39 protein-coding genes and 1 riboswitch are annotated in these 48,869 nt (G+C 50.4%); of the genes, 11 read left to right on the top strand and 28 right to left on the bottom strand.

What is annotated here, in order from left to right:
• Positions 1-193: 193 nt before the first annotated feature.
• The 21 genes from dpp5 to QGT73_RS07190 all read right to left on the bottom strand — a co-directional run bounded on the left by dpp5 (position 194) and on the right by QGT73_RS07190 (position 27,630).
• Positions 194-2,287 carry a dipeptidyl-peptidase Dpp5 gene (gene dpp5, locus QGT73_RS07290; protein WP_280121984.1) on the bottom strand — a complete coding sequence of 698 codons (2,094 nt, stop codon included), beginning with the start codon at positions 2,285-2,287 and terminating at the stop codon, positions 194-196.
• Positions 2,288-2,432: 145 nt separating this feature from the next.
• The gene (locus QGT73_RS07285) at positions 2,433-3,377 is read right to left on the bottom strand and encodes a ribose-phosphate pyrophosphokinase (protein ID WP_123617090.1); all 945 of its coding nucleotides are present in this window, start codon (positions 3,375-3,377) and stop codon (positions 2,433-2,435) included.
• A 161-nt stretch (positions 3,378-3,538) separates the two neighbouring features.
• Entirely contained in the window at positions 3,539-4,612 is a 1,074-nt protein-coding gene (locus QGT73_RS07280) for an RluA family pseudouridine synthase (RefSeq protein ID WP_280121986.1), read from the bottom strand.
• Position 4,613: 1 nt separating this feature from the next.
• Positions 4,614-5,216 (bottom strand): PASTA domain-containing protein, encoded by a 603-nt coding sequence (locus tag QGT73_RS07275; RefSeq protein WP_280121983.1) that lies wholly within the window; start codon positions 5,214-5,216, stop codon positions 4,614-4,616.
• Positions 5,213-7,600: an endopeptidase La gene (gene lon, locus QGT73_RS07270; RefSeq protein ID WP_280121982.1), complete on the bottom strand. Its 2,388-nt coding sequence runs from the start codon at positions 7,598-7,600 to the stop codon at positions 5,213-5,215. The genes QGT73_RS07275 and lon overlap by 4 nt, the downstream gene beginning before the upstream one ends.
• 185 nt (positions 7,601-7,785) lie before the next feature.
• Positions 7,786-8,895 carry a 2-iminoacetate synthase ThiH gene (thiH, locus tag QGT73_RS07265; protein WP_123617094.1) on the bottom strand — a complete coding sequence of 370 codons (1,110 nt, stop codon included), beginning with the start codon at positions 8,893-8,895 and terminating at the stop codon, positions 7,786-7,788.
• 28 nt (positions 8,896-8,923) lie between these two features.
• Complete coding sequence (locus QGT73_RS07260; RefSeq protein WP_280121981.1) at positions 8,924-11,203, bottom strand: hypothetical protein; 2,280 nt, start codon at positions 11,201-11,203, stop codon at positions 8,924-8,926.
• Positions 11,200-13,257: a peptidase associated/transthyretin-like domain-containing protein gene (locus QGT73_RS07255; RefSeq protein WP_280121980.1), complete on the bottom strand. Its 2,058-nt coding sequence runs from the start codon at positions 13,255-13,257 to the stop codon at positions 11,200-11,202. The genes QGT73_RS07260 and QGT73_RS07255 overlap by 4 nt, the downstream gene beginning before the upstream one ends.
• Positions 13,258-13,276: 19 nt before the next feature.
• Complete coding sequence (locus tag QGT73_RS07250; protein ID WP_123617097.1) at positions 13,277-13,831, bottom strand: DUF3575 domain-containing protein; 555 nt, start codon at positions 13,829-13,831, stop codon at positions 13,277-13,279.
• A gap of 160 nt (positions 13,832-13,991) precedes the next feature.
• Positions 13,992-15,692, bottom strand: coding sequence for a phosphomethylpyrimidine synthase ThiC (gene thiC / locus QGT73_RS07245; RefSeq protein WP_280121979.1), 1,701 nt, complete (start codon positions 15,690-15,692; stop codon positions 13,992-13,994).
• Positions 15,693-15,738: 46 nt separating this feature from the next.
• Complete coding sequence (locus tag QGT73_RS07240) at positions 15,739-16,515, bottom strand: thiazole synthase (RefSeq protein ID WP_280121978.1); 777 nt, start codon at positions 16,513-16,515, stop codon at positions 15,739-15,741.
• 57 nt (positions 16,516-16,572) lie between these two features.
• On the bottom strand, positions 16,573-17,217 hold the full coding sequence (locus tag QGT73_RS07235; RefSeq protein ID WP_425278389.1) for a thiamine phosphate synthase: 645 nt from the start codon (positions 17,215-17,217) through the stop codon (positions 16,573-16,575).
• 14 nt (positions 17,218-17,231) lie between these two features.
• Positions 17,232-17,837, bottom strand: coding sequence for a thiamine phosphate synthase (locus tag QGT73_RS07230; RefSeq protein ID WP_280121977.1), 606 nt, complete (start codon positions 17,835-17,837; stop codon positions 17,232-17,234).
• Positions 17,830-18,030: a sulfur carrier protein ThiS gene (gene thiS, locus QGT73_RS07225; RefSeq protein WP_280121976.1), complete on the bottom strand. Its 201-nt coding sequence runs from the start codon at positions 18,028-18,030 to the stop codon at positions 17,830-17,832. The genes QGT73_RS07230 and thiS overlap by 8 nt, the downstream gene beginning before the upstream one ends.
• On the bottom strand, positions 18,027-18,860 hold the full coding sequence (thiD, locus tag QGT73_RS07220; protein WP_280121975.1) for a bifunctional hydroxymethylpyrimidine kinase/phosphomethylpyrimidine kinase: 834 nt from the start codon (positions 18,858-18,860) through the stop codon (positions 18,027-18,029). The genes thiS and thiD overlap by 4 nt, the downstream gene beginning before the upstream one ends.
• Before the next feature lie 62 nt (positions 18,861-18,922).
• Positions 18,923-19,023: riboswitch (TPP riboswitch) on the bottom strand.
• Positions 19,024-19,044: 21 nt separating this feature from the next.
• Positions 19,045-20,349: an MATE family efflux transporter gene (locus QGT73_RS07215; protein WP_280121974.1), complete on the bottom strand. Its 1,305-nt coding sequence runs from the start codon at positions 20,347-20,349 to the stop codon at positions 19,045-19,047.
• 35 nt (positions 20,350-20,384) lie between these two features.
• Complete coding sequence (locus QGT73_RS07210) at positions 20,385-20,846, bottom strand: hypothetical protein (RefSeq protein ID WP_280121973.1); 462 nt, start codon at positions 20,844-20,846, stop codon at positions 20,385-20,387.
• Between the two features lie 158 nt (positions 20,847-21,004).
• Entirely contained in the window at positions 21,005-22,990 is a 1,986-nt protein-coding gene (locus QGT73_RS07205) for an OPT family oligopeptide transporter (protein ID WP_280121972.1), read from the bottom strand.
• A gap of 30 nt (positions 22,991-23,020) precedes the next feature.
• The gene (gene lysA, locus QGT73_RS07200; protein ID WP_280121971.1) at positions 23,021-24,172 is read right to left on the bottom strand and encodes a diaminopimelate decarboxylase; all 1,152 of its coding nucleotides are present in this window, start codon (positions 24,170-24,172) and stop codon (positions 23,021-23,023) included.
• Between the two features lie 19 nt (positions 24,173-24,191).
• Positions 24,192-25,511, bottom strand: coding sequence for an aspartate kinase (locus QGT73_RS07195; RefSeq protein WP_280121970.1), 1,320 nt, complete (start codon positions 25,509-25,511; stop codon positions 24,192-24,194).
• 88 nt (positions 25,512-25,599) lie between these two features.
• On the bottom strand, positions 25,600-27,630 hold the full coding sequence (locus tag QGT73_RS07190; protein ID WP_280121969.1) for a tetratricopeptide repeat protein: 2,031 nt from the start codon (positions 27,628-27,630) through the stop codon (positions 25,600-25,602).
• Between the two features lie 86 nt (positions 27,631-27,716).
• Here QGT73_RS07190 and QGT73_RS07185 point away from each other — a divergent pair, with 86 nt between their 5' ends.
• From QGT73_RS07185 to QGT73_RS07165, 5 genes are all read left to right on the top strand, one after another.
• Positions 27,717-28,388, top strand: a complete 672-nt coding sequence (locus tag QGT73_RS07185) for a M15 family metallopeptidase (protein WP_280121968.1) — start codon at positions 27,717-27,719, stop codon at positions 28,386-28,388.
• Positions 28,389-28,402: 14 nt separating this feature from the next.
• Positions 28,403-28,945 carry a beta-class carbonic anhydrase gene (locus QGT73_RS07180; protein WP_123617158.1) on the top strand — a complete coding sequence of 181 codons (543 nt, stop codon included), beginning with the start codon at positions 28,403-28,405 and terminating at the stop codon, positions 28,943-28,945.
• Between the two features lie 379 nt (positions 28,946-29,324).
• A complete protein-coding gene (locus QGT73_RS07175; protein WP_280121967.1) occupies positions 29,325-30,644 on the top strand; it encodes a TolC family protein in 1,320 nt (439 codons plus the stop codon).
• Entirely contained in the window at positions 30,641-31,675 is a 1,035-nt protein-coding gene (locus QGT73_RS07170) for an HlyD family secretion protein (RefSeq protein WP_280121966.1), read from the top strand. The genes QGT73_RS07175 and QGT73_RS07170 overlap by 4 nt, the downstream gene beginning before the upstream one ends.
• A gap of 1 nt (position 31,676) precedes the next feature.
• Entirely contained in the window at positions 31,677-33,287 is a 1,611-nt protein-coding gene (locus QGT73_RS07165; protein WP_280121965.1) for a hypothetical protein, read from the top strand.
• 87 nt (positions 33,288-33,374) lie between these two features.
• On the opposite strand, the gene QGT73_RS07160 is transcribed toward QGT73_RS07165, so the two are convergent.
• On the bottom strand, positions 33,375-35,024 hold the full coding sequence (locus QGT73_RS07160; protein WP_280121964.1) for a putative transporter: 1,650 nt from the start codon (positions 35,022-35,024) through the stop codon (positions 33,375-33,377).
• A gap of 262 nt (positions 35,025-35,286) precedes the next feature.
• On the opposite strand from QGT73_RS07160, the gene dnaN reads away from it, so the two are divergent.
• Genes dnaN through rlmB form a run of 6 tightly spaced genes read left to right on the top strand, consistent with a single transcriptional unit; the run spans position 35,287 to position 41,782 of the window.
• Entirely contained in the window at positions 35,287-36,417 is a 1,131-nt protein-coding gene (dnaN, locus tag QGT73_RS07155) for a DNA polymerase III subunit beta (RefSeq protein WP_280121963.1), read from the top strand.
• Between the two features lie 19 nt (positions 36,418-36,436).
• Complete coding sequence (locus QGT73_RS07150) at positions 36,437-37,198, top strand: 3'-5' exonuclease (protein ID WP_280121962.1); 762 nt, start codon at positions 36,437-36,439, stop codon at positions 37,196-37,198.
• Positions 37,195-38,400 (top strand): bifunctional phosphopantothenoylcysteine decarboxylase/phosphopantothenate--cysteine ligase CoaBC, encoded by a 1,206-nt coding sequence (coaBC, locus tag QGT73_RS07145; protein ID WP_280121961.1) that lies wholly within the window; start codon positions 37,195-37,197, stop codon positions 38,398-38,400. The genes QGT73_RS07150 and coaBC overlap by 4 nt, the downstream gene beginning before the upstream one ends.
• A 34-nt stretch (positions 38,401-38,434) precedes the next feature.
• The gene (porD, locus tag QGT73_RS07140) at positions 38,435-39,340 is read left to right on the top strand and encodes a type IX secretion system protein PorD (RefSeq protein ID WP_280121960.1); all 906 of its coding nucleotides are present in this window, start codon (positions 38,435-38,437) and stop codon (positions 39,338-39,340) included.
• Between the two features lie 25 nt (positions 39,341-39,365).
• Positions 39,366-41,024, top strand: coding sequence for a DNA repair protein RecN (gene recN, locus QGT73_RS07135; RefSeq protein ID WP_280121959.1), 1,659 nt, complete (start codon positions 39,366-39,368; stop codon positions 41,022-41,024).
• Positions 41,025-41,026: 2 nt separating this feature from the next.
• Positions 41,027-41,782 carry a 23S rRNA (guanosine(2251)-2'-O)-methyltransferase RlmB gene (gene rlmB, locus QGT73_RS07130; protein WP_280121958.1) on the top strand — a complete coding sequence of 252 codons (756 nt, stop codon included), beginning with the start codon at positions 41,027-41,029 and terminating at the stop codon, positions 41,780-41,782.
• Between the two features lie 14 nt (positions 41,783-41,796).
• On the opposite strand, the gene QGT73_RS07125 is transcribed toward rlmB, so the two are convergent.
• The 6 genes from QGT73_RS07125 to QGT73_RS07100 all read right to left on the bottom strand — a co-directional run bounded on the left by QGT73_RS07125 (position 41,797) and on the right by QGT73_RS07100 (position 48,704).
• Positions 41,797-42,933: a THUMP-like domain-containing protein gene (locus QGT73_RS07125; protein ID WP_280121957.1), complete on the bottom strand. Its 1,137-nt coding sequence runs from the start codon at positions 42,931-42,933 to the stop codon at positions 41,797-41,799.
• A gap of 32 nt (positions 42,934-42,965) precedes the next feature.
• A complete protein-coding gene (tsaB, locus tag QGT73_RS07120) occupies positions 42,966-43,664 on the bottom strand; it encodes a tRNA (adenosine(37)-N6)-threonylcarbamoyltransferase complex dimerization subunit type 1 TsaB (RefSeq protein WP_280121956.1) in 699 nt (232 codons plus the stop codon).
• 13 nt (positions 43,665-43,677) lie between these two features.
• The gene (locus QGT73_RS07115; protein ID WP_123617121.1) at positions 43,678-44,082 is read right to left on the bottom strand and encodes a 2-amino-4-hydroxy-6-hydroxymethyldihydropteridine diphosphokinase; all 405 of its coding nucleotides are present in this window, start codon (positions 44,080-44,082) and stop codon (positions 43,678-43,680) included.
• Between the two features lie 30 nt (positions 44,083-44,112).
• On the bottom strand, positions 44,113-46,257 hold the full coding sequence (locus QGT73_RS07110; protein WP_280121955.1) for a Tex family protein: 2,145 nt from the start codon (positions 46,255-46,257) through the stop codon (positions 44,113-44,115).
• A 53-nt stretch (positions 46,258-46,310) separates the two neighbouring features.
• A complete protein-coding gene (locus tag QGT73_RS07105; protein WP_280121954.1) occupies positions 46,311-47,393 on the bottom strand; it encodes a metallophosphoesterase in 1,083 nt (360 codons plus the stop codon).
• Positions 47,394-47,534: 141 nt separating this feature from the next.
• Positions 47,535-48,704, bottom strand: a complete 1,170-nt coding sequence (locus QGT73_RS07100) for a 1-acyl-sn-glycerol-3-phosphate acyltransferase (RefSeq protein WP_123617124.1) — start codon at positions 48,702-48,704, stop codon at positions 47,535-47,537.
• Positions 48,705-48,869: the final 165 nt, after the last annotated feature.

Raw genomic sequence — 48,869 nt, 5'->3', positions numbered from 1 at the left:
TTGGTACGGTATATTAGAGTGTGGGAACTATAATATAGTGCGCCCTTTGCTGAATGCGCTGTATTTTTATTATTTTACTGTATTATTAACATCTCGAAATAAGTTTGAACAACTTCATAAACAAAGACAAAAGTTTTTTTGTCTTTGTTATAGATTGTGGACCTCTTCTGAGGATTGTGTTTATGCTTATGTGTTATTCGGCCTGAGCTTCCTGAGTCTGGGGCTTCAGCCAGCGGTCAAACCAGCGGAAGAAGAGTCGCTGCCACATTACAGCGTTCTGCGGTTTGAGTATCCAGTGGTTTTCGTCAGGGAAGATTACCATCTCGGCGGGAATACCGCGGAGCTTGGCTGCGTTAAATGCCATTTCGCCCTGCGATGAGAGGATGCGGTAGTCAAACTCGCCATGTGAAATCATGATAGGGGTGTCCCATTTGTCAACAAACTTGTGAGGGGAGTTGGCAAATGTGCGCTGGGCTGTGGCGTTGTCTTTTTCCCAGAAAGCTCCGCCCATATCCCAGTTGGCAAACCACATCTCCTCGGTCTCAAGATACTGAGCTTCCATATTGAAGATGCCGGCATGAGCGAGAAGTGCCGAGAAGCGGTGATCGTGGTTACCGGCGAGCCAGTATACCGAAAATCCGCCATAGCTTGCGCCGGTGGCTCCGATATGTTCGCTGTCAACATAGGGATACTGCTTCATGTAGTCGACTGCTGCAAGATAGTCGCGCATGTTCTGGCCGGGATAGTCACCCGAAATCTGGGCATTCCACTCGGTGCCGAAACCGGGAAGGCCGCGGCGGTTGGGGGCGATGATGATATAGCCGTTCGAGGCCATGAGGGCAAAGTTCCAGCGTGTGCTCCAGAACTGGCTGACAGCCTGCTGCGGACCACCCTGGCAGTAGAGAAGCGCGGGATATTTCTTGTTGGGGTCAAACTCCGGAGGATACACCACCCATACGAGCATTTCCTTACCATCGGTGGTGGGCACCATCTTCTTCTCTACGGTGGGCATCTTGAGCGAGCCGAGCAGCTCGGTGTTGACATTGGTGAGCTGTTTTACCTCGCCGTTGACCACACTGCATATCTCGTTGGGATAGGTCATGGCGTGACGGCGGGTGAATACAGTGCCGTCGCCGGCTATGTTGAGACCCGCGTAGTCACATACGCCGTTGGCGATTTCGCTCACCTCGTGTGACTCGGTGCTGATTGTAAACACAGGGGTCACACCATCCTTGTGTGCGATGAAGCAGAGTGATTTTCCATCAGGATTCCAGGCTATCTCATTGACGGTATAGTCCCAGTCGGCGGTAAGGTCGGTCTTTGTCCCTGAAGCCATATCGAGGGTGAAGATGCGGTTTTTGTCGCTCTCATATCCGTCATGTTCCATTGACAGCCATGCGAGGGTCGAGCCGTCGGGCGAGAACACGGGGTTGGTGTCATATCCCATCATGCCCTCGGTGAGATTGCGGGTCGAGCCGTCGGCTATAGTGTAGAGATAGAGGTCGGAGTTGGTCGAGATGGCATACTCTTTGCCTTCTTTCTTGCGTGATGTGTACACGAGGCTTTTCGAGTCGGGAGCCCAGGCAAACGATTCGATGCCGCCGAAGGGGAGCATGGGTGACTCATAGCGAGGTTCATCGGCCATAATGTCAATCACATTGGTGGCCTTTGCGCCGTCAAAATCGGCCAGGAAGGGGTGGGGGATTTCTGTCACCCACTGATCCCAGTGCTTGTACATCATGTCGTCGATGACACGACCGGTTGCTTTAGGCAGATCGGGATATATATCCTTGGCATCGCGTGAATATTTGATATTGGATATGAGCAGGAGTTTGGTCTCGTCGGGCGAGAATACAAATCCGCTTACACCTTTCTCGATGTCGGTCACCTGCTTGCGGCCGGAGCCGTCGGCGTTCATCACCCACACCTGAGCCACACCGTCGGGGGCATAGATAAAGGCGATTTTTTTGCCGCCGTCAATCCAGCAGTAAGAACTTTCGCTGCCGGAAGTGCGGGTGATACGTTTGATGTCCGAGCCGTCGGGATTCATCACATAAAGGTCCATATTGCTCCTGTTCTCCTCGAGACTCTCGTAGGAGATACCGAAGAGTACTTTGCTCCCGTCGGGTGATACTACGGGTGCGCCTACCGTGCCTAAGGCCTCAAGGGCACTTATGTCAAACACGCCGGTCGCTGATGTAAACTCGGGTTTGTCGATGATTTTCTCATCGCTACCCGCTGAAGCTGAACATCCTGCCAGTAAAGTTGCTACTGCTGTGGAGGCCATAATGTTTTTTAGAGTCATGGCTATTGGGTTGTAATAATTGAATTAAGGTCTGTATTGGTAAAAAAGAGTCAAGATAATAGGCTTGTGTCTATGAAACCATTATCTCAACTCTTTCAGACTTTATCGGACTTTTTCGAAGCCCCGCTTATTTTATAAGGTACTGTGACGAAATGGACTCGTGGGTGTGAACGCGACGTATAGTGTCGGCAAACAAACGGGCCACTGACAGTATGGTCACCTTATGACAGCTCTTGTTGAAGGGGATGGAGTTGGTAAACATCATCTCGACAAGTGCGGAGTTGTCCACGCGCTCCGAAGCCGGGTCGCTCATGATAGCGTGTGAGCAGAGAGCACGCACGCTGCGGGCTCCTTCGGCTTTCATGAGATCGGCGGCCTTGGTTATGGTGCCTGCGGTGTCGACCATGTCGTCGACGATGATTACGTCTTTGTCCTTTACGTCACCGATTACGGTCATCGAGGCAACGACATTAGCCTTTGCGCGCTGCTTGTGGCAGAGCACGAGGGGTACGTTGAGATATTTTGAGTAGCTGTTGGCTCGTTTGGCTCCGCCTACGTCGGGCGATGCGATGACAAGATTCTCAAGGTTGAGCGATTGTATATAAGGTATGAACACCGACGATGCATACAGGTGGTCGACAGGAATGTCAAAGAAGCCCTGTATCTGGTCGGCATGAAGGTCCATTGTGATTACGCGGTCTACGCCGGCTGTGGTGAGCAGGTCGGCCACAAGTTTGGCGGCGATTGATACGCGGGGTTTGTCTTTGCGGTCCTGGCGTGCCCATCCGAAATATGGCATCACTGCGATAATCGAGGCGGCCGACGCGCGTTTGGCTGCGTCAATCATCAGGAGAAGCTCCATCAGATTGTCCGAGTTGGGGAATGTGGATTGTACGAGATACACTTCGCATCCGCGGATTGATTCCTCAAACGAGACTTCAAATTCGCCGTCGGCAAAATACTGGATGTTCATCTTGCCCAGATCTACACCCAGGTCACGACAAATTTCCTCGGCCATGTACTGCGACTTGGTACCGGCAAAAACTTTGATTGGTGGAAGATTGTCAATCATAATATGTGATAATGAAGAGTTTTGGCTTGTCGAATATGGCACACCGTGCTTTCTGCGTGCAAAATTACGAAAAATCCACGTTACAACGGTGCTCCGACGGCACAAAAATTATATGCTCTTATATACAATAAGTGATTTTTTCGGCATGTGATGGTCCGCATCTAGATATGTGACGCGTAGTTACGCCATTTTTCTATGAGTGCGGTCATGTCGGATGGAATGGGCGCGGAGAAAAACATTTCCTCTCCTGTCACCGGGTGAACAAAGCCGAGAGTGCGGGCGTGCAGAGCCTGACGCGGGCATATTTCAAAACAGTTGGCTATAAATTTCTGATATGACCCGCTGCGCTCGCCGCGGAGTATTTTGTCTCCTCCATATCGGGCATCGCTGAATAACGGATGTCCATTGTGGGTCATGTGTACGCGTATCTGATGTGTACGTCCGGTCTCAAGCACACATTTGACCAGAGCGACATGCACAAAGTCTTCCAATACTTCGTAGTGCGTGACGGCATGTTTACCCGTCGGGTCGTCGGGGGGCAAGACGGCCATCTGAAGTCTGTCTTTGGGGTTACGGCCTATGTTGCCCTCTATGCGGCCGGCTGCCGGGGAGGGAACACCCCATACCAGCGCGTTATATTCACGCTTGGTGGTCTTGTTGAAAAACTGTTTGCCGAGATGTGTCTTCGCATCGGGAGTCTTTGCCACCACGAGCAGCCCTGATGTGTCTTTGTCAATTCGGTGTACAAGTCCGAGACGCGGGTCTGACACGTCATAGTCGGGATTGTCGCGAAAATGCCAGGCGAGAGCATTGACCAGAGTACCTGAATAGTTGCCGTGACCCGGATGCACGACAAGCCCGGCCGGCTTGTTGACTACGAGCACGGTATCGTCTTCATAAACAATGTCGAGCGGGATGTCCTCGGCTATAATCTCAAACTCATAGCGCGGACGGTCCATGACCACCTGCACCACATCAAGAGGTTTTACGCGATAGTTTGATTTTACCGCTTTCCCGTTTACGAGTATGCACCCTGCTTCGGCCGCCTGCTGCACACGGTTGCGCGACGAGTGTTCGAGCCGTGCGACGAGAAACTTGTCCACGCGCAGCAATTGCTGGCCCTTGTCGGCCACAAAACGGAAATGTTCATACATCTCTCCGGTGCCGTCTCCGTTGTTTTCCACCGACGGGTCAAGCATGTCAAGATCGTCGTTGTCGATATCCTGCTGCGCCATGTCAATCGAATAGGTCAAGATGTTCGACAGCTTCCTCTTCATCCGCGCCGTTTTCAGCGGTCGAGTCTGAAAGGCTGATTTCGGGCATACCCTGCCCGACTTCAAGCTCTATCGTGGCATTTACAGGCACACGGGCTCCCGGATGCAGACGCGAGCCTTTGTAGCGCACACTCAATACGAGATCCTTGAAGTCGCTTGGCACACGTCGTTCCACGATGTTGTGTATCTCCAGACCCTCGAGTATCGAGCGGGCCTGACGCAGAGATATATCGGATAGCGAGGGGAGTGTCACCATCTTGGGTGAGAAGGCGTTGATGGTGAGATACACCTCGCGCCCCTCTTTTACGATGGTTCCGGCTTTGGGATTTTGCTCTATCACGGTGCCCGGCTGAGTACGGTTGTCATATACCGAGTCGGCCACGATACCTTTCAGGCCCTCGGCCGTGAGCATGTCTACTGCGCGGTCATAAGCCAATGAACGCACTGCCGGCACTGAAATGGTCTCTCCGTGACGAGTCCATGAGTCAAGCCACAGCATGGCAAGCCAGCCGATGGCAATGGCTGCCACAATCATTAGCGCGAGATGTATAAATATTTTTTTCATTGCTCTTTGATGGCGATGTCAAACACTTCGTCGATATTTTTTACATAGTGGAATGTCAGCCCTTCGAGATATATCGGACGTATGTCCTCGATGTCCTTGCGGTTGTCGGCACACAGCACGATGTCGGTTATGCCGGCACGCTTGGCCGCCAATATTTTCTCTTTTATGCCGCCTACGGGGAGCACCTTGCCGCGGAGTGTGATTTCGCCTGTCATTGCCAGACGGTCACGCACGGGCCGGCCGGTGAGGGCCGAAAGTATCGAAGTGCTGAGGGTGATGCCTGCCGACGGGCCATCCTTGGGTATGGCTCCTTCGGGTACATGTATGTGGAGTGCATGAGTGTCAAACCACTCGCTGCTGATACCATATCGGCTGCTGCGCGAGCGTACAATCTGCGAGGCGATTACGGCCGACTCTTTCATCACGTCACCGAGGTTGCCGGTGAGCGTTAGCTTGTCACCTTTGCCTTCGGAGAATGATGACTCGATGAAAAGTATCTCTCCGCCGACGGCTGTCCAAGCCAGGCCGACTGCAACGCCGGGTATGTCGCTCACTTCGTAACGTTCGGGGGTGTATCGTTCTACTCCGAGATACTCGCGGAGATTATCGGGAGTCACCGTGAGTGAATATTCCTGTCCGCGCATCTTGTGGAGTACAATCTTACGCACCACTTTGGCTATCTGTTTCTCGAGCTGTCTCACACCGCTTTCGCTTGTATAACTCTCGACGATGCGGGTGATGGCTTCGGGCGTAAATTCAATCTCTTCCGCGCCAAAGCCGTTTTCAGTGGCCACGCGTGGTATCAGATGACGTCGTGCGATCTCGATTTTCTCCTCTATGAGATAGCCCGATATGTCGATTATCTCCATGCGGTCAAGCAGAGGCTGCGGTATGGTCGAGAGTGTATTGGCTGTGGCTATGAACAGTACGTGCGACAGGTCATAGTCGACATCGACGTAGTTGTCGTGAAAATGGCTGTTCTGCTCCGGGTCGAGAACTTCGAGCAATGCGGCTGAGGGGTCTCCCTTGAAGTCATTGCCGGTCTTGTCGATTTCGTCAAGAAGCAATACGGGATTGGAACTGCCCGCGCGCTTGATTGCATCAATTATGCGGCCTGGCATTGCTCCGATATAGGTACGGCGGTGGCCGCGTATCTCGGCCTCGTCATGCAGACCCCCGAGCGACACGCGCTGGTATTTGCGGTTGAGGGCACGTGCTATCGACTGTCCGAGCGACGTTTTGCCCACTCCGGGCGCGCCGACAAGACAGATGATGGGTGAACGGCCTTCGGGAGTATTCATCATCACGGCCAGTTGTTCGAGTATGCGCTCCTTGACTTTCTCAAGTCCGTAGTGGTCGCGGTCAAGAGTTTTCTCTGCTTCTGAAAAGTCGGCATTTACTGTGTCGAGCACGCCCCAGGGCAGATCGGTGAGCAGTTGGAGGTAGCTGTACTGCACTGAGTAGTCGGGACTCTGCGGATTGAGACGGCGCAGCTTCTCGATTTCTTTTTTGAATGCGTCGCGCACGTTCTGAGGCATGAGCAGGCCTTCGGCTTTTTTCTCAAACTCCACGCTGTCATCGTCATTGCCATACAGCTTGTCGCGCAATACCTCAAATTCATGCTGGAGGTAATGGTTGCGCTGCTGTTCGTCAATATTCTTCATGGCTTTGCGACGTATCTCGGAGCGTATTTCCGAGAATTGCTCCTGACGGGCTATGAGCGACATGAGATGCATGGCTCTGTCCTTGAGACGTGAGTGACGCAGCAGATCCATCTTCTCGTGCAGTTCAAATCCTGCGTGGGTGCATATGAGGTTGATCATCAAGGGAGGCGCGCTGAGATCCTTGATGTTGACCATGAGCTCGCTCGGGTTTTCACCATTCTGTCCGAGGATACGCAGTGTGGTCGAGCGTATGTCCTCGACAAGCACGGCAAACTCTTTGTCGGTGGGGCGGGGATTGGTCTCCCGACACTCCTTGACCGATACTGACAGCGCGCCGGGTATGGTTTCGCCGTTACCCGGACCGGTGACTTTAACCTTGCTGCGGGCGTTGAGTATGGCGGTGTGTGTGCCGTCAGGCAGCTCGATGACTTTTACGACATCGGCCACCACGCCATAGGGGTAGAGGTCCTTTACATCGGGATTCTCTATAGCCGGATCAGTCTGGCAGAATACGCCTACAGGTATGCTCTTCTCATAGGCGGCGTTGACTGTACGCACTGTAAGCTCCCGCCCCATCATAATGGGAAATGTCACCTGCGGAAAAAGCACCATGTCGCGAAGTGGTATCACAGGCAGGTCGTCAAGAGTCGGTGCGTTGTGCTGTATGTCGGAAGAGAGGTCAATCTGACCGATTGATATTATCTTAGTATTGTCCTTCATTTACAATCGTGTAGTTAAACCGATAATTGCGACCCCAAAGTTACAAAAAATCACTCACCTGACAAAATTCATCTTCACTCCTGTATGCTTACTCGCGCAACTATATGGCATCCTGGAAAAAGAAACGTGTAAAATCCCTTAAAGCGGGGATTTTACACGTTAAGAATAGTCATTCAGACTTTTGTTCAGTCAAAAATTTTGTCCCAGTCTTTCCACACAGCCTCATAACCGAGTTTCCTTATTTCTTCGGTCACGGCCTTGGGCGAACGCGGGTCGGATACCTCAAACTGCTCAAGGGCGTCGGGAGTCGAGCGGTAACCTCCGGGCTCGGTCTTGCTGCCCGCACTCATGGATGTGACTCCGAGCTTCATCATGTTGGCGCGGAATGTCGGATTTTCACGGGTGGAGTAGGAGATGTCGACATCGTGGTCAAAGATGCGGAATGCAAATGTCACCTGGGCCAGTTCGCGGTCGCTCATCACTACCTTGGGCTGATAGCCGCCCTCGGCAGGACACATGCGCGGGAAGTTGATGCTGTATTTGGTCTTCCAATAGTTCTTGCGCAGATAGCGGAGATGGCGTGCGAGCATGGTGAGGTCGGTGCGCCAGTCCTCGAGGCCGATCAGCACACCCATACCTATCTTGTGGACTCCGGCCTGTCCCATGCGGTCAAAACCGTTGACACGCCAGTCAAATATCGACTTCATGCCTTTGGGGTGATAGTTACGGTAGTTGGCCTTGTGATATGTTTCCTGAAAACACACCACGCCGTTGAGCCCGCTGTGTGTGAGTCGTTCATACTCTTCAGTGCTCATGGGGCCTACCTCGATAGTGAGATTGTTGAAGTAGGGGCGAGCAGTCTTGAGCACTTCTTCGATATAATCGGCTCCGTTGATTTTGGGGTGTTCGCCTGATACGATGAGTAGGTTTTCAAACGGGCCGAGCTCGCGTATGGCCTCACACTCGGCGCGCACCTGATCCATTGTCAGTGTCACGCGCGTGAGCGGATTATTGTGGTTGAATCCGCAATACACACAGCAGTTTGAGCAGGCGTTTGATACATACATGGGGATGTACATTGATATTGTCTTGCCGAAACGCTCAAGCGTATAGCGGTGACTGAGCTGAGCCATCTCCTCCAGATACGGCTCGGCGGCCGGTGAGATGAGAGCCATGAAGTCTTCGACACTCAGATGCTCTTTACGCAGTGCCGCACGTACATCGGCGGCTGTTCGCGTGGAGATGAAACGGGTTGTCTCGTCCCAGTCGTATTTTTCTAATTCTTCTGAAAACATATTACTCTTATATCTGATACTGAAATTTTTAGAATCGATATGAAATGCCCACCGGCAATCGGCCTACACCCACGAAATGGTGGTTGTTGTAGCGTGTGCCGTTGATGCGGGGTTGCCATACGGTCACCATCGGGGTCAGAGTCAGGTCAAGGTTGTCGGTGATGCGATAGCCGGCTCTTATGCCGCCTTCGATAGCCAATGCCGCTTTGGAGTTTTGGCATGAGCCCCAGCCGACACCGAGGCCGAGCATCGGGATGACCTCAAATCTACGCCCTGTCTCGCCTGTAAACACATTTGTGAGATTTAGCATATAGTCAAGACTGACAGTCTTGATTTCCTGATTACTGCGCGAGTTGAACGGCAGACAGTCATATGCAAAGCCGAGCTGGAGACCTGACGCGCCGGTAAGCCATCCTCCCGCTGCGAGCGAGAATCCTCCCGACACTTTGCGCATATTCGGTTGCGAGATGCTTTCGCTGTAGAGCATCGGGCTTCCGGCAAGGTTGACATAGGGGTGTAGCTCGCCGCCAAGAATGCCGGCAGTCGAGGCTGTGCGCTCGCTCTTGGTGCGGTTGAGCTTATAGCTGACACCGGCGAGAAAGCGCACTTCAGGATTATAGCGGCGTGTATAGTCGGGTATTGACAACAGTTGCAGTTGCGGTTCAAGAATAATGTCAACCGCGGGAGATACGCTTATACGTCCGCGCAGACCGGCCCTCGGGCCCCATATTATACTGTTACGGCCATGATTGTAGTTGGCAACTCCGGCCGTCAGACCTATAAATGCGTCGAGATCAAATGCGCGTTCGCTGTCATATCCTCCGGCGAGAGTCGACAGGCTCAGCATATAGTCGGCCGAAAGTGTGAGCGAACGATAGTTCGATCCCTTTCGTATGGTCTCATACTCTCCGCTGATGCGCCACGCACTCTCGGGTGTGTACCATTGACCAAAGCTGATTGTTGTGGTAAAACTGGGATACCATTCGCGTGAGCGCATGAGCACTCCGCCAAGCAAATCGAAGAAGTAGCGGCGCGATGAGAGAAATTCGCTATAATCAAACGATGACTTGTAATAGTCATAGCTCTCCGATGAGTTGAAACGGTATACAAGACCAACATTCACACCCGGCATGAATGCATAACGACTGCTTGTGGTTGTGATTTTTTTGTCAAACACTCTCACATTTGGCTCGAGATAAAGACCGACCGAAGGCGATACTTTCCACATTCCTTGCAATCCGGCATGCAGTCCCGGGAAAAACTTCTTGCCTTCGCCTGAGAGGTATACCGCGCTGGCTCCGAGCACTACATTTGTCTCGATTTTGCTGTCGGGATTGTATCCGACAAAGGCCGAATTGAGGTTCCACATATAGTCGAGATCGGCTATTACTCCATTACGGCGGTCTTGACCGATCTGTTGTCTGAGGGATGTGCCGCCTACCGAAAGACGCAGTCCGGCGGGCGCGCTGAACCATTTGCCTATCGACAACATTCCGGTCATGCCTTTGCGTTTGCGCCACTCCGAGGTGGAATTGCCGAGACCGACAACGCCGCCCGACACTCCGATGAATACATTGTCTCTGAAATAATCGTTGGAAAACAGTGAATTGTCAACACTGATGCCACGGCCGCCTGTCATACGGTATCCAAGGCCTACCATTACCGATGCATTCCAGTCATAACGGTGCCATGTCTTAACGTCATCAAGCCCATCAGTGTAAATGCCTATGCGGGGCTCTACATAGAGATAGGTGGATGATGTGACATAGAGTCTTGGTTGCAGTCCGATTCTCGCTCCACCGGCACCCCACAGACGATGTCCGTCACGGTGAAGTGCCTGGCCCTCGAGTCCCATTATGCCTATCAGCTCAAATCGGCGTGAGGGGTTGTCCTTACGAAGCAGGGCCGAAAGATTCATCATATAGTCAAGCGACAGACCTGCGAAAAAGGGACGTGTATCCTTCACTCCGTGGTGGCGTCCGCCGCTGATGCCAAGTCTCCATCCGTGCACCGGAGTTATCCAGTCGCCTATTGTCAGCCCCATGCGATAGCCGGCGTCAGAGAGTGACGCGCCGGTGAGATTGGCATTGGTGCGCATCCAGTCTGGACCGGCCTCGGCCGAAATGAACAGATGGTCACCGAAGCGTTTTTGCGGGAACTTTTCTGCTGGAGCCGGACGCTGGAGCACATAGTCGAGTGCATTCATGGTCGAGTCAATGGCTACCGGCGCACCTGTGGCAGCATAAGTTGCTGCCGGCATGACACAGGTGCCTATCATAATATATATCTTGCGTAATGTCGTTTTCATAACTGTACCTCCTCTTCTTCACGTTCTTCCATCAGGTCAATAAGGTCACCGTCTATTTTGGCGATTTCTATAAGCTCCGGCTTGAGACGCAGGGCGTTTTCGAGATGACTCACGGCCGCCATGTATTCGTCTACACGGTTGGCGGCTACGGCCTTGAGGTATTCCTCTTCGGCCGAGCCTCCGAGTTTGGATGCTTTGCGCCATGCCTGGTCATTGGCTTTGAGAGCCAGCAGTATCACCACTTCATTGACAGGTGACTCGGCTGCGACTTCCTGCATCGCACCCTCATAACGGCCATTGAACACGTCGGTGTATATCTTGGCTTTATGAAAACGAGGTGTGTCGGGAAGAAGCGAGGCGAGCGAGTCGGCTTCGAGATAATGATGTGAGGCGAGACACGCCGCTATGTGGTTGAGTCGGGCCTCGTCGGGTATTTTCTTAATCTTCTTGCCAGGCTGGAGATAATTGCCGAGCAGGTCATAGTCGGCCTCGCCGCGCTCGAGTTTCATGGCTGCAAGGTCGGTTGCGGCTACAAGGAAACTGGGATGGGTCTCCAGTGCTTTTTTCAGATACTCTTCCTTTTCGGCCGGAGTATTGGCTATATAGCGATACAGCCTGAAAAACTCGTAACGAGAAAGTGACTTCGGGTCGGTCTTGTACACTTCAGCGATTTCGTCATCAGTCAGATAGCGGAATTGAGAGGTAAGGAATTCGTAGCTTACCTTACGCATACGGGGAAGATACTTCTCGGGAATAAGTGACGAGTAGAACGGGAGCTTGCGTATTCTGACAGACTGGGCATCCATCTGACCGGGATATTTTGTGATTATATCGGCCACGGCGTCAGCCTCGGTGTTGAGACTGTCGGCACGGAGCATTGTCACGAGTGACTCCCACGGTTCGACCGATGCATCGCTTTTTACCTCCATGTAGCGGCGGGTGGTGGGCGAGAGATTATCCATGATGAGCTCGAGAGCCGATTGCATACGTCTCTTCGAGAGATCTACGTTTTTGGCATAGTTGCCTTCGGGCGAGGATGTCGAGTAGATATGAAAACTTTTGAGAGCTGCGTCCGGATCATTTTCGATGTGCTGCAGTTGGCTGAGTAGTGAGTTCATCTCGGCTCGGTTGTTGCCCTGGTCCATATAGAGTCGGGCGTCATTTACCTTGAATGTAAGCATCACATCGCCGCGAGTGTCGCGCATCTGCATCTCCGGAGTGGGATAGAATGTAGTGTCGGTCACTTCGGTGCCGAGCAGACTGTACTGAAAGAAGCGCATGGGGTTGACCGTTCCGCGCGATATGGTGGTGGTATCGCGGTAAAACACGCGATTGTAATTTTCCATCGCCATGAGCATGTCGCAGTGAAAGTCCTGGTCGGGATTATCGAGATACACCGAGTCGCTCCAGAATATCATATCGTCTTTGTGGCTGGAGTGTTTCTGCACTTCGACATAAGGAGTGAGCGGGTCGGCGTTCAGATTGAAGTCGAGCATGCGATCCTGAGTGATGTTGTAACGTCGTCCGTCAAATACGAGCGGTTTGAGATACCACATCTTGTTGGCCGTTACGTTATAGAGTGCCGGCTGTATGATCAGTCGGGTGGACGAGTTGAACAGTCTGTGGGGTACTTTGACACGGGTCTTGATGTGGGCATAGTTGCCTTTGATTTCGATGTCGGTAGGCTCGGGGGCTACGGTCTTGAGTTTGCCTTTGGCCTTTACGAGCACCTCATCAAGAGTGATTGACGAGGCGGTTAGCACTACGTCAATGGCAAGACGGCCCTCGACCGGCACCTCGGTGTCCTCCATGCCGAGGATCGAATAGGCGAGTTTGCCGTCACTGTCGATGATTACGAGATATTTGCCCTCTTCGTTGGTGCTGGCGAGCAACTGGTCTGTCTCCACATTGTAGATACACACGCCCTGGAGCGGTTCGCCTTTGGTATTGGTCACAATGCCGCGCACATTGATGTCGCGGGCACTCGCGGCTGCCGATGTCAGCATGATAGCCGCGAGCGAAGCATAGATGCGTCGGGTGATAGTCATATACATATCTTTTATTTCGCGGTTATCAATTTAAAATATAAGAAAACGAGATGCCGGTGCCGACAGGCGCGGGCAGCCAGCGGCTCATATTGCGGGTGAGGGGCTGTCCTTCGTTGTAGAGATAGTCATATCCCCACACGCGGGCTAAGCCCAGGCCGAGTGTAAACTCCACATTCCAGTGACGGTTGAGCACGAGTGCATAGCCATAAGTGAGTCCTGCGGCAAATTCGTTGCCCTTGTAACAGTGTTGACGCATACGCACATTGAAGACGCCTCCGCTGAAAGCTACGCCCATGAAGTGGCGGGCCATCGGTCGGTTGAACCAATAGCGCAACGAGGGTTCTATGCGTATGTTTTTAAGCATTATGTCTGAGCCGTAGGGCGTTTTACTAAAAGGGTTTCCGGCAATACCGATTTCAAATGTGACCCTGCGTGACAGCCGGGTGTCGAGCGTAAGGTTGGGAGACATCAATACCCAGTCGAGGGTATTAGTTTTCAGTGCCACTCTCTGAGCCTTGGCCGGGAGTGAGCATAGTGAGAATGTGAGAATAGAAAGGACCCACAGTATCCTATTGGTCATTACAAACAAAAATAAGTCGTGAAAATGAAAAAAATAAGTCGTGTGTAAAGAGTCGTGTAGAGGAGAAGGGCGGCGCAACTGCCGCACCTTTACGCGCGAGAGGGTGTTACAGTCTCAGTAAAATCCCTCTCGCGTGGTTGGTGGGAAGCGTTAGGTCAACTTACTTGGCGCACTCGTCGACGAGTTTCCGAGTGATGCGCATCGCGCAGAAGTTGGGACCGCACATGGTGCAGAAGTGGTCGTCATCTTTATGGCTTTCCACATAGTACTGACGTGCGCGGGCGGGGTCGAGCGACAGATTGAACTGGTCTTTCCATCTGAACTCAAATCTGGCCTTGCTCATGGCGTCGTCGCGCACCTGTGCACCGGGGTGGCCTTTGGCGATGTCGGCGGCATGGGCGGCAATCTTGTAGGTGATTACACCGTTGCGGACATCCTCGAGGTTGGGAAGGGCGAGATGCTCCTTTGGGGTCACATAGCATATCATTGCTGTGCCCATCCAGGCGATCTGCGCCGCGCCGATAGCCGATGTGATGTGGTCATAACCGGGCGCGATGTCGGTCGTAAGCGGGCCGAGTGTGTAGAACGGTGCTTCGTGACACTTCTCAAGCTGACGGTCCATGTTTTCGCGTATCTTGTGCATGGGGACATGGCCGGGACCTTCGATAAGCACCTGCACGTTGTGTCGCCAGGCTATCTCAGTCAGCTCACCGAGCACATCGAGTTCAAGGAACTGTGAACGGTCATTGGCATCGTGTATCGAACCGGGACGAAGACCGTCGCCGAGCGATACGGCCACATCATATGCGGCGAGTATCTCGCAGATTTCGTCAAAGTGGGTGTAGAGGAAGTTTTCCTCATTGTGCATCACGGCCCAACTGGTCATGATGGAGCCGCCGCGCGACACGATGCCGGTAAGACGTTCCTTGACCATGTCGGCATGGGCGCGGAGCGCACCGGCGTGGATTGTGAAGTAGTCTACGCCCTGCTCGGCCTGCTCGATGAGAGTGTCACGGTATATTTCCCATGTGAGGTCTTCGACGCGGCCGTTGACTTTCTCGAGTGCCTGATATACGGGAACCGTTCCTACCGGCACAGGACAGTTGCGGATAATCCACTCTCGTGTCTCGTGGATATTGTCGCCTGTCGAGAGGTCCATCAGCGTGTCTCCTCCCCAGTAGCAGCTCCACACGGCTTTGCTCACTTCTTCCTCGATGCCTGACGAAAGGGCCGAGTTGCCGATATTGGTGTTGAGTTTGACAAGGAAGTTTCGGCCTATAATCATAGGTTCGGCTTCGGGATGATTGATATTGGCGGGGAGTACGGCTCGTCCGGCGGCAATTTCAGCACGGACAAACTCAGGAGTGATGTGGCTTTCGATGCCCATTGCGCGGGCGTTGTTGTTCTCGCGGATAGCCACATACTCCATCTCAGGAGTGATAATGCCCTTTTTTGCCAATGCCATCTGTGTGATTTCCTTGCCCTTGGCGGCATGTCGGGGCGCATAGCGGTGGGCAAAACGGATATTGTCGAGCATGGGGTCTTCCTCGCGCATACGTCCGTAGTCGGAAGTGATGTGGGGGAGCTGCTCGAGGTCGTCGCGTTGGGCTATGAGGGCCTCGCGTGTGCGTGGCAGACCTTCGTTGATGTTGATTTTGACATTGGGGTCGGTGTAGACTCCGCTGGTGTCGTAGACGTAGACGGGAGCATTTTCGGTGATGACTTTTTCTCCGTTGACTATATCGACTGTCGGAGTGAGGTTGACCCGACGCATAGCTACCTTGATAGGAAACATTTCGCCGTCTATGTATACCTTTTCCGAACCGGGATAAGAGTTTACGTCAATGTTTTCGATTTTCATTTATAATAAAGTGATGATTTTGGCTTCAGTTATATGCATAAGAGGTTCAGAGGTCAAGAAATGCTGTGAGAGGACTTGTGGCACTTGCCGATGACGATACGGAGCCGAGTCCGGCAAGATATGCCTTGCGTCCGGCTTCAACCGCGAGTCGGAAAGCGACGGCCATTTCTACCGGGTCGCCGGCTACGGCGATGGCAGTATTGACGAGCACGGCGTCGGCTCCGATTTCCATAGCGTCGGCAGCATGAGATGGTGCGCCGAGTCCGGCATCAATCACCACAGGCACGCGGCTCTCGGCAATGATGATTTCAAGAAGATCGCGAGTCTTGAGGCCCTTGTTTGTCCCTATAGGTGCTCCCAGGGGCATTACTGCGGCTGTCCCGACTTCCTCAAGACGTTTGCACAGCACCGGATCGGCCTGTATATAAGGGAGAACCTTGAATCCCTGCTTGGCGAGAGTCTCAGTAGCTTTCAGCGTCTCGATAGGGTCGGGGAGCAGGTATTTGGGGTCGGGATGAATCTCGAGTTTGATGAAGTCGGTGCCAAAGCAGTCGCGGGCCAGATTGGCGGCGAGCACGGCCTCCTCGGCATTGCGCACTCCCGAAGTGTTGGGGAGAAACTGCACATGGTCACGGTTGATGTGGGCGAGCATGTCGTCCTCCTCCTCGTGCTCCATGTCGATACGCTTCATGGCTACGGTAATCATCTGCGAACCGGATGCTATGATTGAATCAAGCATTAGGCGGTTGGATGAGAATTTGCCTGTGCCAACAAAAAGGCGCGAGGTAAATTCCTTACCACCGATGGTGAGAATGTCTGACATAATATGATGATATGATTATTGTTTATTCCTGATGTGATGACGATGGTTTGTGGGGCTTTAGGACTTCTTTCTGAGAGCGGATACAGTCTCATTAAGCGTGTCAAGCAGGAGCCGTGTATATACTACCGGGTCAGGGGCATTGATTATCGAGCCGCTTACAGCTACGCCATTGATGCCTGTGGCCATGAGAGCGGGGATGTCTTCCACACCTATGCCGCCTATGGCAACGATGGGCAGAAGCATGTCGGCGTCGCGGACGGTTTTGACTATATCGGCATATCCTTCTGTACCAAGTACGGGCGACAGGTTGGCTTTGGTTGTCGTGAAACGATATGGACCGAGACCTACATAATCAACATCACGTCCTTTATATTTCAGTATGTCTTCGGCTGTGTTGGCGGTTATGCCTATGATAGCCTCCGCACCCATGGTTTCTCGGGCCTGGAGAGGGTCCATGTCGTTTTTGCCGAGATGCACGCCGTGCACACCCATTTCCATAGCCAGCTCTACGCGGTCGTCAAACACAAGAAACGCTTCATGCTCCTTGCACAAAGGTATTATCTCGAGAGCTGTCTGGCGAAATTCTTCATCAGAAGCATCCTTGAGCCGCAACTGTATCCATTTGCAGCCGCCTTCGAGCACCATCTGCACCTCCTCTGCGATGCTGTATCGGTCGCTCGGGTGTGTTATGAACATTAACATATTGATGATTCTTTTTATTGATTGTCGTGTGATATGTTGCAGGCTACGCAGTGCGAAGCAAAGTCGGCTACTTGCTCACATGTGCCTATCCATGGGATTGCGCCAAGCATGGCATAACCGCTAAAACGGTAACAGTCAAGCCTGGAGAAATGTTCGGGGCTTATGCCTCCTAACGCTATCACGGGGATGTCGCATTTGTCGAGCGAGCGGAGTGTATCGGGTGTGAATGCTGCCTGATAGCCGCTCTTTGATATGCTGTCGAATATCGGACTAAGAGTCACATAACTCATGCTGTCGGCCACTGCGATCTCGTCAATCGAGTGGCATGAACGACTGAGCGGCCCGGAATATAAGGCAGGAGCGGCCGGACATCGGTGATTGAGGTGTAGCCCTCCGAGATTGAAGTCGCAGGTCAGATCGAAATGACCGTGTAACACAAGCCTGTCGTGGTATCGCTGGGATACACTCTCGATGATATCGCGCATTTCAACACGTGACGCATCAGGATGACGCAGGTGTACACGATACCATCCGGCCCGTAGGAGAGCTTCTATCTTACATCCTTCGTCAGCGACCGGCTGTTCAGGGGTGATAGCTATGAGATGTCGGGCATCAGCCACCGTAAAATGCCTTTATAATTACTATTTTGTCTCCTTCGCTCAATGGTGTAGACTGACGTCTGTCGGCGGGTATGACTGTTCCGTTAAGAGCTGTGGCAATACCTGAGAGCTTAATCTCTTTGGCTGCGAGCGCATCGCTGAGCATCGAGCCCGAGGGGAGAGTGAGGGGCACGTCGTTGATGGTGATATTCATAAGTTTCTGAATGTTGACGGATTGAAATTTTTGAGTCTGCGCGGAGAGTAGAAATGATTGACAGGCCCGTGCCCCTTGCCGGTGGTGACAAACGCTCCGGCTTCGAGAGCACGCGTGATGTATAGCTTGGCAGCATTGACAGCCTCGGTGAGATTGTAGCCCAAGGCGAGATATGACGCGATGGCTGACGAGAGTGTGCAGCCGGTCCCGTGTGTGTTGGCCGTGTCGATGGCATCGGCCCGCAGCTCTATACGTTTTTTGCAGTTGTCGAGATAGAGGATGTCGGTCTTGAAATCGCGGTCAGATGTGTCACCCCCTTTGAGCAATATGTTGCGGCATCCCATGTCGGAGAATGCTGCGGCCTGACGGTCGGGGTCGTCCTCGCCGGTGAGAGCGGCCGCTTCGCTTTTGTTGGGAGTTATTAGCGTCGATAGCGGGAATATGTCGCGTGTAATCAATGCTATCGCATCTTCGCTAAGCAGACGTGAACCGGATGTCGATACCATCACCGGATCAACCACAAGATTGTTGATGTGGTAATGTTTCAGCCGTTCCGCAACAGCCCCGGCAACCTCGGCATTACACAGCATACCGGTCTTTACGGCCATCGGAGGGATATCCTCCATGACCATATCAATCTGGTCGGTCACGATGGCCGGAGATGCGGGCATGATTGAGCGCACCCCGGTGGTGTTCTGGGCTGTAAGTGAGGTTATCGCCGTCATGGCATAGCATCCGAGGGCCGAAATCGTCTTGATGTCGGCCTGTATGCCCGCTCCCCCCGAGGGGTCGCTTCCGGCTATTGAAAGTACGGTGAAATATTTTCTCATCGCATTGTGTATCTTTGTGTTACGTGTCGGACAAAGCGATGAGCGGGCCAAGGTATGGCCGGGGAAAATCTGAGTCCAATCCCTTCGGCGGTACTAACCGCATCAGGTTCAGAGGGTATCATCTCAGCCGACCTGTTGAAACGCGGCACCCCTTTGTCTCTGCAAAGTTACTTCTTTATCTTTATTAATGCAAAAAAATCTTTCTTTTGACGCTATTTATGGAAATATGAAGCACCACTCCGCGCGATAGCAGATAACAGATGAATGCTATCCAAATGCCATGGTTTCCGATGTGGGGATAGAGCAGAAAATATAATATGAAATAGAGTATGGTCGACAATGCCATGGAGAGCAGCATCTCATGGGTGCGTGTGATGCCGATATAGACACCGTCCCATGTAAATGCAAGAAATCCGGTGAGAGGGATGAGTATTACCCAATGGAAATATTCACGCGAAGCTGCGACAACGTTGGCGTCACCGCTCAACAGTTGCATGATCCATTCACCACAAATGAAATATATTGCGGTAAATATAACAGCGACCCACAGTCCCCATTTGAGCAGAGCACGTATGGCGGTGTCAAGCCGGTTGCGGTCTGACGCGCCGAGACAGTTGCCGCATATTGCCTCGCCGGCAAAGGCAAAACCGTCCATGAAATAAGAAAACAGCACAAAAAACTGCATCAGCAGTGTGTTGACGGCCAGTGTCACTGTGCCTTGTTCGGAACCTACGCGTGTAAACCATACCGTCACGGCTATGAGGCAACATGTGCGCAGGAATATGTCGGCATTGACAGAGAAGAACCGCCGGAGTGCCCCGCGCCGGAATATCTGTCGAGAAGAGGTGACTGTCGGATGATATTTGCGCACGACAATCACCACAAAAGCTATGACGCCGAGCCATTGAGCCGATAATGTGCCGATAGCCACACCCTCGATTTTGAGCCTGAATACATAGACCAGCACGAGGCTTACGACAATATTGCCGATATTTATTATGAATGAGACCCACATGGGAGCTTTAGGGTTTTTGCGGCCGAGACTCCATCCCGACAGCGTGTAGGTGCACAGCACAGCCGGCGCACCCCATACAAGTATGGCAAAATATCTCTGCGCCATCGCTCTCACATGAGGTTCGACCTCCATTACTGCAAAGGCTATCCGGCCTATCAGCGGTGAAAATATTATTATGAGCACAGATGCTCCTAACGCTACTGCCGTGCCACGTGCAAGCACCAGGTTGAGTTCTGATTCATCAGATGCCCCATGGGCCTGGGCCGACATTCCGCTTGTGCCCATGCGGAGGAAGGCAAAGAGCCAGTATATCATATTGAATATGGTGCCTCCGACCGCTATCGCAGCTATGTAGGATGCGTCACCCATATGGCCGACAATAGCGACGTCCATCAATGCCAGCAGCGGTGTGGTGATGTTGGTTATGATTGACGGAATGGCTAACGATAGTATTTCTCTGTTGATGGTCTTCAATTAGTGGATTTTTATTTTTGCCTGCCCGGATTTTTTCATCCGAGTTTACGCCATTTGGTTTTGGAGCGAATCATGCGATCGACAGCGCGACACATGCGGCGCGATACTCGCGGTGTGATTTCTGTTGTATCATCCTCGGCAGATTGGGGTTCGGTTTTGTTAACGGTTTTCTTTGTAGGTTTATTGTCGGCAGCCGGTGACGTGGCATTATCGGTGGCTTGATTTTCGGGCTCTGTCTGTTTTCTGCGTGCGCGGGTGCGAGCTTTGGCCGAACGGATCATGGCGAGTTCTATCTCGAAACGCAACATTCCAAACACCATCACACAGTCAGGCGTGAGGTTGCGGTCATATGTGTCTCGGTTGCCGTCAAGATAACTGTCGAGTGCGGCAAGCATGGCTTCGCGCTTGGTCTTGTTTGTGACAACGAGATAGATGCGTTTTACAAACCGATCATAGGCTTTCTGAGATACGGGACGGAGAATGGCTGACTTTTTCATAACAAATGCGGTGATAAAATTTATACCGCAAAGTTACCAAGCGAGATGCCGTAAAAGGTGCGATAATGTCGCGTAGCAAGTGTCTGAAATGAAAAAATCATGCCGGAAAATCATCCGTTCAGCGATAATTCTCCGGCATGAGTTTTTTAATGCTTATATCAGAGTCTCTTGGCTCTCATCGAATCCCATATCAGGTAGATGATAAGCAAGGCATATGCAGCCAGACCGCTCCACTGAGTGGCGATGGCCGACATGGGATTGACATATTCAAATCCGAGGAATCGGGTGAGTGCTGCAAATACACCAAACAACGCACCACCGGCGATAAGGCCCGAGGAGATGAGCGTGCCGCGGTCGGCACGTGCACTGTTGACGCTTTTGTCCTTGGAACGGCTACCGATAAACCATGCTACAGCTCCACCGACCAACAGCGGGGTGTTGAGCTGGAGAGGAATGAACATGCCGAGGCAGAAGGCGAGTGCCGGCACTCCGAGCCAGTTGAGAAGCAGTGCGAGAATGGCTCCTACCATGTAGAGTATCCAGGGAGTGTCGCCACCCATCATGAGAGGCTCGATGACCTTGGCCATGGCGTTGGCCTGAGGAGCGACGAGTGCATTCTCACCGGTGAATCCATACACCTGATTGAGCAGAAGTATCACACCGCCGACTGTTGCAGCCGAGACGAGTGTGCCGAGAAATTTCCATGACTCCTGTTTCTTGGGCGTTGAGCCGAGCCAGTAGCCAACCTTGAGGTCGGTCACGAAGCCGCCGGCCATCGAGAGGGCTGTACATACCACACCACCGATAACCATCGAGGCTACAATGCCGGAGGTGCCGTTGAGGCCGATGCCGACAAAGATTGCCGAAGCGATGATGAGGGTCATGAGTGTCATGCCCGATACAGGGTTGGAGCCTACGATAGCGATGGCGTTGGCTGCCACTGTGGTAAACAGGAATGCAATCACTGTGACAACTACCCATGCAACGAGTGCCTGCCAGAATGTGTTGATGACACCAAGCCAGAAGAACAGGAACACAACCACAAGTGCTATGGTTACGAAAAACACGATGTGCTTCATGGATATGTCGGTCTGCCAACGGATGGTCTTGGTAGAGGCCGCATTGCCTTTAAGCTCACGTGAAGCAAGTCCGACAGCCTCGCGGATGATGCCCCATGATTTCACGATGCCGATGATTCCTGCCATGGCGATGCCTCCGATACCGATGAGTCGCGCATAGTCGGCAAATATCTCGGTCGGTGAGAGGGCTGTGATTTCGGCGGCTCCATAAGTGCCCATTAGGGGAATGAGCACCCACCATACGAATACCGAGCCGGCAAAGATGATGAATGCGTATTTGAGGCCGATGATGTAGCCCAGACCCAGCACGGCGGCAGTGGTGTTGCAGCTTAATACGAGTTTGGTCTTCTCGGCAAGAGTCTGTCCCCATGATGTCGCCATCGTGTTGAGGGTGCTTGTCCACCAGCCGAATGTCTCCACGAGGTAATCATAAAGACCGCCTATGAGCGATGATATTACAAGAGTCTTGGCCTGTCCGGCATTGGATGATTCCTTGCCGAGTCCGCTTGCAAGCACCTGGGTGGTAGCAGTGGCTTCGGGGAAAGGATACTTGCCGTGCATATCCTTTACGAAATATTTACGGAAAGGAATGAAGAACAGGATGCCGAGTACTCCGCCAAGCAGCGAACTGAGAAATATCTGAAAGAAGTTGACAGATATTTCAGGATACTTGGCCTGGAGAATGTAGAGGGCGGGAAGAGTGAAGATGGCACCGGCCACAATCACTCCGGAGCACGCGCCTATCGACTGGATAATCACGTTCTGCCCTAAGGGATTTTGCTTCTTGAGCGCGCCGGAGAGCCCTACCGCTATAATGGCGATTGGAATGGCGGCTTCAAACACCTGGCCTACTTTGAGTCCGAGATAGGCGGCTGCCGCACTGAATATCACAGCGAGCAGCAGTCCCATGGTCACGGAGTAGGGAGTGACTTCGGGATAGTCGTGAGCCGGATGCATTATCGGACGATAATGCTCGTCATCACCGAGTTCCCGGAACGCGTTTTCGGGCATTTCAGCAGGATCCACCTCCTGATATACCACTTCGTCGGTCTGTTTTTGTGTCATAACATTGATGATATTAGATGGTAAGGATGTTTACTTCTCATAAAAGTATGACGAGGGGAGCTGGCGGCAATTATATTGCGAAGCCATGATTTCACCATATGCACCGGCCGAACGCAGAGCCAGGAAGTCACCGCGGCGTATGGCCGGGAGAAGCTCGTCCTTGCCGAAGCAGTCGGACGATTCGCATATCGGGCCTACGATGTCGTAGTGATGTCTCTCTCCGTTGGGCGACGAGATATTCTCTATGCGGTGATGGGCATTGTAGAGAGCCGGACGTATCAGGTCGGTCATGCCGGCGTCGACAATTGCAAAACGTTTGGTGGTACCCTCCTTTACATAGAGCACTCGGGTGATGAGACTGCCGCACTGCGCCACTACCGAGCGGCCGAGCTCAAAGTGAAGCTCCTGGTCGGGACGGAGTCGGAGATGATTGCGGAACGATTTGAAGTAACCCTCGAAGTCGGGTATCGGATGTCGGTCAGGATCAGCGTAATCTATGCCGAGGCCGCCCCCGACGTTGATTGATCTGAAGGTTACACCTTTGGCCTCCCATTCGTCCTGAAGTCTGTTGATGGTCTCGCAGAGCATTACAAAGGGTTCGGTCTCAGTAATCTGAGAGCCGATGTGGAAATGCAGGCCTATGAGGTTGACATTCTCGAGTTCGTTTGCCTTCTCTATGAGATGAGGCATCTGCTCGAGGTTTATGCCAAACTTGTTTTCGGCAAGTCCGGTGGTTATATACTCATGGGTGTGGGCATCGATGTTGGGGTTGATGCGCAGAGCTATATCGGCGGTCTTGCCAAGCGATGCGGCAAGCTCGTTGATGATTTCGAGTTCGGGCTCAGACTCGACATTGAAACATCCTACGCCATTCTCGAGAGCGAGGATAATCTCGGCATCAGTCTTGCCGACTCCGGCATAAACTATCTGCGAGCCTTTGAATCCTGCGTCGAGAGCTGCCTGAATCTCTCCGCCGCTCACTGCGTCGACTCCAAGTCCGGCCGCCTGCACATGACGAAGAATGCCGGGATTGGCATTGGCCTTCATGGCATAGTGCACTTTGAAGCGTTCGTCGCGTGAAGTGCGGGCTATTTCGGCCAATGTGCGGTCAAGCAGTGCAAGGTCGTAGAAGTAAAATGGAGTCGAGAGATCGTTAAATTCAGCAACTGGGAATCGTGTCATGCTGTATGTCGGATTATTTTTAGTTGTTGAACAGTTTTTCGCTCAGGCGGTTGAGTGCTGCAATCTTGTCATCCTTGCGTATGAGGAACGAAATATTGTAGTTGGAACCGCCATAGGAAATCATGCGCACCGGGATGTCGGCGAGAGCTTCCATCGCACGGGCCTCATAGCCGGTGTTGGTCCATTCCATATTGCCTACCACGCATACGATTACCATGTCCTTGTCTACGGTCACGGTGCCGAATTTCTGGAGTTCGTCGACAATCTCGGGAAGGAAACGCTCCGAGTCAATGGTGAGCGATACGCCTACCTCGCTTGTTGCTATCATGTCGATGGGAGTCTTGTATTTTTCAAATGTCTCGAACACGCGAGTGAGGAAGCCGTAGGCGAGAAGCATACGTGAGCTCTTGATTTTGATGGCCACAACGTTGTCTTTTGCAGCCACAGCCTTGATGCAGGGGTCGGTTATGTTGTTGTATATAAGTGTGCCGTGGGCTTCGGGTTCCATAGTGTTGAGCAGACGCACGGGTATGTTATTGACCTTGGCAGGGAGCACACAGGTGGGGTGGAGAATCTTGGCACCGAAATAGGCAAGCTCGGCGGCCTCTTCATAATGAAGCTCACCCACGGGCGATGTTCCCTCGACAAATCGGGGGTCGTTGTTGTGCATGCCGTCGATGTCGGTCCAAATTTCAATTTCCTCGGCTTCAATAGCTGCTCCGATGAGTGAAGCTGTATAGTCGCTGCCGCCGCGCTGGAGATTGTCGATTTCGCCTGAGGAATTGCGGCATATGAAACCCTGGGTCACGAAAATGTCGGCATCCATATATTTGTCGAGCAACGGCTGGAGATGGAGCTGTATATGCTGCATGTCGGGCTCGGCATTAGTGCCTGTCTTCATGAAGTCGAGTGCGGGAAGAGCTTCGGCATAGAGGCCGCGCTCGTTGAGAAGGATTGTCATCATGGCGACGCTCATGATTTCTCCTTGTGCGAGTATGATTTTTTCCTCAACTTCACCGAAAGTCTCGCGCTGAGTGAACGAACGGATGTAGTTGAAGCAGGCTTTGATTTCTTTAAGGGCACGCTCGCGGCTCTCGTGTTTGTCATAAAGAGTCGAGAGTGTCTTGAGATATTTTGATTCCAGAAGGTTGATTGTCTCTTTTGCTCCGTTTATGTTGCGCTTGTAGAGGTAGCCGGCTATCTCTACAAGAGTGTTGGTAGTGCCGGACATAGCTGACAGCACTATGATGTTGCGGCCTCGGGAGCTTACGAGGTCTGCGACGTGGCGTATTCTCTCGGCCGAACCTACCGATGTGCCACCAAATTTCAATACTTTCATCCTTTTTGAAAACTATATTCGTGATAAATGTTGTAAAAACGCGTCAAAGATACGAAAAATGTTTTAAAATGACATTTTTTGTACCCTTTTATTTTGCTGACATACGTTTGAGAAGATTGTATGACGGGACTATGCCGAGTCCGCCGGCACGGCTGAGGTCGGCAAATGCCGCGTCGCGGTTGCCGAGTGAAAGGAATACGTAGCCGCGGTTATAGAAGGCTTCGCCGAAATCGGGTTTCAGTTCGATAGCCTTGTTGAAGCAGGATATGGCCGATGTGAGATCGCCTTCGCCGGCCAGTATGACACCTTTATTATAGTAAGCGATGGGCATTGACGGCGATAGCTTGATGACGGTGTCGAGGTCGGCAACGGCTGCGCGCAACAAGGCGTTGCGTGACATGGCTGCCGACATTGCCGGAGTGGCTCCGGACTCTTCGGCGGATATTCGTGTGCTGAGATAGCGCGCATTAGCCCTGATGAGATAGGCCAGGGTGAAATCGGGGGTTATGGCAATGGCTCGGTCAAGGTCGGCGATGGCATGCTCATAGTCGCGGAGGGTCATGTAGTCCATGGCTCGTCCCAGAAAGTCAATGGCACGCGGCGTGTGGCTTGCGAGGTAGGAGGTATAGTAGTTTATGGAATTGAAATGGGCTGTGGCTGTCTCTTCGTCGGTCATGGACGGCTCGCGGTTGGTGACCTGAAGGAGAAACCTGAGCATACGTGTCGAATTGATGTCGTCGACTTCGCGTATGTAGTCTCCGCTCATTTTGAGCTCGGTAGGAGAGGTGTAATATGAAATGGCGAAGATGGGTTCAAGCTCTATGTTGACATTTCGGTCCTGCACCTTGCCGCGTATGTCCTTGCTGTTGAATATCTGTTCAGGCGAAGAATTGTCGGCAATTGTGGTGAGAGTGGTGAACCGGCGTTTTACCTGTTCCTGAGAATATGACTCTGTCTCACCGTCGGCCACAGAGTCGGCAGATTCACCGCTTCCGTCAAAAAGAGGCGAAACCTGTACCCGGGTCTTTGCGAGAGCGAGCGAACGGTCATAATCACGGGTGGCCGCGCGCATGTCGCCCTTGCGGCGGTTTATGTCATAGCGCAGGAAGTAGGCGGCTGCAAATTCGGGGAATGCGTCGATGACCTTGTTCATATCGCGCAGCGCGCCGTCATAATCCTCGATTTCAGCAAGAAGCATGGCGCGGTTATAGAGGGCTTTGTAGTCGAGGTCGTCAAGCGAAAGCACGGTCGAGAAGTCAGCGATGGCTTTGTTGTTGTCATGAACTTCGGCACGCAACAGACCGCGGTTAAACAGTGCTGTAGTGTTTTGCGGTTCAAGCTGCAGGGCATAGTCATAGTCGGAGAAAGCTCCTTGGAAATCATCGGTCATATAGCGGAGATATGCACGGTTGATGAAATAGCCGGCATATTTGGGCTGGAGCTTGATGGCATGGTTCATATCCTCAAGAGCCGATGCATAGTTTTTGTCGGAGTGTATGGCTATATCGGCACGCATCAGATAGCCGTTGATGGAATTTTGGTTGATTTCGAGAGCCTTCTCAATGTCGGCAAGCGCGCCGACGGTATCTTTTAGTTCAAGTCTCATTCGCGCCCGTCCGATATATCCACCGTCAAAATTTGGGTAGCGTTTCAGCATTACGGCATAGGTATCGGCCGCCCCGTCAAGGTCCTTGATGTCCTGCTGGGCCATAGCCTTGTTGTAGAGCAGCCCCCGGTTGTCGGGCAGCAGCTCGAGAGCATGGTTGTAATCCTCTATGGCCTCATGGTTTTTGCCCATGTTTTGTCGGGCCACACCGCGTACTTCCCATGCATCGACTATAAAAGGATTACGCTCTATGGCCATTGTGGCATCACGTTCGGCTCCGAGAAAGTCGTCAAGATTGAGTTTGGCAATAGATCTCAGGAAATAGGGCCGGGCAAGGTGTGGCTTTACATCAATCACCTGGTTGAAGTATTGTATCGACAGCACATAGTCTTCAAGAAACATATTGTTCTGGCCGATGCGCATCACCTGGTCGGTGTTGATTTGCGCTGAGACTGTCACTGCGACAGCATGAAATATGATGAGCGGAAATATCCGGCGTAGTATTTTTGACATCTGGTTGTGTATGGTATAATGGTACAAATGTACAATTTTACGCTCAAACAACTGTCTGTTTTAAGTTTTTTTCATACTTTTGCGGCATGAAAATTTCATTATTGACAACAGTGGTATTGATGATTTCAGGGCTATGCTCTCAGGCTCGAAGCCTTGAAGAAATATTTGCCGAACGTGGATATGTCAGTGTTACGGCAACATCCCCCGACATAATGGTCTCGCTCATGTATGCGCGTGATGACAATTTTACCGGGGTGGTGCTTTATGACGACGGCATCCGGGACGCATGGCTTCATCCCGATGCGGCAAAAGCGTTGGCGGATGCCCAGCGAGAGTTGAGTTCGCTGATGCCGGGGTGTCATCTGCTTGTCAAGGATGCCGCAAGGCCGATGAGCGTGCAGCGGCGTATGTTTAATGCCGTCAAGGGTACTCCCAAGGCCAATTATGTGGCCAATCCTGCACGTGGTGGCGGTCTGCACAATTATGGCGTGGCTGTAGATGTCACCATTGCTGACGAGAACGGCAATGAGCTCGATATGGGTACACCTGTGGATCACCTCGGAGTGGAAGCAAATATCGATCGAGAACTTCATCTGGTGAAAACCGGAGTGATTAGCGAGAATGCACGTCAGAACAGACTGCTGCTGCGCAAAGTGATGAAAAATGCCGGATTCTCGACAATCCGTACCGAGTGGTGGCACTTTGACCTTGTGTCAAAAGCCCGGGCCAAACAACTGTATAAACTACTTGATTTCTAATATTTCATAATGCTATGATTGAAGAAATACTTAAACATAACCGAGAGTTTGTAGAGAGTAAGGGTTATGAGCGTTTTGCAACGTCCAAATATCCCGACAAGCGCATTGCTATTGTCACATGCATGGATACACGTCTGGTGGAATTATTGCCCGCGGCTCTGGGCATACGTAACGGCGATGTCAAGATGATAAAAAATGCCGGCGGAGTAATCACTAATCCGTTTGACTCGACCGTCCGCTCGATACTTGTGGCGGTGTATGAACTTGGAGTTAACGAGATAATGGTGATCGGCCATACGGGATGCGGAGTGCAGGGCATGGATGCGGCTGAGATGCTTCAGTTGATGCGCGAGCGCGGAGTGAGTGACGAGCATATATCACTGATGAGACATTGCGGCATTGATCTTGACAGTTGGTTGCATGGATTTGATGACACTGCGTCGGCTGTGAGCGAGACGGTCGACCTTATAGCCCGTCATCCACTGATGCCGACTGATATACGTGTAGCCGGATATATAATGGATTCGGTGACAGGTGGATTGACGTTGATCGAATAATCCGAGTCACATCTTCTCCCGCGAGAAAAGAGTTTAAAAGCCTCAAAAAAGAATCTCGATCTGCAATCTTTTCAATCGGCTTATTGCCAGAGTGTTGGATTGCAGGTGGGGTCTCTTTTGAGGCTTTTGTCAGTTTATGACATTTCTAAAATCTTAAAAAATTTCGTACATTTGCAGCGTGGTTCACAAAGAGCCATTTTATAATGAAGAATAGCAATAAGGCCTGCGAGAGCAAGGCACAGGTACAAAATTTTGCATTTAAGGAGAACTGGAAAAGCACTCAATGATTGTGCTTTCCGGTCTGTGTCCGTGAATATATATCGTTGAAACAAACGGACAATACAATCAATCATCACACATTTTTATTATTTATAACCTTATGAACAATTACCGATTGCTCAGAGGGTTGCTGTGCGCGACCTTGCTGAGTGGCGGAGTGTGCGTCATGGGGCAAAGTCAGACGACAATTTCGTTAGAAGAAATCTTTGAAATTGACGAAGCCCAAAGTGTGCAACTCCGTGTGTCAAAATCCGCAGAAACCGAGGCTAAAAAAGATGTAAGTGTGGCTCGCAACGGTCGTCTTCCCGACATCAATGCGTCACTATCACTCAGCTTTATAGGTGACGGATTTACAACCAAACGAAATTTTTCAGATTATCAGAAGGCTCCTATCCCTCATCTTGGGACGGGGCTGTCCGTAAATATCACTCAGCCTGTTTATACGGGCGGAGCTGTGACGGCGGCTATTGATATGTCCCGGCTTAAATCGACGGCATCGCGATTTGCCACCGAACTGCAACGTGACAACCTTCGATTCAATATTACAGGTCTCTATCTTGATATATACAGGTTTGCAACTCTGCGCGATGTGGTGTCCAACAATATATTGCAGGCCGAAAAGGTGCTTGTCGAGATGAAGGCGAGGTATGAGCAGGGTGTCGGCTTGCAGAACGACATAACACGCTATGAACTTCTGTTGTCAAATCTGGAACTACAGCTTGTAAAAATCAACAATACCCTTGCAATCCTCAACAATAATCTTGTGGTGACGGCCGGATTGCCCGAAAATACGGTCGTGAAGCCCGATACCACTATCCTTGCCCGGTCGCTTCCTATCGGTGGAGAGGCTATGTGGCAGCAGGAAGCTGTGGCATCGTCACCGGCCTTACGTCTTGCCAGAACTGATGTCGACATAACACGCAAAGCAGAGAGTCTGGTCAAGGCCGAGAAACTCCCGAAGGTGGGAGTGCAGGCCGGATGGACAATGGATGGTCCGATACTTGTAGAGGTGCCTCCAATCAACCGTAACCTTAGTTATTGGTATGTGGGAGTCGGCGTAAGCTATAACATATCGTCGCTGTTCAAGACCAATAAGGCTATGGACAAAAGTCGTGCGGCCACAGCCTCAGCCGAAGATCGTCTTGCCGCAGCCCGCGAAGGGGTGGAACTTGCCGTCAGAGCGGATTATATCAAATATCTGGAGGCTTATGAAGAACTCAAAACCCAAAACAAGAGTGTTGAACTCGCCGAACGCAATTATCGCACAACGTCCACCCGTTATAGTGCGGATATGGCTCTCATTACCGACCTGCTTGATGCCGCCAACGCAAAACTCGATGCCGAGCAAAAGCTTGTAAATGCCCGTATTGACATCATATATTATTACTATAAACTACTTTTTACAACAGGAAAAATATGAAACACCGTACAAAAAAACTTATATCATATACAATCACTCTTGCCGTAATCGCAGTCGCCGCCATATGGGTGTGCGGTAAATTTATACATCTCGGTAATGTTGAGTTTACAGACAATGCACAGGTCAGACAACAGATAGTACCTGTCAACAGTCGTGTGCAGGGTTATATCAAGGAAATACGGTTCAAGGAATATGAGTATGTGAAGAAAGGCGATACCCTCGTGGTGATAGATGACTCGGATATGCGTCTGCGTCTCGCCCAGGCTCGTGCCGACTATCAGAATGCAGTGGCCGGTCGCGGAGTGGCCGACAGAAGCGTGAATGTGGCTGCCGCCAATGTCGCAGTCAGTGAGGCTTCGATAGCCGAGGCCAAGGTGCTGATGGAGAATGCGGCTACAGAAGTGGAGCGTCATGCCAGACTGCTGGAACAGGATGCTGTGACCCGCCAGCGTTATGACGCGGTGACAACCGATTATGAAGCTAAAAAGGCACGCTATGAGATGCTTTCCCGTCAGCGTTCAGCCACATCGTCAGTTGTGGCCGAGACACGTCAGCGCATTGCTCAGAATGATGCCGGCATAGAGCTTGCCAAGGCTCTGCTTGAAACGGCAGAACTCAATCTGACATACACCGTTATTATCGCGCCCTGTGACGGTTACACCTCGCGTAAGGAGATCCAGGTCGGACAGCTCGTGCAGCCCGGCCAGACTCTTGTTGATATTGTTGACTCGCAGGATGTATGGGTGACAGCCAATTATAAGGAGACTCAGACCGCACATATAGCTCCGGGCTATGATGTAGAGATACGGGTTGATGCTATTCCCGAAGTCGTGTTTCACGGTAAGGTTGTGGCATTGTCAAAGGCTACGGGTGCGAGTCTGTCGCTCATACCGCAAGATAATTCTGCCGGCAATTTTGTAAAGGTGCGTCAGCGTATTCCCGTACGCATCGAATTTTCATCCGACAACAGTCCCGAGGATATGGCCCGACTTCGTGCCGGCATGAATGTGGAATGTGAGGTGAAGTATTGATATGGCAGACTTGCATGCACCCCAGGGGCCGTTTAATATCCCCGACGTTCCCGATTACATCCCGCGTCTGCTGAAGCCGTGGCTGTTCATATTCTTTGTTCTGATAGTCCAGTTTTCGGGAGGCATATATCTTGCCGCCGCATCTGATATGGTGGGCACTACCGCTCTTATGCAAGAGGATATACTCATGGCAGGGTATGCCCAACTGATAGGTATGTCCATTAACTTTGCCGTGATGTTCAGGCTTAAATTCAGATTCTCCAATCGCGTGGGATTACTTACATGCTGCGCGGTGCTGATGATGTGTACGTGGATATGCGCTCACACTCATAATGTCCCGCTGCTTGTGGCCACATGTTTTATCGCCGGTTGGTTTCGCATGTGGGCGACATTTGTGTGCAACTCTACTATCCAGTTGTGGATTACGCCTGTACGGGATATGGCTATATTTTTCTGCTATGTCTATCTGATTGTCGATGGAGTGATACAGATGAGTGGAGTCGCGACAATATATACAGCCTTTTATTCACAGTGGGAATACATGCATTGGATTATAATCGGGCTGCTGGCTCTCGCCATGATTATAGTGCTTTTGTTTGTCAAGCCATTCAAAGGCATGCCGCAGATACCTCTGCTCGGCATCGACTGGATTGGAGCCTTGCTGTGGAGTATTTTTATGATGTGCTTTGCTTTTGTATGTGTCTACGGCGGATTTTATGACTGGTGGGATGCTGTTGAAATACGCGGAGCCATATTACTTGGTCTTGTATGTTTCGCTATCAACTTGTGGCGCGCAACGTTTCTTCATCATCCTTATATATCCATCCCGGCTTTGACAAACCGTAACGTGATACGCGCGACGTTGATATATCTTGTGTTTTTTACGCTGATGGCGACCGAGCATGTATTTGAGCACACTTATGCCGCGACAGTGCTCGGATTTGACGAGACTAACCTGATAGATCTGAATTGGTATGTCTTTGCCGGAATCATAGCCGGAGTGGTGCTTACGTATTTTACGTTTGCCACACGTCGCTGGCGTTACAAGACGATGACTGCCATAGGTTTCAGTCTCGCAACGGTCTATCTTGCATATTTTTATTTTATGATAGACTATGGCATTGAGAAAGAGATGCTGTTTATTCCGCTCTTTTTCCGTGGAGCCGCTTCGGTGATAATTTCGATAGTGTTTCTTACGTCTATAGTCCAGAGTGGGCTGCACTTCTTTGTATTTCCCCAGGCTCTTACTGTCAACGGTTTTACCAGAGCTGTGATGGGCGCGACATTTGGTCCGGCTGTGATTGGTGAATTTCTGCGCTACACTATGGCCAAGAATGTCGCCCTGCTAAGTGCCGAGTTTACCAATCTCAATCAGACTGCCGTTCACATGCCGTTTGGAGACCTTTACGGTATGCTGCAGGTCCACGCACTTGTGGTGTCGATGAAGGAGATATACGGTTGGTTACTGATAGTAGCCATAACAATGCTTGTAGTTATCACGCTCAGTTATGGGCCGTTGCGTCCGGCTGCATCCTTTCCCAAATGGTGTACTATACGCCGCATGTTCAAGCATGCTGTGAGGACGCAGGAGTCTCGCGCTGCGACAGACTGAAAATATTCATTAGTATAAGATAAAAGAGCTTGTGTCACAGTGAAATGACACAAGCTCTTTTATCTTATACTATATTGTAGCTGTTGCTTAGAACAAGCAGAGTATCAATGCCTGGGCTGCTACTACTCGGAGGAACATTGTGAGCGGGTAAACGGTGGAGTAGGCTACCGCGGGGGCGTCACTGCCGGTCGAGTTGTTGGCATAGGCGAGGGCAGGGGGGTCGGTGCAACCGCCGGACACAAGTCCCATAATGGTGAGATAGTTGATCTTGTAGACGCCGCGGGCGATGAATGACACGATGATGAGGGGTACAAAAGTAATTATGAAGCCCCAGATAACCCACCACATACCTGTGGTATTGAACACTGTATCGGCAAAGCCTTTGCCTGACGAAATGCCAACTGATGCAAGGAAGAGACATATGCCCAGCTCTCGCATTAGCAATGACGCTGATGATGATGTGTAGGTGACGAGCTTGAGTTTGTAGCCAAATCGGCTTATGAGAATGGCCACCACAAGCGGTCCGCCGGCCAGGCCGAGCTTCATGCCGAAACCGACGTTGATGGAGCCGACGATTATACCGAACATTATACCGACGAATATGGTGATAAGGTTGGGTTGGTTGAGACGCTTCATAGAGTTGCCAAGGCGTGTGGCCAGACGTTCGATGTCGTTGGGGTCACCTACCACTACGAGCCGGTCACCTACCTGAAGGCGGAGTGAGGGTGATGCCAGAAGATCTACGCCGGCACGGTTGACGCGTGTGCAGTTGAGAGAATAGGCTGTGTGGAGGCGGAGCGAACCGAGGGTAATGCCGTTATATTTGCTTTGGGTCACGACTATGCGGCGTGAAAGCACGGTGCTCTGTACTTCCTCCCAGTCCATCTGGATTTCGTGGCCGATGACTCCCTGGAATTTCATTTCATCGCTCGGACCGAGTACAGCTACGATTTTGTCACCGACGTGGAGCACGGTCTTGGAGGTAGGGATTATCACCTTGTTGTCGGCACCCATGAGTCGTGACACGACAAAGTCGCAGTCAAGGATCTGGTGCAATTCATAGAGGGTCTTGCCGTCAATCAATTTGTTGGTCACTTCAAACGACACGATGAGCGGTTTCTGCATAGAGCCCTCCATCTCGTTCTCGATAGCCTTGATTTCGTCTTCGGTGTTGATGCGGAACACAGCTTTAAGCACAAGCATCGATGTGATGATGCCGATGACGCCAAGGGGGTAGGCGGCTGCATAACCCATGGCCATGATGTTGATGGCCTCGGTGGAGCCTGCGGTCTGCTGAGCGGCGGCGAGACCGGGAGTGTTGGTTACCGCACCCGACATCACGCCTACGAGAGCCGAGATGCTTGTGTTGCCGTCGATATAGAAGATGCATAGCACAATGGCGACGTTGAGCAGGATTATCAACACCGCAAGGCCGTTGAGCAGGACGCCTCCTTTCTTGAATGAAGAGAAGAATCCAGGACCTACCTGGATACCGATGGCGAAAATAAAGAGAATAAGGCCAAATTCTCTCACAAACTTGAGTACTTCGGCATTGACTTCATAGCCGAAATGTCCCATTACGATTCCCACAAATAGCACGAATGTCACGCCAAGTGAGATGCCACCTATCTTGAGCTTGCCCAAGAAGATGCCGGCCGCTATCACGAACGAGTAGAGCACAAGCGTACTCGCAAGCTCGGTGTGACCCGGTCCGATTAGATTAATTAACCATTCCATGAATTACTTGATTATAAATCTTTTTTACGATTATATGCAATAGACTAGAGGAGTGGACTTGTTTTTTCAAGGTGCAAAGGTACGATTATTTTCTCTAAAATATATAATAAATGTGAATAAAATTGTCAGATGACGTGGTCGGGAAAATCAGGCTTAAAACGAGTGTCGCCTTTATTGCAAGGTTTCTGAAAAATGTCTATCTTTGCATGTTGATAGCTGCATCGCTATCGGTAAAAACAAGTCTAAAATACCAGTAACCAATATGAAATATACAGTCCCCAGCAAGACTCTCCACTCGTTTGCATCGGCGGTTAGCAAAGTTATCAACGCCAAAAATGCGATTACCATTCTCAATAACTTCCTGTTTTCGATAAAGGGAAATGTGCTCACCATTACTGCCTGTGACGGTGAAAACACGCTGTGTGCCCGTATACCCATTATGGATGTGGAGGGTGAAGGCGATTTTTGTATTGACGCCCGCAGAGTCGTAGAGTTGCTCCGCGTAATGCCCGAGCAGGAACTCAATTTCAATGTAGATGATGCCACATTGACAGTGGAGATGACTCATCCCAACGGTTCGTATAAGTTCATGGGACTTCCCGGCAAGGATTATCCTGTGCTTAAGAAGGTGGCTCAGGAAGGCGCGAAGACATTCAAGACCTCCGGCTCATCATTGCTCCGTGGTCTGGAATACACCTCGTTTGCCGCCGGCACTGATATGCTTCGTCCGCAGATGACCGGTGTATATTGGGACATCAAGCCCGACCGTCTCATATTTGTGGCTACTGACACGCACAAACTTGTGAAATTTGAGGATAACAGCATAGCTTCGGGTATCGAAGGCTCGTTTATCCTTCCCAATAAGTCTACCAACGTGTTTCGTTCTGTGTTCAGCAAGGATGAGGAGGTTACTGTCACACTCGATCCTGAGCGCGGAGTTACATTCGAGACCGATACATTCACATTTGACAGCCGTCTCATAAAGGGGCGTTTCCCCGATTATACACGAGTGATACCTGAGAACAATCCCTATACACTCACCATCAACCGCCACCAGTTTACCACCGCAGTGCGTCGTGTGAGCCTCTTTGTGGATGAAGGACATGGCTTGATAAAATTCCGCGTAACACCCGACAAACTTACCATCAAGGCTTCGGACAACGAATATAACACATCGGGATATGAAACGCTTGCATCAGACTTTACAGGAAACGAGATGATTATAGGATTCAGTTCAAGCTATCTTACCGAACTCGCTTCGGTATTGTGGACCGACGATATCATCTTCCGTCTTGCCGATCCTTCCCGCCCGGCGGTTATAGTGCCCACCGAGGACAAGGCTGACACCAAGCTCACCATGCTCCTCATGCCCATGAATGTTCAGGAATTCTGATGAGAGCCAATAAACGGATATGCAGCTCAATTTAAAGAAACCCATCATATTTTTTGATCTGGAGACTACCGGAGTCGATGTGACACACGACCGCATAGTGGAGATCTCCATGATAAAGGTGCTTCCCTCGGGTGAGGAAATCGAGAAGACGCGTCGAGTCAATCCTGGTATTCCTATTCCGGCAGAAGCTACCGCCGTGCATCATATTACTGATGCCGACGTGGCCAATGAGCCATCGTTTCGTCAGATTGCCAAATCACTTGCCAACGAGATGGTCGGCTGTGACATCGCAGGCTTCAATTCCAACCGTTTTGATATACCTATGCTTGATCAGGAGTTTCAGCGAGCCGGAGTGAAGTTTGATTTCACCAAGGCACGGTTTGTGGACGTGCAGACAATCTTTCACAAGAAAGAGCAGCGTACTCTCGTGGCTGCCTATCGATTTTATTGCGGCAAGGAGCTTGACGGCGCGCATTCGGCCAATGCCGATACGAGAGCAACACTCGAGGTGCTGAAGTCGCAGCTTGACCGATATGATGATCTGCCCAATGACATAGAGGAGCTGAGCAAGTTCTCGCAAATCAACCGCAATGTCGACTTTATGGGACGTCTCATATACAATGACGATGACAAGGAAGTCATAAATTTCGGCAAGTATAAAGGCAAGATAGCCGAGGACATAATCCGAAAGGAGCCGAGCTATTATGACTGGATAATGAAGAGTGACTTCGCCCAGAATACCAAGGATTGTTTTACACGTATAAAACTGAGGCTCAGATGAATGTCCTTAAGGGAAAGCATATAGTCCTGGGAATATGCGGCGGTATCGCCGCATACAAAAGTGTGTCACTGCTCCGCCTGTTTATCAAGGCTGGAGCCGAGGTGCAGGTGGTAATCACGCCTTCCGGCAAGGAATTTATTACCCCTGTAACGCTTTCAGCTCTGAGTCAGAAGCCTGTTGTGAGCGAGTTTTTTACGGCCAACACCGGTGAATGGCATTCGCATGTCGACCTCGGTCTTTGGGCAGACTGTATGGTGATAGCTCCGGCCACAGCGTCAACGCTTGGCAAAATGGCTCATGGCATAGCCGACAATATGCTTGTAACGACTTATCTGTCGGCTAAAAGTCCGGTGTTTATTGCTCCGGCCATGGATCTTGATATGATGCGTCACCCGTCGACACAGGCCAACCTCAAACTATTGTCGTCTTATGGCAACCATATCATAGAGCCGGCCTGTGGTTTTCTCGCCAGCGGGCTTGAGGGGAAAGGCCGTATGGAGGAGCCTGAAAACATAGTTAAATATCTTGAAAATTATTTCTCGCGCAAATGTGACATGAATGGTAAGACCGTGCTTGTCACAGCCGGTCCGACTTATGAGAAAATAGACCCAGTGAGATTTATCGGCAACTATTCTTCCGGTAAAATGGGTTATGCCATAGCCGAGGAGTGCGCCTCGCGCGGAGCCGAAGTAATCCTCGTGTCGGGGCCTGTAAGCATTACCGCAAAACATCCCGGTATCCGAACTTTGCATGTCGAATCGGCCCGCGAAATGTTGGCGGAATGTGAGAAGGCATTCCCGATATGTGATGTGGTTGTGATGTGTGCCGCTGTAGCTGATTATGCACCTGCCAATCCGGTCGACCGAAAGATCAAACGTGAGCATCAGGATGTTCCGGTCATAACTCTTGTAAAAAATCCCGACATAGCGGCAACACTCGGAGGCATGAAGCGAGAATCACAAATGCTTGTTGGTTTCGCGCTCGAGACAGACAACGAGAGCCATAACGCGCATGAAAAACTTGCTAAAAAGAATCTTGACATGATTGTGCTCAATTCTATGCGCGATGCAGGAGCCGGATTTGGTGTGAATACCAACAAGGTCAGCATATACCATAGGAACGGCTGCGAGATTGATGTGCCGCTTAAATCCAAGGCGGATGTTGCGATCGATATTGTCGACGAGATTGTAAAAAACATATAGATCCATCACCAACTGTCTGTCAGTATCCCTCGTTATGATGCGTAAACTTTTATCGATAATTACCATATTCATGATGTCATTCCTGGCCGATGCCCAGGAATTGAATTGTCGTGTGGAGGTGAACGCTTCACAACTCGAGGGCACCAATAAGTCTGTCTTTGAGACGTTGCAGTCAGCCATAAACGAGTATGTCAACACCAACAAATGGACCGATGCTCAGTTTTCGGCAAACGAGCGGATAGAGTGCACGCTGTTTTTCAATATCACGGAGTATGACTCTTCGGACGGCAAGATGACAGGTACATTGCAGGTACAGGCCATTCGTCCGGTCTATAACTCGTCTTATACGACCACACTGCTCAACTTCAGAGACACTAAAGTCGATTTCACATACATAGAAAACGAGCCTCTGACATATAATGAGGCCAACATGGAGAGTCAGTTGACCCAGATTCTCAACTTTTATGTGTATCTGATTCTCGCAATAGATTTCGACAGTTTTTCGCCCCGTGGCGGAGAGCCGTATTATGAAAAGTTGGCGATGATAGTGCAGCAGGCGCAGTCGTCTGGCGAAAGCGGGTGGAAAGCCTTTGAGGATACAAAAAACCGCTCTGCGGTGCTCAGTGCGTTTACCGACCCCTCTACCCGTCAGTTGCGCGACTTGATATATCAATATCATCTTCAGGGGCTCGACCAGATGTCAGTAAGTCCCGACAAGGGGCGCAAGACCATTGACGGCACATTGGATATTCTCACAGATATATATAAGGTATCGCCCATGTCGGTGGGGCTTTCCTTGTTTAAGGATGCCAAACTCGACGAACTTGTAAATATTTATTCCAAAGCCTCTCCCGAGGAGCGTGCCCACGCGGTCAAAGTGCTCTCCACACTATATCCGACCGATACGGACAGGATACAGAAAATCAAAGAACAACAATAAATCAACCCTCAATCCTCATAAGACTGTGCTCGAAACACTCCACATATCCAACTACGCACTCATTGACCGTATAGACATCAGATTTCACAAAGGATTCAATGTAATAACAGGTGAAACCGGTGCCGGCAAATCCATTATATTGGGTGCGCTGTCGCTCATTCTTGGCGGCCGGGCCGACACGCGGGTTGTCGCTGACCCTTCGTGCAAAAGTGTCATTGAAGCAGTGTTTACGGTCGACGGTTATGATGAACTCAAGGCTTATTGTCAGTCGGCGGATATAGAGTGGGACGACGACCGTTGTATTCTGCGCAGAGAGATAGCTCCTGCAGGACGTTCTCGTGCGTTTGCCAATGACTCTCCCGTGCCGCTTGCCAAACTTCAGGCCGTCGCAATGAGATTGATAGATATTCATTCTCAACATCAGAACCAGTTGCTCGCTACGCCGGAGTACCAACTGACAGTCATTGACACTCTGGCAGGAAATAAAAACAAGTTGGCTGAATATACACGGAGATACAATACACTTCGCGATGCCATCAGACGGCTTAAAGCCATGAGGCTTCTTGTGGAGAAAAATCGCGAGGATGAAGAATTTACACGCTATCAGCTTGAACAACTCGATGAACTTGCCCTATCGAAAGGTGAACAGGAAGAGTTGGAAAACGAGAAGGAGGTACTGACAAATCTTTCTGCAATCAAGAGCGCGTTGCAGCGAGCCACTGCTGCGTTGAGCGGAGATGGTCAGAATGCGGTCGACATGATTGATGAGGCCATTGATTCGTGTGACGAACTTGACGGGGTGCTTCAGGCCTCGGATGATATACCCTCGCGACTTGAATCCGCGAGAATAGAGATTGCTGATATTTCATCAACACTTGAGGGAATCAACGAGAGACTGTTGGCTGATCCCGGCAGACTTGAAGCTGTTGACGAGCGACTCAACGCCATCTACACACTGTGTCATAAACACCGTCTTAACAATGGAGACGAGCTTATTGTTTTGCGAGACTCTCTTCGTAAAAAACTTGATGATCTCGACAACAGTGACGACCAGGTGGCCGAGCTGGAGAAGGAAGCCCGTCGCGCCAAGGCACTTGCCAAAGAGACGGCGATGGAGATTTCAGAATCTCGTAAGAAGGAAGCCTTGAGTTTTGCCGAGCATCTTCGAGAAGTCGCTACGCCGTTAGGCATGAAGAATCTGCGGGTAGAGGTGGAAGTGCAACCGGCTGATATGGGGCCAACCGGCATTGATGCAGTAAGATTTATGGTGTCGTTCAACAAGAATCAGACACTCATGCCTGTAGGAGATACGGCGTCGGGCGGTGAAATATCGCGACTTATGTTGTCAATCAAGACGATAATTGCCTCACGGATGTCATTGCCGAGCATCATATTTGATGAGATTGATACCGGAGTGTCGGGAGATGTAGCCAACAGGATGGCTCTCATGATGCGTGAAATTTCCAAATCACTGCAGGTGACAGCGATCACACACTTGCCACAGGTCGCCGCGAAAGGTAATACGCAATATCGTGTGTATAAAGAGGACGACGAACACTCGACCCATACCCGTATACGTCAGCTTGCAGACAGCGAGCGTGTCGATGCCATAGCCGCAATGCTTGGCGGTGCAAGTGTTGACGATGCTGCGCGCCAGGCTGCAAAATCATTATTAAACAGCTAAATATGGAGAAAAGCGATTATATCTACGGTATTCGTGCCGTAATGGAGGCCATTGAGGCCGGAAAGGATATTGACAAGATATTCATAGCCAAAGATTTGCAGGGCGATCTTGCGTCTCAGCTCATAGGACTTGCCCGTAAGATGCACGTCATCACACAACGTGTTCCCGTGGAACGTATAAACAGAATTACACGTAAAAACCATCAGGGCGTGCTGGCTATGATGTCGGCTGTGACATATCATCGTCTCGACCACCTTGTGCCGGAGCTTTACGAAGCCGGTATATTGCCGTTTATAGTAATACTTGACGGCATTACGGATGTGCGTAACTTTGGCGCGATAGCCCGTACATGCGAGTGTGCCGGAGCGGATGCAATAATTATCCCTGAGCATGGCAGTGTATCGGTTGGCGGTGATGCCGTAAAGACCTCGGCAGGTGCGTTGCTGCACATTCCTGTGTGTCGCGTCGGCTCAACGGCATGGGCTGTGAGATTTTTAAAGGATAACGGTTATAACGTTGTGGCAGTAAGCGAGAAAGCTGACATGAGTTACGTAGAGGGCGAATATACCGGCCCCGTGGCTTTTGTAATGGGTGCCGAGGACACCGGCATTTCTGAAAATACGCTTAGCGAATGCACAACCAAGGTAGGCATACCGATGTTTGGTAATATCGGTTCGCTCAACGTATCGGTTGCAGCCGGTGTAATGATATATGAGGTGGTAAGACAGCGTCTCAACGCTAATCTCGAGATTATCTGACAGGCTGGATGTATTTATGGCATCGCCCTAAAACCACTTTCGGTTATGATTAATGCTTTGGAGCCGTCATGCAGGATGGCTCCAAACAGCATTTTATCGCCTCCTTCCTTAACTGAAAGTTTCTTGACGAGCTCGGGTGCAGAGAGTGGGAAGTTACGGGTTATGACATTGATTTTCGGATAAGTTGTCTTTATCCGCTTGATGTCACGTTTGTTGAACGGGACGATGTCGATTATACGATAATGGAGTCCGGGAAAATCGGGGAGGGGAGAGTCGGCTACATAAAGATGTGTGGATGGATGTAATTTGGAATATCCGGATACCCTGCCGCCTGTTCCCTTCATGACTGACGGGAACGGTTGGAGTAGATAGTTTCCCGTAACAGGCATGCCGTAATCAGATTTTTCTGATGAAGAGAAGATGTAAGAGCCATTGCCGATTGTAACACAGGTGACTGTGTCATCTGGCTCCGTGTCAAATGCATAAGATGCCATTATAGACATCACGACTTCTTTACATTCGCGAGTAGTGCCTATGACTGTGAGGTCGCAGTGGCGTATGCCAAGTTCTGATTTGGCATACGAGATGTCAATCATAGGAGAGAGTTTTACAATCACCCGCTTTGCCCGTGACAAAAGGAGAGAAATCGAGGTCGTAATGTCAGGGCTGCATTGCTTTAGCGCGACATGGCGGCCCGATGAGTCACGACGGGCAGGGTCGATGAATATGACATCAAAATGTTCGTCACATCGGGTCAGCCACTCGATTGAATCACCTTCGATCACATGTACGTTTTCGCCATATCCGAGGACTGCGGCATTGTGTCGGAGAGCTGTCGCTGCATCATGGGACAATTCTACGGCCGTCACATCGCAACCCTTGGCTGCAAAATGAAAAGAGTCTATACCAAGTCCCGCTGTCATGTCAACTACACGACAGCCGTTGTCAATCATCGAGGCATGGACCTCGGCCACGGCATCGGAGGTTGACATTTCAGCCAACGCAAGAGATGGAAATACGAATCCGTCACATGCAAGGGTGCGGGGCAACTTCCTGGAGCATTTGTCTCTACATTCCATTTGCAGAATCTCTCCAAGTTTTATGCTGTCACCGTGATATTTAAGCCGCAGTCGGTTGTAATCCCCGCTCATTGTACAGTAAGAATATTTCAGAAGAAAATATTTCAGGCAAGCCGCTCTTTGGGTTTTGTGGCCTGGAAGTCTTTGATATAATCCGGTGTGCAATAAGCTGTGTCAAGAAAATCGCGACGTGCATAGGCCTGTTCGCTAAGAGCAATCATGTCAATGGCGAGTGGCGTGATGCCGTCAACAAACTCTACGTTTGGAGCAAAGAATAACTTCTTGGCCTTGCTGCTGCCGTCGCCGAAAAACAGCACCTTGCATCCACGGCCGATAATGTCGGCATAACTTTCTCCATCAAGAATCAGTGGAGTTTTATTCATCAGCGGCTCAAGCGAAAAGTCATAGGCGCATGTGTATACCTCCATGCGTCTGGCGTCAACCATTGGCACAAATATCTCGTCGCCTGTCAGAGACTCATGTGTAAACATGACCTGACAAGCCATAAGTTTCAGAGTGTCAATCCCAATCAGCGGCACATCAAGAGCATAGGCAAGACCTTTGGCCTCGGACAGACCAATCCGCAGACCTGTATAGCTGCCCGGACCCATTGAGACAGCCACAGCCTCGATTTTAAGCTCTTTTTCAGCAGCAAAATCAAGACAGTATTTTATAAAATCGCTCAGTAGGACCGCCTGATTGCGGCCATCCATATCCTCCTGATGAGCCAACACCATGCCCTCTGCGGTCAAGGCCACTGATGTGGCCGCCGCCGATGTTTCGATATTTAATATAACAGCCATGTTTTAATAAAAGTTATTCGTCCTGAAATGAGCCGTTGGCGAGAAGCTCACGATAGCCTATGTTGAAATAATGACGCTCGAAATCTTTCGGACGCAATATGCGGGAGTCGAAAATCACCAGGTCAAGATCAATCGAAACCTGTCCGTGGGCCACATCATCCTGCTGACGGCCCTCCTCGATTTCCCACTCCTTGAGAAATTTTACAAGTGCGGTGCTGTTGACAGGCGATAGGCCATGTATCACAGCGTTGAGATAGGGTGCGTCTTTTCCGTTGATAGCATCGGATTCATATACAGACGACACGGAACTTTTGGAGAGAAGGTGTGTTACATGCTCGATGGCACGGTTGACACGTTCCTCGCGGTCGGCGGTATTGCTTCCGACTCCGATAGTGCAGGGGGTTGGATAATCCATCATATATGTATTGCTGTTTAAGCAGTTGTATTGCTATTGCTGGATGCCTCTCATGGTCAATGCAATGCGTCCGCGAGTCACATCGACATCAATAACCTTGACGTTGACACGCTGACCGATAGACACTACATCGGAGGGTGAGGATATGAACCTGTCACTCAACTGAGAGATGTGAACGAGACCGTTTTCCTTCATTCCGAGATCGACAAACACACCGAATGCCGTGATGTTATTGACCTTGCCGGTTAGTTCCTGACCTATGTGCAGGTCATCGATTTTTTTTACGGCATCGTCATATACAGGTTCCTCTACGGTTTCACGTGGATCTCGACCCGGTTTTTCAAGTTCAAGAACGATGTCGGTGAGAGTCGGCAGACCTGTCTCTTTGGTGATATATTTGTCAAGCTCTATTTTATGGAGTACATTTTTATCTTTTGTGAGGCGTTCGATATCAGCATTGACATCCTTGGCCATCTCCTCGACCAATGCATAACGTTCGGGATGTACAGCGGTGTTATCAAGTGGATTTTTCGCACCGGGAATACGAAGGAATCCGGCACACTGCTGGAATGCTTTCTCGCCCATACGGGGGACTTTCATCAAATCGGTGCGAGAGGCAAACGGACCGTTTTCTGCCCGATATTTCACTATATTAGCAGCAAGGGTAGGGCCGATGCCCGACACATAGCTGAGTAACTGACGCGATGCAGTATTGACATTGATACCAACCGAATTGACGCAAGTCTCTACAACATAGTCAAGCGACTCTTTCAGCTTTGTCTGATTGACATCGTGCTGATACTGTCCGACACCGATGCTCTTGGGATCAATTTTCACAAGTTCGGCCAGCGGGTCAAGCAGTCGGCGTCCGATAGATACGGCACCACGCACAGTAACATCCTCGTTGGGAAATTCCTCACGGGCCACTTCGGATGCCGAATATATCGAGGCTCCATGCTCGTTGACCATAAATATCTGTACCCGTCGCGGGAATACGACATCGCGAAGGAATCGTTCAGTCTCACGGCCACCGGAGCCGGAGCCGATTGCAATCGCGTCAATGCGATAGTGGTCGACCATGTAACACAACGTGTCACCGGCTCCAACGAAATCATTGGCCGGCGGAGTGGGGTAGACCACATCATGATACAGCAGATTGCCTTGCTCATCAAGAGCCACGACCTTGCAACCTGTGCGGTAGCCGGGGTCAATAGCCAGGATTCTTTTGCGGCCGAGCGGCGGGGACATAAGAAGCTGACGAACATTGTCAGCAAACATCTGTATGGCTCCGGCGTCGCTTTTTTCTTTTGTCACACCTGCGATTTCATTTTCAATAGACGGGCGCATCAGCCGACGATAACCGTCCTTGACGGCTGTCTTTACTATCTCGGCCAGCGGTACGGATGCTGTTGGGCGGACAAACATGCGGTTAAGACGATCCATCATGTCATCATCCTCTATGGATATGCTTACGCGAAGAATTCCTTCCTCCTCTGCCCGGCGTATGGCAAGGTAACGGTGAGAGTTACACATGCGTAAAGGTTCGGAAAAATCGAAATAGTTGCGATATTTATCACCTTCGGCTTCCTTACCGAGGACAACCTTGGCGTTTATTGTTGCCGAACGCTGGTAGCGTGCACGCACGATGTTACGTGCCTTTTCACTTTCGCTGACCCACTCGGCTATTATGTCCATAGCTCCGGCCAAAGCTTCTGACTCGTCCTTGACATCGCCTTTAACAAATTTGGCAGCCAATGCCTCCGGTTGAGAGTTCGACGATTGCGACATTATCATTTTGGCCAGCGGTTCGAGCCCGAGAGCTCGAGCCGCCTGTGCCCGGGTATTTCGCTTCGGTTTATATGGCAGGAATATGTCTTCAAGTACGGTCGGATCAAGAGTCTCCTCAATGCGGGCTTCAAGTTCAGGAGTCAAAGCCTCTCGGTCACGGATGGTCTGGAGTATATATTCCTTTCTTTTTTCGAGTTCAAACAGGGCCTCATGGCGCATTTTTATGTTGTGGACGGTAACTTCGTCCATGCCTCCTGTTGCCTCTTTGCGATAGCGAGCAATGAATGGTACGGTAGCACCATCATCAAGAAGACGCAGACAGGCCGCCACATGTTTGCGAAGATGAGTCCCCAGTTCTTTTGTGATTATATTGGCGTGTACGTTGACCATTTGTTTGTTAAAATTATTGTGAATTTATGTAAGCGTATCTCTATGTTAATTGATTATTCTGCTGTTTTACGCAATGTAATTACGGTAATTTCGGGTGTCGCGCCGATGCGGGCAGGCATTCCCACAGTTCCGGCTCCGATATTGACATATAGCATATGGGTAGAGTCATCATCGGCATACAGTCCGCCCCATGTAGGATAGCGGAGTGCAGCCGGCGACATTCCGGCAACCTCCATTTGCATGGCATGAGTGTGTCCCGATAATGAAAGAGGTATATTTATGTCGCCATGTTGTGAGATAGAATCGCACCAGTGGGCCGGGTTATGAGTAAGCAATACTTTGAATGTCGAATCAGATAATGACGGATAAGCCTTGACCAGCGATCCGTAGACCGGAAACGGATGGTCTCCGATATTCTCCACACCTATCAAGGCGATAGAATCATTACCGTTATAGATGAAATCTGTAGTATTATTCAACATTCGCCACCCCATGGATGCCTGGAGTCGCTTGAGATATTCGACACTTTCGTTTTTCTGTCGGGGTGAGTCCCAATTTGCATAATCACCATAGTCGTGATTACCCATAATCGAGTATACGCCATCACGGGCATGTAGCCGGCTTAATGGAGCGGCATGGGGCGTAAGCTCGTCTGAACGGGAATTTACAATGTCGCCAGTGAAGACTATGACATCAGGGTTCTGAGCATTGACCGCATCGACAAGACGAGATACGAATGTGGTGTCAGATCCGTATGTTCCTGTATGCAAATCAGATATTTGCACAATCCTGTAACCGTCAAAATCTGCAGGCACATCCTGTCGAGCAATCTCGACTTGCTTGACATCAATTCTAAAACGGTTGACCAATGCTCCCCACCACATAGCGGCAAATGTGATGACTGCACACACTGCTGCAATTTTTGAAAGTACTCTGTTGCGTCGACGTCCGAATAATGTCGGGATTTTGCCAATAAGGTCAATACCCACAAATATATATTTGGCAAAATATACTGTTGCAAAAACATATAGCATCCACATCACGGTGAGCAACATGGCGTTGTCACCGTCACGACGTGGAATGGCAAGCGCACATATGAGCAGTATATAACATCCGATGGCAGTCCATAACTGCAATTTACTCCATAGCCTGTTTTTGACTCGGAAGACAAGACTCCTGTAAATATATATATCCGAGAATACGCTCAGACACAGCAGTATCAATAATGGAATCCAAGGAATACGCATAGGATAGAGATAGAAAGTGTTTTGAAAATATCAACAGTATCCGGCAGCGATTAGTTTATTGCGCAAAGGATTTGCATACATTGTATACATATATGTCCGCAGGAAATTACGTTCTTGAATAGTCATGTCAGGCACATCGATTTTGTCAAGCTGGCCCTCAATGTATGCTGTGACTTTATCAGCCTCTTCAGTGGTGTAACGTTCGGCATACATATCACTGTCAAATGCACGGTCATAGGATACGTAATTGATTGGGAATATCTTGTAACCTCCATGTATGCCGCAGTCAATGCTATGACATACACGGTGATATACCTCCTGCTTGTCACAATCGGCCGGCAATGTCTCAAGCATAGATGAAAGACAAGAGGCAAACGCTATGTGCACACGTCCTTTATATCCGAGCAAACCGGTCTCCATCGAGAACAAATCGTCGTGTTGTGACTTTTTGAAATCCGGATCTCGATGTTTCAACAAGTATTCGCGCGCCTTGAGATAATCATTAGGGTCAAACTCGTAAGAGATTGACACGGGGAATATGTTCAGTTCCTTAAGACTATCTGCAACAGTTCCTTTCCCTCCAAGTGCCAGCATCTTGATCACGCTCTCCTGTGTGTGGTCGCTTGAATCCTTGGCTCGACCCTGCCTTTGCGCAATCCAGATACTTTCATTTTTCTCGCTTATTGCATAATGGATATAGTTTGACAACTGTTTTGCTGCTTCAAGTGCTTGACGGGTAGGCAGATTCCGCTTTACAATAAAACTACCGTTGAGTTTTACAAGATGTGTTATCCAATCATATATCAGCAAGTTATCACCAATAGCGACTTCCGACGTCTTCATATCTTTGCGCAGAAAACTCAGATTAATGAATGATGCATCAAGCACAATATCTCTATGGTTTGAGATGTAAGTGTATGATTTTTCGGAATTTACGTTCTCCATACCTGAAGTCGTAATACCTGAAGTCGTATGAGCCTCAAGACGTTCAAGGAAATTTTGCATAATCTGCACCTGAAATTCCCGTTTGTTTCGACAGCTTCGGAGTAAAGCGACAAACTGTGTATAATCAACATCCGGGAGTACCCAACGGACAGCATGTTCAAAACCGGGTTCTTTCACCATTTCCTCAATTCTGGAAACGAACTGAGACTCATCGTAAGGTGCAATTTCTCTATGATCTAATTCTGGTGCGTTCATTACGCGCGTTCTAAATTATATATAATTATATAATAAATAGTCGAAACAATAGTTCAATACTTCGGTTATTTTTTGAGAATTTGTTAACGGCTCCGAGGAGCCAAGTGTTTAATCCGTTAAAAATCTGATGTTTAGCATGAAAATTTAACACTAAAAATTTGGTCA

The organism is Duncaniella muricolitica (assembly GCF_910574735.1).
In the GTDB taxonomy this organism is placed as follows: Bacteria; Bacteroidota; Bacteroidia; order Bacteroidales; family Muribaculaceae; genus Duncaniella; species Duncaniella muricolitica.
The sequence above is the reverse complement of the archived record's forward strand: the minus strand, read 5'-3'. Positions and strand labels throughout refer to the sequence as shown.

Bases quoted from the DNA above. Each gene is read 5' to 3' on its own strand.
- dpp5 (WP_280121984.1), bottom strand. From the start codon at position 2,287: ATGGCCTCCACAGCAGTAGCAACTTTACTGGCAGGATGTTCAGCTTCA.
- QGT73_RS07285 (WP_123617090.1), bottom strand. From the start codon at position 3,377: ATGATTGACAATCTTCCACCAATCAAAGTTTTTGCCGGTACCAAGTCG.
- QGT73_RS07280 (WP_280121986.1), bottom strand. From the start codon at position 4,612: ATGGCGCAGCAGGATATCGACAACGACGATCTTGACATGCTTGACCCG.
- QGT73_RS07275 (WP_280121983.1), bottom strand. From the start codon at position 5,216: ATGAAAAAAATATTTATACATCTCGCGCTAATGATTGTGGCAGCCATT.
- lon (WP_280121982.1), bottom strand. From the start codon at position 7,600: ATGAAGGACAATACTAAGATAATATCAATCGGTCAGATTGACCTCTCT.
- thiH (WP_123617094.1), bottom strand. From the start codon at position 8,895: ATGTTTTCAGAAGAATTAGAAAAATACGACTGGGACGAGACAACCCGT.
- QGT73_RS07260 (WP_280121981.1), bottom strand. From the start codon at position 11,203: ATGAAAACGACATTACGCAAGATATATATTATGATAGGCACCTGTGTC.
- QGT73_RS07255 (WP_280121980.1), bottom strand. From the start codon at position 13,257: ATGTATATGACTATCACCCGACGCATCTATGCTTCGCTCGCGGCTATC.
- QGT73_RS07250 (WP_123617097.1), bottom strand. From the start codon at position 13,831: ATGACCAATAGGATACTGTGGGTCCTTTCTATTCTCACATTCTCACTA.
- thiC (WP_280121979.1), bottom strand. From the start codon at position 15,692: ATGAAAATCGAAAACATTGACGTAAACTCTTATCCCGGTTCGGAAAAG.
- QGT73_RS07240 (WP_280121978.1), bottom strand. From the start codon at position 16,515: ATGTCAGACATTCTCACCATCGGTGGTAAGGAATTTACCTCGCGCCTT.
- QGT73_RS07235 (WP_425278389.1), bottom strand. From the start codon at position 17,217: ATGTTAATGTTCATAACACACCCGAGCGACCGATACAGCATCGCAGAG.
- thiS (WP_280121976.1), bottom strand. From the start codon at position 18,030: ATGAATATCACCATCAACGACGTGCCCCTCACTCTCCCCTCGGGCTCG.
- thiD (WP_280121975.1), bottom strand. From the start codon at position 18,860: ATGAGAAAATATTTCACCGTACTTTCAATAGCCGGAAGCGACCCCTCG.
- QGT73_RS07210 (WP_280121973.1), bottom strand. From the start codon at position 20,846: ATGAAAAAGTCAGCCATTCTCCGTCCCGTATCTCAGAAAGCCTATGAT.
- QGT73_RS07205 (WP_280121972.1), bottom strand. From the start codon at position 22,990: ATGACACAAAAACAGACCGACGAAGTGGTATATCAGGAGGTGGATCCT.
- lysA (WP_280121971.1), bottom strand. From the start codon at position 24,172: ATGACACGATTCCCAGTTGCTGAATTTAACGATCTCTCGACTCCATTT.
- QGT73_RS07195 (WP_280121970.1), bottom strand. From the start codon at position 25,511: ATGAAAGTATTGAAATTTGGTGGCACATCGGTAGGTTCGGCCGAGAGA.
- QGT73_RS07190 (WP_280121969.1), bottom strand. From the start codon at position 27,630: ATGTCAAAAATACTACGCCGGATATTTCCGCTCATCATATTTCATGCT.
- QGT73_RS07185 (WP_280121968.1), top strand. From the start codon at position 27,717: ATGAAAATTTCATTATTGACAACAGTGGTATTGATGATTTCAGGGCTA.
- QGT73_RS07180 (WP_123617158.1), top strand. From the start codon at position 28,403: ATGATTGAAGAAATACTTAAACATAACCGAGAGTTTGTAGAGAGTAAG.
- QGT73_RS07175 (WP_280121967.1), top strand. From the start codon at position 29,325: ATGAACAATTACCGATTGCTCAGAGGGTTGCTGTGCGCGACCTTGCTG.
- QGT73_RS07170 (WP_280121966.1), top strand. From the start codon at position 30,641: ATGAAACACCGTACAAAAAAACTTATATCATATACAATCACTCTTGCC.
- QGT73_RS07165 (WP_280121965.1), top strand. From the start codon at position 31,677: ATGGCAGACTTGCATGCACCCCAGGGGCCGTTTAATATCCCCGACGTT.
- QGT73_RS07160 (WP_280121964.1), bottom strand. From the start codon at position 35,024: ATGGAATGGTTAATTAATCTAATCGGACCGGGTCACACCGAGCTTGCG.
- dnaN (WP_280121963.1), top strand. From the start codon at position 35,287: ATGAAATATACAGTCCCCAGCAAGACTCTCCACTCGTTTGCATCGGCG.
- QGT73_RS07150 (WP_280121962.1), top strand. From the start codon at position 36,437: ATGCAGCTCAATTTAAAGAAACCCATCATATTTTTTGATCTGGAGACT.
- coaBC (WP_280121961.1), top strand. From the start codon at position 37,195: ATGAATGTCCTTAAGGGAAAGCATATAGTCCTGGGAATATGCGGCGGT.
- porD (WP_280121960.1), top strand. From the start codon at position 38,435: ATGATGCGTAAACTTTTATCGATAATTACCATATTCATGATGTCATTC.
- rlmB (WP_280121958.1), top strand. From the start codon at position 41,027: ATGGAGAAAAGCGATTATATCTACGGTATTCGTGCCGTAATGGAGGCC.
- QGT73_RS07125 (WP_280121957.1), bottom strand. From the start codon at position 42,933: ATGAGCGGGGATTACAACCGACTGCGGCTTAAATATCACGGTGACAGC.
- tsaB (WP_280121956.1), bottom strand. From the start codon at position 43,664: ATGGCTGTTATATTAAATATCGAAACATCGGCGGCGGCCACATCAGTG.
- QGT73_RS07115 (WP_123617121.1), bottom strand. From the start codon at position 44,082: ATGATGGATTATCCAACCCCCTGCACTATCGGAGTCGGAAGCAATACC.
- QGT73_RS07110 (WP_280121955.1), bottom strand. From the start codon at position 46,257: ATGGTCAACGTACACGCCAATATAATCACAAAAGAACTGGGGACTCAT.
- QGT73_RS07100 (WP_123617124.1), bottom strand. From the start codon at position 48,704: ATGAACGCACCAGAATTAGATCATAGAGAAATTGCACCTTACGATGAG.